This window comes from Corallococcus sp. M7 (genome assembly GCF_054512695.1).
The window spans coordinates 7,940,045-7,996,736 of record NZ_CM137252.1; the positions used below are offsets into that span (position 1 = coordinate 7,940,045).

The window sequence follows — 56,692 nt, forward strand, 5'->3', positions numbered from 1 at the left end:
TGGGCCAGGACTTCTTCCGGGCGAGCATGGATATGCAACCCAATGCCCTCCGCCATTCTTTCGCCGAATTCATCGCCCCCCACGAGATAAAACTGAGAGGAGATCAGATGTCGAATCCGAAACGCAGCCAAATCGCGTGCGAGATACAGGCAATCCTCTGGCACCCGCGCGGCGGCATGATCTACGGTGCGGGACCGCCGAGCAGGGAGCCAAGCCAGTTCGCGAAGCGCCGAGTCAAGCCTGGTTTTTGGTGTGACCTCTGATGAGGCGAGTTCATCCCAATGGCTGTCGATGTACATTGCGAGCTTCGACATCGGATCGAGCACTGCATGCGCACCGTGCTCCTTCGCCTTGTCCACGTTCTCCAGGATGGCTGCGTGGATGTCGGCAGCCAGTGGCTGGCGTGGAAGATTAAGTGTTTCAAAGAAGCGACGCCACAAATCCCGATGAGTGTTGAAACGGCGTGGGTCTGGTTTCCTGGCGAAGCGCCCCAGCAAGGCATCCGGCTCTGAGGCATCTGGCGCATAAACGCGGGCTGGCTCAGCGAATCCTCCCCCCTGGACAGGAATGATAGGTGCGTGCCTGATGGAATCTCGCAGACTCTGGCGCGGTTCACTGTCCAAGGACGCCTCAATGCGAGGTAACTCGTCACGAAGCCAAACGAGGATCTTTTCCTGAACCGCTTGTGTCGCATTGCCGAATGCAGGTAGCAGGACATCCTTGACGAACCGGAAGCCGTCCAGGGTTTTCACTCCAAGATGTTCAGCAAGGCGCCTCCACCGGTCTTCCGGTCCCAAGTCTAGGACAAGAAGAGAGCCCGCGATTCCTGCAGGAGGACTCAATCCGCCCGGTGCGTAGACGCCCTGATCCCGCACAGCGACCCTCCGCCCATCAAGCGTGGCGAAGATGGGGAGGGCAGTAAGCGAGCTTTGAACAAGAGATGTAGCGCCCCCCCAATCGATGGAGGCAAGGAGGTCAAGAAGTGGCCCTCGAACCTCCGGAGCATCGCAGGCAGCCAGATTGATACCAGTTCGACAAGCAGGGGCCACAAGCATGTCCGCAATCACATTCGCGGTTGGCAACTTGATGAACCCTTGATGCCGGGCTACGAATCGTCCAATTGCCGCAAGAAGCTCTTGAGGCCCATCAATGAAACCTACTCCGAGCCGGGCCAGTGCCTGCTCCAATCGAGGCCGTAAGTCACCAGGGAGAAGCAGAGCATCATCGCCTCCCATAGTTTTATAGCATTGACTCCTCCCTGGTATCAGTCGAAGCGCTTTGAGCCGGGCTTCTTGCTTCCTCACAGCCAACGGCGGCGCCTGTTCGAGCAGTTCGAAAAAGACCTGCAGCCATTGAGGCGTGACCCTCCCCTGCTCGACAACTTCCCAGGCGATGTCAACCATGCCTGCTACATCAAGCGGCCGGACACCGATTTTCTGCGCGGGCCCGTTTTTGAAGACCGCATCTTGAAATTCGGGATCTAGTATCCGATGAGGCACTGGAGCTAAGAGCCCGCGCTGGGACTCAGAGGCGATGTAAACGGCCGCATTGCTGGAAAAGCACCGCAGTCGGTTTCCAGAAAGAAGCGCCACCGGCAAACCCTCGAGATGATCGGCGCTGTCAGACGAGCAGAATTCACCCATCGCGATAACCCACTCACGCCTGGTGAGCCAGGGAGCCGGAGCATCCTCAAGCGAATATTCCATACGTCCCTGCACCAGGGACTTTTGCAACCCTCCTCTCATCAACGCTGGCGTCAGGTGGTTGACTGCACAGCCAACAGCTGACAGCTGCCTTCGAAGGGCCTCGGAAAGTGGAGGCACTGTGACCGCGATTGTATGTGCTCGGAATGGTGCTTCCAGCCGCCCGTGCCATGCCGCCGGAAGATCCCAGGGTCCGGACTTCACGTCCTGCCATCCAAACACATCTTTTCGGACCCGAAGTACGGGTAACCGCCCCGCCTCCCGATAGAATCCCTTCGACAGCGCGCTTTCGAGATCAGGGCCCTTTTCCCAGTTCAAGGGCCACAAATCATAAGGCCGGTCGTTGGTGTTCGCGTCGCCGCACAGTCTCATAACGAGCTTTGCCCAAGCAGGCCCGACGCCGTGCTCCAAGAGCGATCGATTCCATTGAACACGAGATTTTGACAAGCCGTTTGCTTCAACGGTGCGTTCAAGGCCACGTCTCCCTGAGTCGGTCGCGAACCAACCATGCAACCAGACTGGTGCGACCTCCGCATCAGGAAGGGGCAGGAAGCATGCGAACCCTCCTTTGCCAAGCGACGAAGTGCCCTCTCGCCGCCATGCAGCACCAGCCCACGGGAGGACTTTATCGTCGAGTTCGCAGAGTTCGAGTGCTTCGCGCAGCAACACATCTTCTTGGCCTCTGACCACTTCGGAGACGACTTCCCATACCTCCAGTTGGGGAGCCTCTCCCTCCGCCTCAATCGAGAACTCCTGCGTGAACTTCGCGCTTGGGAGGTCTTCTTTTGAGTCTAACCATGTTCGAACGAGGGTCGCGGGCTGACCCGCGATGAAGGACCGAAGTGGTTTCCGACTTTCTTGCACCGACGCTGCGTTCACCGTGCAAATACGCACACGCAACCGCGCTTTCCCTGGCTTGGAAATATCATATGCCTCAAGCGCAAGGACAGACCGCAGGAAGACCAAGAGCGCGGGTCCGACCTGCCGTAACTGGGCCAGAATGTCTTCCCAGTCCGACACCGAAAACGCTTCCTTCCGGATTTTGCTTCGAGTGACTGTTTCCGGCGTTCTTAGCGGAAGCCGGAACACTGTGCCGTGGAAAGAAGCGCCTTGTCGATCAACTCCGGCTGGCGCGAAGGTCGCGGCCCAGGCGGGCCAGCATTGAGCCGCATCGCGAAGATCCCAGGCATGAGCATTCTTGCTACGGTCCTGAATCGAACGATGTGGATCAAACCAGACTATCGTGTCCCCTGTTACGAGGCTTGGATGGTCAGAGACGCTGTACGAAGTATTGAACCCCTGACCGAATCTCCCTGTCCTTCCCGCATCACGAATTTTCGAGCTATTGCTAATAGTTTGGATGTGATTCAGGTCGTTGTCTGTGAATTGACTATCATTAACGAACAACAAGGCCGGCCCGAGCGCCACCTGCATCGACGGGTCTGGCATCTCGCCTGGATGCACACGCTGATCGTAATAGACTCGAAGGACTGATGCTCCTGCATCGTCCGCGTTCTGAAGGAACTCTTTTATCAGGCCGAGGCCTTTGGGATATCTGGACGCGAGGTCGCGTAGGCGATCAACAATGCTTTCGTTGAGGTCGAACTCACGGCGTCTAGGGCCTGATGCCATGGGGTAGATGCCACCTTGGAGTCGATAGCTGCGCGGAAGAAAACTGCCCAGCGGAGATCGGCTCCCATCAAAGGGAGAGCGACAATAGTACTGGCCGTGGAACTCAAGATTCCACGCCACCGCTCCCAGAAGGCTACACGGAGTGTGGCGAAGAGCAGCGTGGGTCGGCTTCGCCTCCAGCTTCCCTGCTGTCCCAAGTGCCTCTGCTCCTCACACTTGATCGCTCGGGCCAGCACGAACATTCCGAACGGCACCAGCGACGCCCCGAACGCGCGAGCGAGCGGTGCGCCGACCGACCTTCTGGGCGGGGTACCTGAAATGCCCTCGGATGCGCATGAGGATCTGCCGAGGGCCTGCCGAGTCAAGGCACTGCACGTCCGCCGAGCTCTGGGAACCGCTCATAGGCCCACAGGAGCGCGTCCAGGTGGGCGGGATTGTCCAGGTCGAGCGGTGCCTCGGTGAGCTGCACGACCCACCCACTCGTCGCCGTACGCCGTGCCCGTGAAAGCAGCTCGGCGTCACGGCTCGTGTCCGGGAACCCGATGGCCTGCGCGGCCGGAGCAGACCAGTAGTTCAACCACCCGAGGCGATGCGGAATCTCAGGCGCGTGGATTTTCTCTGGCAGCTTGAGGGCTGGTAGCCCCCGGGGCGGAACCCCTGGTTTGCGGACCGGATCGCGTGTTTGCCGTGCGATCTCGACACCTGCACCCGATGGCGTCGCATGCCCCCAAAACGCGTGGGCCTCCTCTGCCACGGCTCCAAGCACATCCGCGGCTGCCGCGATGACGACCTCGTCCAGTGGCAGCTCTGCATGGACGTCGAGCAACGGCTGCCCGCCTGGTGATTGGCGTGCGGGAATCTGCAATCCAAAAATCGTAACGGGGTAGCTCTCATCCCCGTTGCACACCAGAGGGAATCCCCCGTCTTTTGTCCCTTCTGTGAGCCACGCGTCGCGCTGTGGCAATGCGATGAGGCGCCCGTCATCGGCCACTCTCCACTCCAGGCGCACTCCGGGGAGCGCACGCTCCATCCCGTGGACGACAGCGAGCGTGCGAGCGTCCTTACCGGCGAGAGCGGGCGCGTAGACGATGACGTCGAGGGTGCCTTGGGTGGTCATCGCTTGCACCCCGTGACAACGATATCCAGCTCGGGCGCCGCGCGCTCCAGCGCTGTTTTGTGCGCGGCACTGCTCACGCCAACGACGAAGCCATATCCACAAGACTCCGCGATGTCCTTCTCTTCCCGCATCCTGGCTACCTGTTCGCTGATCACCTGACGTCGGAGAAAAGCACTGTACGTGTCGAATTGATGGGTCTTGATCTCCCACAGCTTGCGAGCGCCGACCTGTAAAGCGTCGAAGCGCACACCGCCAACAAGCACATCCATCCCTGGATAGCGGTTGGGTGGGAACTCGTCGGCACATTCATTATGTGGGTCGTCCTCGCCCGCGTGGGGCACTGGAACAGGTTCGCAACTTGCGCGTCCCGTCTGGTCCACGGGCGCAGGCGGCACCGGGGGCTGCCAGTCTTGCCCTGCGGGTTCGGGCCTCAGCTTGGGCTCGCGTTGGGCTCCCGCCTCCCGGGATGCCACCTTCGTTCCACGTGAGGCTCCTGCCTCCTCGGGGTAGGCATGGCGGAATTCGTATGCATCCAGCGCTTATTTGATGGCGACGCCGACCACGACCACGCCCAGCACGATCACGGCCCCCACGGCAATCTCAGGAGCCGCCAGCACGCAGAACCCGATTCCCACGGCTGCGGCATCCGTTGAAGCGATTGAGCATCTTCCCGTGGTGTCGTGGAACTCGAGCCGGTCATGGTCGAGGGCCCGATAACACTTCTCCACCAGCACGGGCCAAGGCTGGGAAGCCTCACGGACGACGCACCGTCCTCCGTCAGTCCACGGCAGCTTCGCCGCTCGCTGGAGGTTGGCGCGCCTCGGGTTCCGCCCTGTTGGCTCATTTCGGTCCGGCGCCGACGTAGCGCAGGCCGAGAGAAAGAGCAGAAGTGCGAGGCAAGCGCGGAGACGTGTCATGGCCACGTCCTTTCAATCAAGTGCGCTGCTCGGGGGTCAAGGCCCGCCTACCTGCGAATCCGCCGCCGTGGAGCAATCGGCCGTGGCCGCACTCGTTGTACGGACGATAGGGTCTGCTTCCTGTTTCGCGGATGGGAGCCCATTGCATGAAGAGGCTGCGCGCCTGGAGTTTGTGTGTGTTGCTTGCCAGCGGCTGTGCCACGACGTCCGCGGTCCGTGAGTCACCGCCTGTTCCCGACGTGGCCGCGCTGGATGCGGAAGCGGCTCGCGCGATGTCCGCGACCGGTGCGAAGGGCTTGGCCATCGCGGTCATCGACAACGGGCGTGTGGTCGCGACCCGGGCCTATGGCGCTCGCAACGCGCAGGGCGAACCGCTGCGCACCGACACGGTGATGTATGGCGCGTCCATCACCAAGACGGTCTTCGCCTACGTCGTGATGCAGCTGGCGGACGAGAAGCGCATCGACCTGGACACGTCCATCTCCAAGTACCTGGACAAGCCGCTGCCGGAATACCCGGACGAGGACCGCTATTCGACCTGGTCCCATCTGGCCGGCGACGAACGCTGGCGGGACATCACGCCTCGCGTGCTGCTGACGCACAGCGCGGGCTTCGCCAACTTCGGGTTCTTGGAGCCGGATGAACGGCTGCGCATCCACTTCGCACCGGGCAGCCGCTTCGCGTACTCCGGCGACGGCATCATCCTGATGCAGTTCGTGCTCGAACGAGGGCTCGGGCTGGACGTGGGCGCGGAGATGCAACGGCGCGTGTTCGACCGCTTCGGCATGCGCACGACCAGCATGGTGTGGCGGCCGGACTTCGCACAGAACCTGGCGGACGGATGGAAGCTCGACGGCGGCGTGGAACCGCATGACGAACGCAGCCGGGTGCGCGCGGCCGGCTCCATGGACACCACGCTGGATGACCTGTCTCGCTTCGCCGCCGCGCTGGTGAGCGGTGAGGGCCTGTCACCCGAGGCCTTCGCCCGAATGACCTCTCCGCAGTTGCCCATCACCACCCGGAGCCAGTTCCCCACCCTCCAGGACGAACTGCCGCCGGAGTCACGGCGCAAGGATCTGGCGGCGGGACTGGGCGTGGTGGTGTTCGACGGGCCTCAAGGACGCGGGTTCTTCAAGAACGGCCACAACGACAGCACCGGCAACACCCTCGTGTGCCTGCCGCGTGGACGCCGCTGCGTGCTCATCCTGAGCAACGACGTCCGCGCCGAGCCCGCCTACCCGCACCTGGTTCGCTTCGTGTTGGGCGAGGCAGGGGTGCCCTGGGATTGGGAGTACGGCGATATGGCGTTCTGGGACGGCCGCTGAGCCTTCACACTTCTTCACCGCCTGCTCAAATCACCGCAACCAGCGGCTTCCATATTGGCTCCAGTCAAGCAGCGGGAAACGACACCCCCACTCCTGGAGCCACACGCCATGAAGAAGACGCTCGTCATCGCCGGTACCGCCGTCGTCGCCGTCACCCTGCTCACCGGTTTCGGCTGGGGCCGCCATCACCGCGGCACGCCCGACCCGGAGCGCATCAATCAAATGGTCACCTGGAAGCTGGACGACAAGCTGGATGCCCTCAACGCCACCGAGGCCCAGCGCTCCTCCATCCACGCCGTGAAGGACCGCCTCCTCAACGAGGGCCAGTCCCTCATGGAGGGCCAGCAGGCCGTCCGCGCCGAGGCCGTCACTCAACTCACGTCCGATACGCCCGACGCCGCGAAGCTCCACTCGCTGGTGGACGCGCGCATCGACGCCGCTCGCGCCTTCGCCCACAAGGCCGTGGATGCCGTGCTCGAAGTCCACCGCACGCTCACTCCCGCCCAGCGCCAGACGCTCGCCAGCGACTTCCGCGAGCACACCGGAGCGAAGTAGACCCACCCTGGGGCCCGCACTGGGTGCGCTCGGCATGACACATTGCGTGTTTCACCCTGAACCTTCATGGGCAGGGATGACGCGCGCGGTTATTGTCGGTCGGTGGATTACACCGATTACGCACGACGCATCCGCTCCCACGCGGCCCTGGGGGAGCTCTCTGAATACGGACAGGTACACGAAGGGGGGCGCGACTATCCCCTCTTCCGCCTCATCGTCCCGGGCGACCGCTGGCTCGTCATCACGTCCGGCTTCCATGGGGAGGAGCCCGCCGGCCCGCTGACGCTCGCGAAGCACCTGCCGGACATCGTCGCGTACGCGAAGTCCAAGGGCGTGGGCCTGCGCGTCTACCCCTGCATCAACCCCTCCGGCTTCGAGGACGGCACCCGCTACAACCGCAGCGGCGAGAAGCCCAACAACGACTTCATGCGCTACGAGGTCGCCCCCGGTGAGTGGCGCGGCGAGCTCGTGGGCGACCCGGCCATCCTCCGCTGGGCCCTCTACGACGGCGGCCCCAAGGAGACGCGCGCGGTGCGCACGGACCTGGCGCGCTTCCCTGCTCCAGACGCGGCGCTCGACATCCACCAGGACAACTACCTGGGCGGCGTCGCCACGTACGCGTATGCCTTCGGAGACAAGGCCGCGTACCGCCCCATGCTGGAGGCCTCCGCCGCGCATGCCACCGTGGTGAAGAGCCGCAAGGTGGATGACAACGCCTACGCCGACGAGCACGGCCTCATCTTCTTCCACGACGGCAGCGTCACCGACTGGTACACGCGCCAGGGCGTGCCGTACGCCGCCGCGCTGGAGACCACCACGCCCACGTCGCAGGATGCGTGCGACGCCGTGAACCTCATCTGGATCCGCGGCTTCATCGACCTGGCGGCGCGTGGAGAAGGCCCGACCCGATGATTCAACGTCCCCTGGGGAAGAGTGGTCTCACGGTGTCCGCGCTCGGCTTCGGCGCGGGGCCCGTGGGCAGTGAAGCGCTGAGCGACTCGGACGCGGAGGCGCTCCTCCACGGCGTGCTGGACGCGGGCATCACGCTCATCGACACCGCGCCCAGCTATGGCGTGTCCGAGGAGCGCATCGGCCGGTTCCTCGGCTCGCGCCGCCGTGAGTTCGTGCTGTCCACCAAGTGCGGCTACGGCGTGCCCGGCGTGGAGGACTGGACGCCCGAGTGCATCACGCGCGGCGTGGACCTGGCCCTCCAGCGGCTGCGCACCGACGTGCTGGACGTGCTGCACTTCCACTCGTGTCCGCCGGACGTGCTCCACCGCCCGGGGCTCATCGAAGCGCTCACCCGCGCGGTGGAGGCGGGCAAGGTGCGCGCCGCCGCGTACTCGGGCGACAACGCCGGCCTGGACGCCGCGCTGGAGACGGGCGCGTTCGCCGTGGTGCAGACGTCCGTGAACCTCTTCGACCAGCGCTCGCTGGACCATGGCGTGGCCAGGGCTCGCGAGCGCGGCGTGGGCGTCATCGCCAAGCGGCCCCTGGCCAACGCGCCGTGGCGCTTCCCGGGACGCCCCTACGCGCACGACGTGGGCGAGTACTGGGAACGGATGCAGCGCATGGCCCTCCAGACGGACGGCCTGGACTGGCCGGAGCTGGCGCTGCGCTTCACCGCGTTCGCGCCGGGCGTGGCCACCTGCATCGTGGGCACCACGCGGCTGGACAACCTGCGCGCCAACGCACGCACCCTGGAGCAGGGCCCCCTCCCCGAGCCCACCGTTCAGGCCATCCGGGACGCCTTCCGTCGCAACGACAACGGGTGGGATGGCGTCATCTGACGCAGCCCGCCAGTCCGACGTTCCGTTCTCCAGCGAAGATTTCAGCGTCGGCAACTGCTCACTACCGACGTTTGTCTCGTCCATCCGGGTCGGGTGCTCAGCCTGGGGGCCATGGCAACCATCCGGTCCATGAACGTGATGCCAGAGTCTGAGAAGGATGGAGAAATGGTGGAGCTGCACCCCACCTCGCTGGATCTGAACCAGGTGGAGCCCACCCCGCAGGTGGCGAACTGGCTGCGCATGCGCGCAAGCCAGTGGCTCACCACGGCGCAGAAGGACTTCAACGCGGCCCTCTTCGCGCGGGACGGTTCGGAGGCGTCATTCGACCGCTACGCCGAGGCACGGTCCGAGCTGGACTCCGCGGAGGCATGGGCCCTGCGCGTCTCCGAGTTCGTGGCGCACGTGCGGTAGGCGCGGTGTTGATGGGAGGCGGACGTTCTGTGTCCACCTCCGCCGGAGCGCCTGAGCGGGACTGCTAGCCTCCCCTCCCCCCGGAGGAGCCCGCGGATGGCCTTCACGCTGAACGTCAACGGAGCATCCCACGTCATCGACGAGGAGGAGGACATCCCCCTTCTCTACGTGCTGCGCGACACGCTGCGGCTCAACGGCGCGAAGTACGGCTGCGGAGTGGGCCAGTGCGGCGCGTGCACCGTGCTGCGTGACGGGGTGCCGGTGCGCTCGTGTGTCGTGCCGGCCGTGTCGCTTCAAGGACGAGAGGTCACCACGCTGGAGGGCCTGCGCGCTCCGGACGGCACATTGCATGCGCTCCAGCGCGCATTCCTCACGGAGCAGGCCGGACAGTGCGCGTACTGCATCCCGGGGATGATCCTCTCCGCGGCGGGACTCCTGCGCCGGAAGCCCTCTCCCACCGAGGCGGACATCCGCACCGCGCTGGATGCGAACCTGTGCCGGTGTGGCTCGCACAACCGCATCGTGCGCGCCGTCCAGCGCGCGGCGGCGGAGCTGGCGGAATGAGCGCTCCGGTCTCCCGTCGCTCGGTGTTGAAGGGTTCGCTGGTGCTGGCCTTCGCGCTCGCGGGGCCGGACGTCACGTGGGCCGCGCCCGGGCAGAAGAATGGCCTGCCCCAGGACCTGGCGCGCACGCCCGCGCTGGATGCGTGGATCCGCATTGGCGAGGACGGCGTCGTCACGTTGATGACGGGCAAGGTGGAGCTGGGCCAGGGCATCCTCACCGCGCTGGGTCAGTTGTGCGCGGAGGAGCTGGACGTCGAACCGTCGCGGCTGCGCGTCGTGTCCGGCGACACGCGCGTCTGTCCTCCTGAAGGTCCCACGGCCGGGAGCATGTCGATTCCCAATGGCGGCGCGGCGGTGCGGCAGGCCTCCGCGGAGGTGCGCGCGCTGCTGGTGGACATGGCCGCGAAGCGGCTGCGCATCCCGGCGAAGCGGCTCACCGTCCGGGACGGCACGCTCCAGGACACGGGCGGACGCGCACGCATCACCTACTGGGAGCTCGTGGGAGGAAAGCGTCTCCAGCGCGAGGCGACCGGTAGCGTCGCGCCCAAGCCCGCCGCACAGCGCAAGCAGGTGGGCCGGTCCCTTCCCCGGATGGACCTGCCCGCGAAGGTGGTGGGCGAAGCGCGCTTCGTCCAGGACCTGCGGTCCGACTCACTGGTGCATGGCCGCGTGGTGCGCGCGCCCACTCCGGGTGCTTCGCTGGTGTCGGTGGACTCCGCTCCGGTGGCCGCGATGCCCGGCGTGCTCAAGGTGGTGCGAGACGGAAGCTTCCTGGGCGTCATCGCCTCGCGCGAATGGCAGGCGGTGAAGGCCGCCGCCGCGCTGGCCTCCGCCGCGCGCTGGAAGGACGGCGCACCTCTTCCCGAGGATCCGCATGCGTGGTTGCTGGCGCAGCCCACGCAGGACACCGTCATCCACTCCGTGGAGCGCCCCACCGACGTCGCGCCCGCGCGCACTTTGGAGGCCACCTACCGCCGGCCGTACCAGATGCATGGGTCCATCGGTCCGTCCTGCGCGGTGGCGGAGTGGGACGGCGCCACGATGACCGTGCACACCCACAGCCAGAGCGTCTTCGAGACGGGCGAAGCCGTGGCCAGGATGCTGGGATTGACGAAGGACCAGGTGCACTGCCGGCACCAGGAGGGCTCCGGCTGCTACGGGCACAACGGCGCGGACGATGCGGCGGCGGATGCGGCGCTGCTGGCCCGCGCCCTGCCCGGCCGCGCGGTGCGCGTGCAGTGGTCGCGCGAGGACGAACACACGAACGAGCCCTACGGCGCCGCCATGGTGACGCGGGTGCGCGCGGGCGTGGATGCGAACGGGGACGTGCTCGATTGGGACTACGCGCTGTGGTCCACGTCGCACGGGACGCGACCCGGGGGGCAGCCTGGAAACCTGCTCGCGGGCCGGTCCCTGGCGAAGCCCTTCGCCCAGCCGACGCCCAGGAACGGCGGGCCTCCGAACTACTCCGCCGACCGCAACGCCATCCCGCTGTATGCCTTTCCGGGGCAGGCCGTGACGACGCACTTCGTGACGGCGATGCCCGTGCGCGCGTCGTCCATGCGCGGCCTGGGCGCCTACGCGAACGTCTTCTCCATCGAGTCCTTCATGGATGAGCTGGCGCACGCCGCGAAGGTGGACCCCGCGGCCTTCCGGCTCCGGCAGCTTCGCGATGACCGGGCAAAGGCAGTCATCGTCCGCGCGACGGAGCGGTTCGGCTGGGAGCGCTACCAGCGCAGGCCGCATCACGGACGCGGGCTCGCGTTCGCCCGGTACAAGAACCTGGCCGCGTACTGCGCGGTGTGCATGGAGGTCTTCGTGCCTCCGGACACGCTGGTGCCGCGCGTGGTGCGCGCCGTCCTCGCCGCCGACGCGGGCGAGGTGGTCAACCCGGATGGACTCGCCAACCAGTTGGAGGGCGGGCTCATCCAGTCCCTGAGCTGGAGCCTGAAGGAGGCCGTGCGCTTCGACTCGCGGCGCATCCTGTCTCGCGACTGGGAGGGCTATCCCCTCCTCACCTTCTCCGAAACGCCGTCCGTGGATGTGCAGCTCATCGACCGGCAGGAGGAGCCGTTTCTCGGCGCGGGGGAAGCGAGCCAGGGGCCCTCGGCGGCGGCGCTCGCCAACGCCGTGTTCGACGCCACGGGCCTGCGCGCGCGGGACCTGCCCATCACCGCCGAGCGACTGAAGGCCCTGCGCGGTTAGGGCTTCGGGCAGTGGGCGCCGGTGTCCATCCAGGCCTGGATGAGCGCGCCAAACTCCGCCTGCGTCCCGGGCACGGGCTCGCGTCCGGGGCCCGGGTTCCAGCCCCAGCCCACGAGCACGTCCTCCGCCATGTGGTGCTGGATGGCGGCCAGGTCCTTGCCGCCGTTGCGCTTCGGGTCCTTGAGCTGCTCGCAGATTTCGCCCAGCGAGCGGCCGATCCACGCCATCTCCACCGGCGCCAGGGCCCACTTGGGATTGCCCGGGATGCTGGCCACGGTGGCTCCCACCGTGGGCGTGTTCGTTGCCTGATGGCAGGCCGTGCAGGGCAGTCCAGGCGCGCCGTGGCCATCCTCGCCGCCCACCACCGCCGGGACATGCGCCTGCTGGGACATGCCCTGCCGGGGCCGCCCGTCCGGCGGGTGGCAGTTCGTGCAGCGTGGATGGGCAATCACCCGGCCTGCTTCGACGAAGAGCGCCACGGAGCGCGCCTGCGTGTCCTCGATGCGCGCGAAGGACGCCGCGGGCCGCAGCGCATTATGGGCCACGGGCGCTTCGGCCTCGGGCGTCCGCGTCCCGCTCCGGCAGCCCGTGAGCGCGGCGACGGCACACGACAGCAGGAGGACGGCGCGGTGGCTTCGCATGCGCGTGGCAGCGTGACATGGGACGACAGGGGCCAGCCATTCCGGCCCCCACCGACTGTCCACCATCCGGCCCCGGTGCGCGGCCTTCAGCGCCCCACGCCCATGCGCGTCCACAGGTCCAACAGCGTGCGCAACACGGACGCGTCCGGCACGTCCGCCGCGGGCGGCACGTCCACCCGGATGCCGTGCGCCGCCAGCCGCGTGAAGGGGTTGTTCGCGTCCGTCGTCTTCAGCGGTATGGACGGATCCGCCGGCCGGAAGCCGAACGCCAGCGCCCGGGCCTGCACCTCCGGGCTGCGCAGGAAGGCCACCCACTCCAGCGCCGCCTCGCGCTGCTCGGGCGTCACCCAGTCCGCCTGGAGCACCGCCGCCGGATGGTCGCTCCACAGCGTCACCGGCGGATAGTCCACCCGCAGCGGCCCCCACCGGCCCTGCGCGTGATCCAGCTGCGCGATGGCCAGGCTCTCGTACACCAGCGCCAGGTCGTAGCGGGACGGCCCGTAGCGCACCAGGTCCGTCATGAACGTGCCCGTGGACGGCTCGAAGCGCGTCACGCCCCGCTCCAGTCCCTGGAGCCACGCCTGATAGCCCGGATCCAACAGGTCCCCTTCCTTCACGCCCTCGCGCCGGCCCAGGTACTCCAGCGTCGCGGACAGGAGCGCCTGCAGGCCGGAGTTGGACTTCCGGGGGTCCGTGTGGCCCAGCTTCACGAAGCCCCACTCCGGAGGGCCGCCCACCGCGGGCCAGCCCCGGTCGCTCGCCACCGCGCGCTGGAGCGTCTTCCACGACAGGGCCGCGCCTCCGCCCGCCTTGCGCAGCACCTCCATCCGGTCCTGCCAGCCCACGAAGACGAGCGGCGTGATCACCAGCGGATGCGGCGCGGCCTCTCCCTGCGTGGCGAACAGCGGCCCGTGCGAGGCGTCCGTCGCCCAGTCCGCCGCGAGCATGCGCAGCTCCGCGCTGTCCGCCGGGCTCCACACCGTGGGCTTCTCCCGCCCTTCCAGGATGGCCTGCGCCGCCTCCAGCGAGCCCCGCCCCACCAGCGTCACCCGCACGCGAGGATGCGTCCGCTCGAACTCCGCGAGCGCCGCCTCCACCCACGCGCGCTTCTCCGTGCTGTAGAGGAACGTGATGTCCGTCACCCGCCGCCGGGACGGCAGCACGGTGGACTCCGGCTCCGGCGTCGCCTGGACGGGCGCCACCGGGGCCGCCAGCAGGTAGAACACCCCCAGCAACGCGGCCAGCATGCCAATGAGGAGGAGGACCCGGGGCTTCATGCTCCCCCTCGTACCCCGGGTCGCGGTCCCGGAAAGCCCACCGGTGCTTTTGTCACAACCCTGTCACTCACGGCCTCTCCCCCGCCCGCTCCCCGTCCAGGGACTGTCCCGCCAGTTTGTTTGTCCTCATAGGACTGGCAGAATGGGCCGGATGATGACACTGGCACGAAGCATCGCGCTCCTGGGACTGGGAGCGGTGTTCGGGGGCTGCGCGGCGAAGCAGGCCCCGCCCGTCCAGCACTACGCGCTGGGCATGTCCCGGGCGGAGTATCGGGATTACACGGGGGCGAAGGCGAGCCCCTGCGACGCGGAGCCCCGCTGGTTCCAGGACGAGCTGACCGCGGTGAACGGCCTGCTGGCCCGCTTCGTCAAGGAGACGGACCAGGCCCTGGACCCGAAGGCGCTGGAGCACGCGAAGCACCTGGAGCTGCTGGAGGAGGGTCTGCGCACGCTGCCTCCGGTGCTCAAGGTGCACGAGAACAACCTCCAGGCGCTGAAGGCCTGCGGCTTCCGGAGCACGGGCGCGTTTCCGGAGCTGGCCCGGCGCGGCGGGGAGCTGCTGACGGAGACGCGGGAGCGGATGGACCTGGGGCCCAAGATTCAGGCTGCGGCGGCGCTGCGCGAGGCGCAGAAGCAGTGGCGCGAGCAGGGCCCGGAGCGCGAGGCCAAGGCGCGCGACACGTGGTGCCCGAAGCCCGCCAAGGTGGGCCAGCCGGACCTCTTCTTCGCGCGCCTGTCGCCGGACGGGCGCACCGAATACTTCTTCTGCGACGGCCACGTCGTGGAGAGGTCCGGTGGCGCGGAGCCCACGCTGCTGAGCCCGGAGGGGCTGTCGAAGTGGGAGCGCCGCCGGGTGCAGGCGAAGAAGTACCTGGACGCGGCCCAGGCCTACCCCGAGGAGGAAATGGACCGCGAGCCCACGGCCGCCACCCTCCAGAAGTCCGCCGCGTCCGGCGGTGGCAGCGCGGCGGGAAGCGCCCCGTAGGCCAGGGCGTGACGCGCGGGCCTCCGCCGTCACGCTCCCAGCCGGGCGAGCCGCTTGGACAGGTGCGCGTCGCCGCCCGCGTCCACGCCGCCCACGAAGGCGGCCAGGGACTGGCCCACTCCGGACAGGTGGGCCTCCACGTGCGGCTTGAGCGCGGTCCAGCGCTTCGACCAGGCGTCCTCGGAGCCGTCGCGCAGGTCGGGGCGCTCGGAGAGGAGCGCCGTCACGCGCAGCGCCAGCTCCGGGTCGTTGAGCGTCCGCGCGGCGGCCACGCCCGGCGGCACCGAGCCCGCGGGCGCGGCCTTCCACATCTCCGCCGCACGCTGGAAGGCCGCCACGTCCACCTGCGACAGGAGCCCCAGCGCATGGCGCAGCGGCAGCCGCCCTTCCGCCTTGGGCCCCACCACGTGCGCCATCAGCGCGGCGAAGGGCGCGGCCAGGGCCGGGTGCGCAGCGGGGTCCACGCCGCCCAGGGCGCGCAGCGCGTGGCGGGCCTTGCGCGCCAGCCGCGTCACCCTCCAGCTGGGCCCCTTGAGCTTCGACTGGAGCAGCGCCAGCGCGGACGCGGCGGCGGTCACGGCCTCGGGGCCCGGCGTGGCGGGGGCCACGCGGCGCGGCAGCACGAGCGCGGGGGGCGGCGGGGCGGCGGCCTTCGGGGTCGGCGCGGGCGGGGCCTCGCCGCTGCTCACCTCGGCGTAGCCCTCGCGGACCTTCTCCGCGACCTTCTTGTTGTACTCGCGCAGGGCGGCTTCCTCGTCCGGGAAGGCCTTCTCCTTGCGCTGCCCCGCGGTGCCGATGCGGCCGTAGGTGACAATGAAGGTGGCGCCCTGGAGTTCGGGCACCCAGAACTTGGAGCTGTTGCCGTCGACGAATTCGAACCTGCGCATGGACGCGGAGGTTACTCCACCTTCGCGGCCAGTGAGCGCAATCCCTCGTCGCGAGACACGCTGCCGGTATAGCCCAGCTCCAGCCGGGCCTTCTCGTCGCTCACCGTCACCTCCTGGCCCGCGAGCAGGAGCTCCGTGCGGGACAGGGGCGGCGTGCTCTTGAGGCCCAGGAGGTCCCAGACGAAGTCGCTGACCACGGCCACCGTCGCGGCCAGCGCGGTGGGCATGGACTTGTCACCGGGCTCCACACCCTGCGTCTTCAAGAGCGCGGTGATGAAGGTGCGGAACTCCACGGGCGGGCCGTCGGTGAGGAAGTACGCCTGACCGCCCTGCCCCTTCTCCGCGGCCAGCAGCAGGCCCTCCACCACGTTGGCCACGTGGCAGGTGGACGTCAGGTAGTGCCCGCCGCCAATCCAGCGGAAGCGCCCGGACTTCACCGCGGCGACCAGCGTGGGCAGCACGGTGGTGTCCCCCGGCCCCCAGACCATGCGGGGCCGCACGGCGACGGTGGTGAACTCCGGCGAGTTGACCTGGAGCACGAGCCGTTCGGCCTGGCCCTTGGTGGACGGGTACGGGCCCACGGGGCGCTCGGGCAGCGGGTGCGTTTCGTGGAGGTTCGCCATGGGGCCGCCGTCCACCAGCACGGCCTCCGTGCTCACGTGCACGAAGCGCTTCACGCCAGCCGCGCGCGCCGCCTCCAGCACGGCCTCCGTGCCGCGCACGTTGGCTTCGTAGAAGGCCGCGCGGGGGCCGGACATCTTCACGTGCGCGGCGGCGTGGAAGACCGTGTCGCAGCCCTCCATGCCCAGGCGCAGGCGCTCCGGGTCGCTGAGGTCGCCCTCCCACGGCTCGCCGCCCGCGGCCTGGATGGCCTGCGCGGCCTCGGGCGAACGGGCCAGCGCACGCGCCGGTTCCCCGCGCTTCGCGAGCGCCGCGAGCAGGTGCTTCCCGACGAACCCCGAGCCACCGGTGACGAACGCGCGCACGTGTGAAGCCTCCTCCGTCCGAGGACGCCGCTCCTACCACTCCCGGCGGGGGCCGGGTAGCCCACGCCGGTCCATCAGAACATGTCGCGCAGCGAGGGGGCGGGGCCCGAGAACAGGGCGCTGGCGGTGTCGAGCGACGCGTCGTCCCCTGTGAGCATGCCGGAGAGCTGGAGCGCGCGGGGCGTGAGGAAGCCGGTGTAGAGCGGCGCCAGGGCGCGCACGTGCAGCTTGAGGCGGCCCTCGCCGCCGGGCCGGACGCGGGCGGTGCCGCCCTCCACCTCCAGCACGAAGCGCCCGGTGTTCTCCGGGAGGAGGTCGTCCTCCACGTCCAGGTGGAGCGCGCCGGCCAGGCCGGGAGCGAAGCCGCGCGCCTCCAGGGCCCGGCGGACGTCCAGGATGCGCGTCATCCAGTGCATGGAGAGCTTCACCTGGTAGGTCTGTTCGCGCAGCAGCGCGAGGAGCGGCTCGTCCGCGCCGCCGAACCACATCACGTCCCGCGCCAGCGAGCGGTGGTCGCCGAGGAAGCGCAGCAGCCGTCGCGCGGCGGCGGGCGTGGTGGCGACCAGGTCCGTGAGCTTGACGGCCTGCGTGGGCACGGCGCCCTGGGGCGAGAGGCTCCGCACGAGGTACACGTAGCCCTCCACGCCGGACGCGCCCTCCACGACGTAGCCGTAGGCGGTGTCGTTGCGGGGCGTGCGCACGCGCCGCCAGATGTAGTCCCCGCGGTCCAGCCAGCCGTGGTGCTGGGCGGCGAAGCGCCGGTAGCAGGCCTCCACCGCCGCGTCGTCGGACGGGCGCATGGGGCGCAGGGACAGCGAGCGCTCCCCCAGCTCCAGCGAGGCCGCCTCGACGTGGATTTCGTAGCGCGCGCCGGAGACCTCGTAGCCCACGCGCCGGTAGAGCGGCTGGGTCGCGGGGTAGAGGACGGAGAGGGGGGCGCCTTCGTCGCGCATCTCGCGCAGGAAGTGATGGAAGAGGCGCGTGGCGGCGCCGGCGCCCCGGTGCGCGGGAGCGACGCCCACGCCGCCCACGCCGATGAGGGGCACGGAGCGGCCGCCGAGGAACTGGCCCATGCGGATGAGGGTGAGCGTGGCGGCCACGTCACCGTTCACGCGCAGGATGCGCAGTGAGGACTCGGAGAAGTTCTTGCGCACCACGGTCTCGGAGTCCGCGAGCGGCATGGCGAACGCCTGCGTGGTGATGTCCGCGATGGCGGCCAGTTCCTGATCATCCTTCGGCGGTCCGTAGTTGTCCGTCTCCATCCCGCGTCCCCTTGCGTTGCGTCAGGTGGCGCAGCATGGCGCAGCGGATGGAGCGCGGGGAAGGCCGGACGGATCCGCTGTCACTTCGTGGGCTTCGGGGCCGGCGGCAGGCGGCCGTATTTCCGCAGGGCCTTCACCAGGCGGTCGGGTGGCAGGCCATGGACGCGGACGCTCTGGAAGCCGGTCATCGTGTCGGAGGCGAGCATCGAGTTGAGGATGGCCTCCTGGGTGGCCTGCACGGTGGCTTCGAAGAGCGGGGTCATCCGCTCGTTGTCGAGCATGGAGACCGGAGCGACCTCCGTGGAGCTCACGGACTGGGTGGAGAACGCCAGGAAGATGTCGCCGGAGGAGTTCTCCCCCAGGCCGCCCATCTTCCCGATCGCGAGCGGTACGCGCCGGGCCACGCGGTCGAGCTGGTGCGGCAGGAGCGGCGCGTCGGTGGCCACCACGATGATGATGGAGCCCATGCCTTCCGGAGGCGGCGGACCGGCGCTGGCGCGCTTCGAACATTGCGGCAGGTTGGCGCGGTAGGGGCCCTTGGGAGGGGCGTCTCCGAAGTAGCAGGAGCGCAGGTCGGGGAACTCCTCGCCCACGGGAGCGCCCGCGACGGAGAAGAGGCGGCGGCTGCCGTAGTTGCACTGCACGAGCACGCCGAGGGTGTAGCCGCCCTGCTCCGCCGGGAGCTTGCGGGAGGCGGTGCCGATGCCGCCCTTGAAGCCATGGCAGATCATGCCCGTGCCGCCGCCCACGGAGCCTTCGGCGACAGGCCCCGGGCGAGCGGCGTCGAGCGCCTGCATCGCGTGCTGGGGCCGGACGTGGAAGCCATCGATGTCGTGCAGGAAGCCATCCCAGGTCTCCGCGACGACGGGCAGGCCCAGCTCCCAGGTGAGGTCGCGCTTCTGGGCCCAGGCGATGACGCCCTCGTGCACGGCGCCCACGGCGTGGGTGTCGCTGATCATCACGGGGCCGGAGAGCAGACCGGACTCCTTGACCCAATGGGAGCCGGTCATCTCACCGCTGCCATTGAGGTCAAAGGTCGCCGCGAAGACAGGCTGAGCCACGGCCTCGCGGCCCCGGGGCAGCACGGCGGTGACGCCGGTCCGCACCTGTGCGCCGGTGTTCAGCGTGACGTGGCCCACTTCAACGCCCTTCACATCGGTGATGGCATTGAGCGCCCCCGGCTGTCCGCCGAAGGGGATGCCCAGGTCACTGGACCGGGGACGCGCGGTGCTCGTGATGGGCAGGAGGCACAGCAGGCCCAGGAAGACAGCGGGACGAAGTTCCATGGGCAAGGGTTCTACACCTCGACGAACTGTCCTCCCACGATGCCGGTCTGTTCCAGTGCGGCCTTGAGTTCTCCATCGACGATGAGCGCGGAGCGAAGTCCCCACGGGCGGAACACGCGCTCGTCAGCAACCTTTGTCTTGTCGATGCGCAGCCCGGCGACGTACTTGTATCCGCCGACCTTCTCGGGCTGCCCGTCTTCAGGAGTCCAGAGCTTGAACTCTTCACTCGCCACTTCATCAACGCAGCGGACCGTGCGCGCCGCGACCAGGAGGAAATAGGGCTCGGCCTGTCCCTCGACCTGCACCGGAAAGAGCTGCACGTCGTTGGGAGCCAGGGTGCGGAACACATCAGCCGTCCGAGTGCTGAGGATAGGCGTAATTCCTACGCCAGCGGAGGTGTAGTCCAGGGGTTTCCCAGGACGAGAGAGCGGCACCCGCAGCGGTCCTGGGTCGGGGATGGGCGCCCCGCGTGTGAACACCCAGGGGTCATCCAATGGCCGCCCGTCAGCATGGGTCGATGTTTTGAAGTACCAACGCTCCGGTACATACACATCGATATCCAGTTCGAAGAAACGCCGTTCCATTGCATCAGGCATCGGGATTCCTGGTGATGAGCTTGCGCATGCGAGTACCCGCAGTCGTCAGTTCTTTCGCGATGGCCGTCAGTACCTCCACCAATGCGGCCCGGCACTGTGCGACACCCCTGCAGCCCAACATGGCTTCGTCGATTCGGACACGCACCGCTTTATGGTACTCCGCAGGATGCGGCCCCCGGTGCCCGTTGATCCGCACCAGGTTCGCGGCGTCATTAAGGCTCATTCCCGCCTGCTCGAAGAAGGGTTCGAAGATGGGCGTCCAGGGACCACCGGACTGCTCCGACACCTCATTCTTGTCCGTGCAGATGTGATGAACCTCTCCCTCCGGGTCGCCCTGGATTCCGCCGCCTCCAGGCCCCATGGCGACTGCCGCCACGGCAGTGGGCGCCAACGTGACGTTGAGCACTCCCGCTGACGACACGGAGATGGACCGCACCTCCCCGGCCAGTGCGCGCGACAGCTGGAACCCGCCCTCCACCTCCGCCCTCAACACCGCCTGCGGGAAGCCCGGCATCCGAGGCCCCTGCGCCGCCATCGCGTTCCTGCCACCGAGCGCCGTCATCGCGACAATGACCAGCACCCGCGCCCCGTTGGCGCCGAGGACGCGCCCGAAGCGATGCCCCGCATCCCGGAGCGCAGCCTCGTCCCTGGCGTCCCGTGACTCGTCCATGAGCCGCAAGAAGGCCTGCCCCAGGTTCCACACGGGCCCTGTGCCCAGATACGCGATGAGCGACGCGGTCAGCACCACCGCGACCAGCTTGGTGATGGGCTCCGGTGCGACCAGCATTACCATCGCGGTGCCAATCATCGCAGTGACCATGGTCCGCAGCGCGGCGGGGTCCATCAACTCCTCCACCGCGTCCGCCACGCCTTCCCAGACCGTATCGAGCGCGAAGGAGAGCGCCATGCTCCGCCGCTCCATCGAGTCCAGGGGAAGGTCGCCGCTCAAGCGGAGCACCTGCCGGCCTTGAGCTCCCGCGACGATGCCGCCCACCGACGCAAGCAGGGAGCGCCGGTCGGAATCTCGGACCGCGACATCCAGCCTCAGCTCGAGCACCAGCCGCGTGACCGCGTCCCTGAACGCCTCCTCGTCAATCCGGACCGGCTTCGTCTCCACCGGCGTATAGGCGATGGGCCGGCCCCGCCCCGTGTCGAGGTTCACCACCCGCGTCGTCGCGCAGCCCGCCGTCAGCCACAGCAGCACGGCCATTGCCCAGAGCTTCATGCGCCCTCCCCGGCTCATGGATCCGACGAGACCACCCCCTGCGGCTCCAGCACCTCCCGCGTCCGTGCCCCACGCTCGATGTAGCCCGCGCCGCCTCGCAGCTCCCGGCCGTCCTCCAACACGGCGATGAGGCTGTACGACGACTCACCCCGGACGGGATAGGTCAGGGCCACGGTGTCCCCCTTGCCCATGGCGCGGTAGATGACCTGGCCGTGGTCGTGCTCGATGCGCACCTCGCGCACGGCCTGGCCGGTGCGGTTCTCCACGCGCACTTCAATCCCCGCTCGCGCGGGCCCCGTGTCGTGCAACCACAGCGCGACCCCGGCGATGAGCGTCAGGAACGCTCCCAGCACCATTCCTCCCAGCATCCACAGGATCCGCATCGCACTCCCCCTTTGTGATTGCCATGCAGGCAACCGGCGATGCCTTTCTAACAGGTGCATCCGCCCACCCGGTGCTAAGCCCTGGCGTCAGGAGGAAGCACGCCCATGCGGAAACTGACCTATTACGTCGCCACCTCGCTCGACGGCTTCATCGCCTCGCCCACCGGTGCGTACGACTACTTCAGCACGGAGCAGGACTACTTCGACGCCATCGCCGCCGAGTACCCGGAGACGCTCCCCGCCGGCTACCGCGCGTTCAAGGGCATCACCGGCCCGGGCAAGCACTTCGACACCGTGCTGGAGGGCCGCAACACCTATCAGGTCGGGCTGGACGCGGGCGTCACCAACGCGTACCCGCACCTCGAGCACTACGTCTTCTCCCGCACCCTCACGAAGAGCCCCGACCCCGCCGTCAAGCTCTCCAGCACGCCGCTCGCCACCGTGCGTGAGCTGAAGGCGCGCGACGGCCTGGGCATCTGGCTGTGCGGCGGCGGCGCGCTCGCGGCCGAGCTGTTCCCCGAGATCGACGCGTTCATCATCAAGATCAACCCCGTCATCGTGGGCCAGGGCATCCGCCTTCTCGACGCGGGCTACGCACCCCACCGCCTGAAGCTCACCGGCACGCGGACGGTCGACAGCGGCGTCGTCTTCCTGAGCTACGTCCGCGAACCCTAGCCGCCACACGCCACACCCCGGCGGAGGAGGGGCCGCTCCCACCGCCGGGGCATGGCCGCATCAGATGAGGTCGAGCTGCTCGAAGGTGAAGGAATACACCGAGGTCCCCACGAAGCCGGTCAACACGTTGCCAGAGCACGTGGGCGACACCACGGAGACCCGAGTGTTGGACCAGCTGTTGAGGATGACCGTCATCTTGCCGGTGGCGTCCAGCTCCAGCTGGATGTTGTCCATGGCGAAGGCGGAGAAGTTCTGCCAGCGCGAAGGACTGGCGTAGGTAGAGATGTAGCTCCGGTCGTTGAAGCTCTGCCTGCCGCTGTTCGCGGTGCTGGTGAGCCGCGCGGGCGTCTGGGTGAAGACACCCGTCGTGGGGTTGTAGACCCAGCCCGGAGCCACATAGTCGGACAGCATGCCCGTGAAGTACGAGGCCACCGGCCCCACCGCGCCCGAGGGCGGCTTCAGCGACACGCCCGTCACGGTGATGTAGTTGGCGCTGGACGCCTGGATCCAACTGAACTGCGAGTTCACCAGCGTCGTGCAGCTCTGCGCGGAGGCCTCCGGAGCCCGCGAAGAGGGTCAACGACAAGAGCAGGCCTGCGAGAAAGCGGAACGCGTTCATGGGGAGCCCCCAGCCGGAGGACGGCAATCCCGCTTGCCGCCGGCATTCGGTCGAGCGGGCTCTTGGGTGCTGAGCACGCCCCATGCCATCACCTGGCCCACTCGGAAGCACTGGCGGCGCCAGCACGATTTGTAGCCTCCGGATCCACGCCGTCATGGACACGCAGGCAACCTGCCTCGCGCGCCGCGCGGGCACCCGCATTGGACCTGGGGTCAATGCGGGGCCCGAACCCCACACGTTCTCCACGCAGGGTGTGAGCTTCCGCTCTGCTCGGAAGCACGGTCCCCCAGCAGGGTTGGCTGGTGGATGGATTCTCCCTCTCGTTCCCCACCGCTGCCCCCGTACCGTGCGTTACTCTGGAGGGTCTATGAGAAGTCCCTTGGACGACAGCCAGCCTCCCTCGTCCGCCAGCGGTGGCGACATCGCCTACGCGACTCCCAGCGCGGCTCGAGACATGGGCGCACAACTGCGCCTGTTCATCGACAGCGTGAAGGACTACGCCATCCTGACGCTCGATCCAGCCGGCAACATCATGAGCTGGAACACCGGCGCGGAGCGCATCAAGGGCTACCGGTCCGAGGAGATCCTCGGCCAGCACTTCGGCCGCTTCTACACGCCCGAGGACATCGCCCGGGGCAAGCCCCAGCAGGACCTGGACATCGTCAACCGCGACGGCCGCCTCGAGGAGGAAGGCTGGCGCGTCCGCAAGGACCACAGCCTCTTCTGGGCCAACGTCGTCATCACCGCGATGCGCGACACCCAGGGCCAGCTCGTGGGTTACGGCGAGGTGACGCGCGACTTCACCGAGCGCAAGCTCGCCCAGGAGCAGCTGCTGCAGAGCGAGGAGCGCTTCCGCCTGCTCGTCGAGCACATCCAGGACTACGCCATCTACATGCTCGACGCCGATGGCCGCGTCTCCACCTGGAATGCCGGTGCCGAGCGCTTCAAGCAGTACAAGGCCGAGGAGATCATCGGCCAGCACTTCAGCCGCTTCTTCCCCCCGGAGGACGTGGCCCGGGGCAAGCCCTGGTACGCCCTCCAGGTGGCCACCCGGGAAGGCCACTTCGAGGAGGAGGCGTGGCGCATCCGCAAGGATGGCAGCCTCTTCTGGGCCAGCGTCGTCATCACCGCGCTGCACGACCCGTCCGGCAAGCTCCGGGGCTTCGCCAAGGTGACGCGCGACATCACCCAGCGAAAGCAGAACCAGGAGCGGCGCGAGCTGGAGATGCTCCGCGACGCCGTGCGCGCCCGCGATGAGTTCCTCTCGGTCGCCTCGCACGAGCTGAAGACGCCGCTCACCCCGCTCCAGCTCAAGCTCACGGCCCTGCTGCGCACCGTGGAGAACAACCCTGCCGCCACCCTGCCCGTGGAGCGCATCTCCCGCGACCTAGAGGTGGCCCGCCGACAGGTGCGCAAGCTGTCGGACCTCATCGAGGATCTGCTGGACGTGTCGCGCATCAGCATGGGTCAGCTGCGGTTGGACCGGGCGCCCATGGACCTGTCCTCGCTCGCGCGGGAGGTGGTGACCCGCTACGCGCCCCAGTCCGCGCAGGTCGGCTGCGTCGTCACGCTGGAGGCCCCCACGCCCATCGAGGGCTACTGGGACCGGGCCCGGGTGGATCAGGTCATCACCAACCTGCTCACCAACGCGCTCAAGTACGGCGCGGGCAAGCCCGTCCACGTCCGGGTCCGCATGGAAGCCGGACTGGCCGTGCTGAGCGTGAAGGACGAGGGCATCGGCATCCCGCTCGAGGACCAGCCTCGCGTCTTCGAGCGCTTCGTGCGCGCCGTCTCCGAGCGCAACTACGGCGGCCTGGGGCTGGGGCTCTTCATCACCCAGCAGATCATCGAGGCCCACAGCGGCATCGTGCAGGTGCGCAGCACCCCCGGCGAGGGCTCGACCTTCACCGTGATGCTGCCCCCGGGGCCGGAAATCACCCCGGAGCCTGACGCTCCTCCCGAGCCGGGAGCTGACGCTCCTCCCGAGCCGTGAGGATGTAGCGGTAGGGCACCACGCGCGTCAGCTCGTGCAGCGTGGTGACCCCGGCCGCCACCTTCGCCAGCGCGTCCTCCACCAGCGTGCGGAAGCCCCGCGTCCGGGCGTGCCGGCGCAGTTGGACGCCCGGCGCCCCGGTGGCGATGAGCAGTTGCAGCTCCGGGTCCACCACCAGGAGCTCGAAGAGGCCCACGCGCCCCTTGAAGCCGGTGTGACGGCACGCCTCGCAGCCCTGCCCCGCCCGGGGCTGCACGCCCTCCAGCAGCGGCCCCAAGAGCGCCAGCTGATCCGCCGTGGGCGTGGTGGGCACGGAGCACTCCGGACAGATGCGCCGCACCAGCCGCTGCGCCAGCACCGCGAGCAGCGCCTCCGCGATGTCGCCATCCTCCAGCTTCAACCCGCGCAGGCGGCTCACCGCGCCAATGGCATCCGCCGTGTGCAGCGTGCCCAGCACCACGTGCCCCGTGGACGCCGCCATCAGCGCGGTGCTGCCCGTCTCCAGGTCTCGAATCTCCCCCACCAGCATCACGTTGGGGTCCTGCCGCAGCAGCGCGCGCAAGAGCGTCAGGTGCGGCATCTGCGGCGACACCTGCTTCTGGTTCACCTTGGGGACCACGTACTCGATGGGGTCCTCCGCGGTGATGATCTTCTTGCGCCCGTCGTTGAGCCGCGCCAGCGCCGCGTACAGCGTCGTCGTCTTCCCGCTGCCCGTGGGGCCCGTCACCAGCACCAGCCCCTCCGGGTTGCTCAAGAGCCGCAGCACCGTGGCCTGCAGTTCCGGCGTCATCCCCAACTTCTCCACCGGCACCAGGCCCACCGTGGCGTCGAGCAGGCGGATGACCACGTCCTCGCCCGCGGGCGAGGGCACCACGCTCACGCGGAAGTCCACGAACTTCCGCCCCGCCGCCCCTTCGTAGAGCGCCCGCAGGCGGCCGTCCTGGGGCCGCCGCTTCTCCGCGATGTCCAGCCCCGCCAGCACCTTGATGCGGCTCACCACCTCCGGCAGCGAGTCCGGGGAGATGTCCGTGTACGTCTGGTGGAGGATGCCGTCGACGCGGTAGCGCAGGTCCACGTCGTCCGTGTAGCTCTCCAGGTGGATGTCGGACGCGTTCTGCGTCACCGCCACCGCGAGCACGTGGTTCACCAGCTCCACCGCCGTGGGCCGTGGGGACAGCGCCGCGCCGGCCTTCAGCACCACGTCCACCGACGCGTGCTCCCCCGCGCCGAAGCCCACCTCCAGGGCCGAGTCGATCTCGTAGCGGTTGAGCCGCACCGGGCGCACCGGCCGGCGCAGGAAGTCCGCGATGCGGTAGCGCACGGACTCATCCTCCGGGTCCAGCATCGCCACCGTCACGGGCTCCGTGTCCTGGGCCGTGTCCACCTTGCCCATCACCGCGACGCCCAGGCGGCGGCAGAAGGACTCGGGGAGCAGGCGCAGCGATTCGCGGTGGAGCGTGAACTGGGGCAGTTCGGAGAACGGGGGAACATCCGGGGGAGCCATGGCCCGCCGGCTTATCACGGCCCCCCTCACGCCCGGTCAGGGCTGCTATCCTCCCCGGCATGTCGCGGCCTCCCGCGGACCCTCCCGCCATGCCGTCGCTGCTGGTGTTCGCCGTGGCGGTGCTGCTGTTCGGCTCGCCGCTGCGCCGGCTGTGGCTGGCCGAGGGAGCACCCGCCGCGCTCCCCTTCGTCGTGTGGCTGGGCGTCATCGCCCTGGGCGGGTGGGTGGCGCACCGGAGCCTGCGCCCATGACGCTGGGGCTGGGCCCGCTCGTCATCGCCTCCGTGGCCTACCTGGGCGCGCTGTTCCTGGTGGCCTACGCGGCGGAGCGGGGCCGCATCTCCCCGCGCATCACCCAGCACCCGCTGACGTACGCGCTGGCCCTGGGCGTGTACGCCACGTCCTGGTCCTACTTCGGCAGCGTGGGCTACGCGGCCCGCCATGGCTTCCGCTACCTGGGCATCTACCTGGGCCTCACGCTCGCGTGCCTGCTCGCCCCGGTGCTGTGGCGCCCGCTCCTGCGGCTGACGCGCGAGCTGCAGCTCACCTCGCTCGCGGACCTGCTCGCCTTCCGCTACCCCGGCCAGGTGACGGGCACGGCGGTGACGCTGTTCGCGCTGGCGGGCAGCCTGCCCTACCTGGCGCTCCAGATTCGCGCCGTCGTGGAGTCCGCGCGCCTGCTGAGCCCCGCGGCGGCCCCGGCGCTGGTGGGGCCCGGCTTCTGCGGCGTGCTCATCGTCTTCTCGCTCCTCTTCGGCGCCCGCCACCCCGCCCCGCGCGAGCGGCACGAAGGGCTGATGCTGGCCATCGCCTTCGAGTCCGGCGTGAAGCTGCTGGCGCTGCTCATCGTCGCGGGCTGGTGCGTGGTGTCCGTCTTCGGTGGCGTGGGCGGGCTCAATGACTGGCTCACCCTCCACCCCGAGGCGGTGGAGGCGCTCCAGCGCCCCGCGCGCGACGCGTCCTGGGCGCCGCTCCTGGTGCTCTCCACCATCGCCGCGTTCCTCACGCCCCGGCAGTACCACGTGGCCTTCACCGAAGCGCCCGAGCGCGACGGGCTGGCCACCGTCGCGTGGGCCTTCCCGCTGTTGATGCTGCTCATCAACGTGGCGGTGCCCGTGCTGCTCTGGTCCGGCGAGGCGCTGGGCCTGCCCTGGCCCGCGGACTTCCACGTCCTCTCCGTGCCCATCACGAAGGGCGCCCCGCTGCTGGCGCTCATCGCCTTCCTGGGCGGCGTGTCCGCGGCGAGCGCCATGGTCATCGTCACCACGCTCGCGCTCGCGCCCATGTGCCTGACGCACCTGGTGCTGCCCCTGGGCACCGCGCGCGGCCGGGATGACCTCTACGGGTGGCTGCTCTGGGCCCGGCGCGTGCTCATCGCCGCCATCATCCTCGCGGGCTACGGCTTCTACCGGCTGTTGGACACGCGGACGACGGGGCTCGTGGACCTGGGGCTCGTGTCCTTCGTGGCCACCGCGCAGTTCGCGCCGGGCGTGCTGGGGCTCTTGACCTGGCCCAAGGCCACGCGCGCGGGGCTGCTCGCGGGGCTGCTCGCGGGCGGCACGACGTGGGCCCTCACGCTGCTGGCCCCGCTGTGGGAGCCGCCCTCGCTGGTGGCGTGGACCAACCAGCTCTCCGTGAAGCTGGGCTTCGGCGCGGAGGAGCCCTGGGGCTTCGCCACCTTCACCTCGCTGGCCCTCAACGCGCTGTGCTTCGTGGCGGTGTCGCTGCTCACGCGCCAGTCCGTGGAGGAGAAGGAGGCCGCGCGGGTGTGCACGCGACAGGCGCCGGGGCTCGCGAAGGGCAGCGTGGCGGCCAGCTCCCCGGACGAGTTCCGCCGGCAACTGGAGCCCGTGCTGGGCGCGCAGGTGGCCGCCGCGGAGGTGGACCGCGCGCGCGAGGCCCTGGACCTGGCCCCCGACGAGCGCCGGCCCGCGGAGCTGCGCCGCCTGCGCGACGGCGTGGAGCGCAACCTCTCCGGCCTCATCGGTCCGGTGCTGGCGCGGCTCGCGGTGGGCGAAGCGCTGCGGTTGGACCCCAGCGCGCGCACGGCCCTGGCGGATCAACTCCGCTTCGTGGAGGAGCGGCTGCGCGACGCGCGCGACATGCGCGGCCCCCTGCGCGAACTGGAGGTCGTGCGCCGCTACCTCTACCGCATCCTGGAGGACCTGCCCCTGGGTGTCTGCGCCATGGGCCCGGACGGCGAGGTCGTCATCTGGAACGCCGCGCTGGAGGCGCTATCGGGCGTGCCCATGGACTCCGCGCGGGGCGTGCCGCTCGCGCGCCTGCCGGAGCCCTGGGGGCCGCTGTTCGCGGAGCTCGCGCGGGCCCCTGGCGGCGACGACGAGGCGCGCGTGACGGTGAACGGCAAGCAGCGCTCGCTGCGCCTGCACCGCTCGCGGCTGGCGCCCTCGGACGACGCCAGCGGTCAGGAGACGGGCATCACGTTCCTGGTGGAGGACTGGACGGAGCGCAAGGCGGTGGACGCGCGGCTCGCGCACCAGGACCGGCTCGCGTCGCTGGGCCGGGTGGCCGCGGGCGTGGCGCATGAGATTGGCAATCCACTGACCGCCATCGCCAGCATCAGCCAGAACCTCAAGTACGAGCTGGAGGACCCGGAGGCCGTGCGCGAGCGCGTGGGGCTCATCCTCCAGCAGTGCCGCCGCATCGACGCCATCGTCCGGGCGCTCGTGGGCTTCGGCCACTCGGGCACGGTCGGCGGCGAGTCCCGGCCCTTCACGCGCGTGGCGGTGGGCCCGCTGCTCGCGGAGGCCGCGCAGCTCGCCCGGCTGTCGCGCAAGGCGCGCGATGTCGCATGCACGCACCAGAGCCCGGAGGGGCTGGACGTGCGCGGCGACGCGCAGCGGCTGGAGCAGGTGCTGGTGAACCTCTTGACCAACGCCATCGACGCGTCGCCCGCGGGCTCGCGCGTGGACCTGTTGGCGGAAGCCTCGGGAGACCAGGTGCGCATCCAGGTGGAGGACCGGGGGCACGGCATCGCCCCGGAGCTGTCGCAACGCATCTTCGAGCCGTTCTTCACCACCAAGCAGCCCGGCGAAGGCACCGGCCTGGGCCTCCCGCTGGTGGAGGGCATCGTGCGCGAGCACGGCGGCACGCTGCGCATCGAGGCCCGTCAGGACGGCGGCACCCGCGTGACGCTGAGCCTGCCCCGCGCCGACACGCTGAAGCAGGAGGCCTCCGCTTGAGCCGCATCCTGGTCATCGAGGACGAGCCCATCATCCGCACGGAGCTGCGACGGCTGCTCACCCGCGCGGGCCACGACGTGGCGGAAGCGGGCGCCGTGCCGGAGGCCGCGGCCGAGCACGCGCTGGACGCCTTCGACCTGGTCATCTCCGATTTGCGCCTGCCCGGGCCGCCGGGCACGGACATCATCGCGCTGTGTCCCGGCGTGCCGGTGCTCATCATGACCAGCTTCGCCACGGTGAAGTCCGCCGTGGACGCGATGAAGCTGGGCGCGGTGGACTACATCGCGAAGCCCTTCGACCACGACGAGCTGCTGCTCCAGGTGGAGCGCGTGCTGCGCGAGGGCCGCCTCACCCGCCAGAACGCCGCCCTCAAGCGCGAGGTGGAGCAGACCTGGTCCCCCGGCGGCATGGTGGGCAACTCCCCCGCCATGCGCGACGTGTTCGAGCGCGTGCGCAAGGTGGCCCCCTCCGCCGCCACCGTGCTGGTGCTGGGCGAGTCCGGCACCGGCAAGGAGCTGGTGGCCCGCGCCGTCCACGCGCAGAGCCCGCGCGCGGAAGGGCCCCTCATCGCGGTCAACTGCGCCGCCATCCCCGAGGGCCTCCTGGAGAGCGAGCTGTTCGGCCACGAGAAGGGCGCCTTCACCGGCGCGCAGGCCGCGCACGCGGGACTTGTAGAGGCCGCGCACGGCGGCACGCTCTTCTTGGATGAGATTGGAGAGCTGCCCGCGCCCGCGCAGGCGCGCCTGCTGCGCATGCTCCAGGACGGCGAGGTGCGGCGGGTGGGCGCCACGCGCTCGCGCAAGGTGGACGTGCGCATCCTCGCGGCCACGCACCGCGACCTGCCCCGCCGCGTGCAGGAGGGGCTGTTCCGCCAGGACCTCTACTTCCGCCTGCGCGTCGTTGAAATCCGACTGCCGCCCCTGCGCGAGCGTGGCGAGGATGTCCCCGCGCTGGCGAAGCACCTGTTGGAGCGGGCCAGCCGCCGCATCGGGCGCCCGCCCGCGTCACTGTCGCCGGACGCGCTGGCGGCCATCGCCCAGCACCCATGGCCGGGCAACGTGCGTGAGTTGGAGAACGCCATCGAGCGCGCGGTCATCCTCGCGGACGGGCCGCTCATCACCGCCGACCTGCTGGCGCTGGAATCACCGGGCGGGCCGGGAGCGGACGGCAGCCCGCCCGCGTTGGAGGAGACGGACTTCCCGCCCGTCCCGGCCAGCGAGGATCCGCGCTCGCCGGACTCCATGGAGGAGTACTTCCGCCGCTTCGTGCTGGAGCACCAGGAGCGCATGGGCGAGACGGAGCTCGCCCGCCGGTTGGGCATCAGCCGCAAGACCCTCTGGGAGAAGCGCCAGCGGCTGGGCATCCCGCGCACCCGCGCCTGAGCCGCCGACGCGTCGACGCGCCCCCGCTTCGACGCGTCGAGCTCCGTCGAGAGGCCGGGCCCACCCCCTGCTCCAGAGGGAAGGGCCCCAGGCACGGCGGTTGCTCATGGGTCCTGGCGTCCACCGGCGAATCAACGACAACCCCCGGTGGCCCAGGAGAACACTCCCATGTGCAGCCCCACCCGCCTCGGCCTCGATGGTCAGCCGCTGTCCGGCTTCGACACCCGCCTCTCCCCCGACAAGACGCGCACCACCGCGAAGGTCGGCGCGCCGCAGTCCACGCAGCAGACCGCCAACGCCGTGGTCGTCAACCACTGGGGCGCCGCCATCACCAACGTGACGCTGCGCCACCGCTACAGCAACAACCCCGAGTACCAGCAGCAGGGCAACTGGGCCTCGCTGGCGGAGAACGCGACCAGCTCGTCGTTCCAGGTCATCTTCTGGACCGGCGCCATCGGCCACGACTACTGGTGGATCCAGTTCGAGGACGCCAACGGGAAGATCTGGCAGTGCAAGCAGAACTTCTACTGCACGCTCTCCTCCCCTGACGCGGGCAACACGCTCTACTTCTTCGTCAACGGCTCCGCGGAAGAGATGCAGTGCCAGTTCGTCAGCACCCAGTGCAACGTCTCCCTCTACGAGTCGTAAGGCACCGGAAGGGCCGGAGCCCGCCCGGCGGCCCGCCCCTCCCTGTCCCGCCCGGGGTGCGTGCGCAGCTTCCAACGCGACACGCCCCCCGAGGGGCCCAGCAAGAGGAGCGCGCATGGCCGGAATCTCCCTGTTCCGCGAAGTCTCCCTCCCATGGGGCCGGCGCGCCCGCGCGCTGCGCCTGGAGCGCGCCGCGCGAAGCTACCTGCGCCGCCCACGCATGGACCTGTCGCCGAAGGCCACGGACGTGGAGACGGCGACCCGCCGCTTCCTGCTCTACTTCATGCTGCCCGCCTGGCTCATCCCGGGCGTGGTGGACTGGGTGTGGCACAAGAAGACGGACATCGAGCACACCAGTGGCGCGGGCGAGTCCCTCATCCACTGCCTGATGATGTCCGAGGTCGGCGTGCCCGTGGTGATGGGCCTGGTGATGGAGATCAACCCGCTCACGCTCTCCCTCATGCTGGGCCACACGCTGGTGCATGAGGCCACCGCCTTCTGGGACGTGGCCTACGCCACCCGGCACCAGCGACAGGTGCTCCCCCGCGAACAGCACACGCACAGCTTCCTGGAGGTGCTCCCGTTCATGGCCGTGTCGTCGATGATCTGCCTGCACTGGGACCAGTTCCTCGCCATCTGGGGCGTGGGAGGCCGCAGGGGGAGGTGGCGCCTGCGGCTCAAGGAGGAGCGCCTGCCGGGCGGCTACCTGAAGGGCATCCTCGGAGCGATCGCCGCCACGCTCGCGCTGCCGTACGCCAATGAGCTGTGGCGCTGCATCCGCGCGCAGCGCCGGGGCGAGGCACAGACGCCCTGGCGCCTGGCGAAGCAGTCCCCCGTCACCGTCCCGGACTCCGTCCCGCCCCGGCCCACGCCGCCCGGGCCCACGCTCGCCGCACCGCATTGAGCGCCCGCGCGGCGAGACAACGCGGTGTTACTCCGGTGTTACGACGCGCTGCACGAATCGTTACGGGGGGTAACGCCCTGTCACCTTCCGCCACATCCTGACGCGGCGAGCCAACCCCCAAGGTCCTGAAACCCGGAGCGCACGCGGGTGGAACGGGCGTTGCTCAGGGGATGGGGACCCATGCGTCCCCTCCCCCATCTCCTGTCGCGGTTGTTGGTGCTCACGGCCCTGCTGACCGCGCTGCCGGCGGCGGCGGGGAAGATCCAGTTGGGCGAGGACGCGGTCCTCAACGTGGACGTGCTGCTGCATCCGCAGATGCAGCTCATCAAGGACGGCGCGCCCACGGGCGGCGTGGGGACGGACTTCTACCTGCGCCGCGTGCGGTTGCTCATCTTCGGCAACATCACGAAGAAGCTGTCGTTCTTCATCGACACGGACCAGCCAAACTTCGGCAAGAACGGCGACTACAGCGTCGCCTTCTTCATCCAGGACGCCACGGTCGCGTACGAGTTCGCCGACAAGACGTGGGTGGAGGCGGGCTTCATCCTCGCGCCGCTGTCGCACCACGCGCTGCAGGGCGCCATCGCGCTCCAGACGGTGGACTACCACTCCGACCTCATCCGCTACCCGCTCGGCGTGGGCAAGGTGTGGCGCGACATGGGCGTGCAGGTGCGCGGCTTCGCGGGCCCCTGGACGTACCGCGCCGCCATCCTCAACGGCGTGGAGGGCGCGAAGCTGGAGAACGGCCAGACGGTCAACGCGGACGACCTGCCGCGCGTCGTGGGCCACGCCCGCTACAACGTCTGGGGCCACGAGTACGACCAGTTCCTGCGCGGCATCTACTTCACGCAAGAGCCCCTGCTGTCCTTCGGCGTGGGCGGTGACTACCAGTACGGCGCCATCGCCACCGCCTCCGGCGTGCACGACGCGGTGGCCCTGGCGGCGGACGTGTTCCTGGACATCCCCGTGGGGGACAACCAGGAGTTCGTCTTCCAGAGCAACGTCTTCTCCTGGCAGCAGGGCTTCGACAACGTGCGCAGCGGCACCGGCTTCTTCGTGGAGCTGGGCTACCGCATCGGCATCGTCGAGCCCGTCTTCAGCAGCGAGTACTTCAACGGGCGCGTGGACTCGACGGACCTGCTCACGTTCAAGCCCGGCCTCAACCTCTGGTTCCAGAAGCACACCTTCAACCTGAAGACGGAGGTGGCCGTGTCGCGCGCGGGAGACATCGCCCACGCCACCACGGGCATCACCGGCACCGCCCAGCTCCAGCTCTTCTACTGAGGACTCCCCCCATGGCCACCCACACGGATTCGCTCTTCCAGCCCAAGGAAGCCTTCCGCCGCACCGCGCATGTGAAGAGCCTGGAGGAGTACCAGCGCCTCTACCGCCAGAGCCTGGAGGCCCCGGACGCCTTCTGGGGAGAGCAGGCAAGGCAGCTCACCTGGTTCCACCCGCCGGAGTCCATCCGCGAGGTGAACGAACAGGCCGCGGACTTCGCCTGGTTCGTGGGCGGCAAGCTCAACGTCACCGTCAACTGCGTGGACCGCCACGCGAAGGCGCGCCCGGACAAGGCCGCCATCCTCTGGGCGAAGAACACGCCCGGCGAGTACGAGACCATCACCTTCCGCGACCTCGCGCACCACGTGAACCGCCTGGCCAACGTGCTCAAGGCGCACGGCGTGCGGAAGGGTGACCGCGTCATCGTCTACCTGCCGATGATTCCGGAGCTGGTGTACTCGCTGCTCGCGTGCGCGCGCATCGGCGCGGTGCACTCGGTGGTGTTCGCGGGCTTCTCCGCGGACTCGCTGCGCGAGCGCGTGCTGGACTCCGGCGCGAAGGTCGTCATCACCGCCAATGAAGGCCCGCGCGGCCCCAAGAGCGTGGCCACCAAGGCCATCACCGACGAGGCCCTGGAGGGGCTGCCCCAGGTGACGTCCGTGCTCGTCGCGCGCCGCACGCCCAAGGAAGTGCCCATGCGAGAGGGGCGCGACCACTGGCTGGACGTGGAGGTCCAGAAGCACCGGGGCGTCTGCCCCGCGGAGTGGATGGACGCGGAGGACCCGCTCTTCATCCTCTACACCTCCGGCTCCACCGGGAAGCCCAAGGGCGTGCTGCACACGACGGGTGGCTACCTCGTCTACGCGAACACGACGTTCCGCTACATCTTCGACACGCAGCCGGACGACGTGCACTTCTGCACCGCGGACGTGGGATGGGTGACGGGCCACTCGTATCTCGTCTACGGCCCGCTCAGCACCGGCACCACGACGGTCCTCTTCGAGTCCACGCCGACCTGGCCGGACGCGAGCCGCCTCTGGCAGGTGGTGGATGACCTGAAGGCCACCACGCTCTACACCGCGCCCACCGCGCTGCGCTCGCTCATCAAGGAGGGCGACGGGTTCGTCACGAAGTCCTCGCGCAAGTCGCTGCGCCTGTTGGGCAGCGTGGGCGAGCCCATCAACCCGGAGGTCTGGCGCTGGTTCCACGACGTGGTGGGCGAGGGCCGCTGCCCCGTGGTGGACACCTGGTGGCAGACGGAGACGGGTGGCATCCTCATCGCGCCGCTGCCCGGCGCGACGCCCGCCAAGCCCGGCAGCGCCACCCTGCCCTTCTTCGGCGTGGAGCCGGTGCTGGTGGATGAGGAGGGCCGCACGCTGGAGGGCAACGGCGTCAGCGGCAACCTGTGCCTCGCGCGCTCGTGGCCGGGGCAGGCGCGCACGCTGTACGGGCACCACTCCCGCTTCATGGAGACGTACTACGCGCGCTTCCTGCCGCTGTACTTCACCGGCGACGGCTGCCGCCGCGACGAGGACGGCTACTACTGGATCACCGGCCGCGTGGACGACGTGCTCAACGTGTCCGGCCACCGCCTGGGCACCGCGGAGGTGGAGAGCGCGCTCGTCGCCCACGAGGCCGTCGCCGAGGCCGCCGTGGTGGGCTTCCCGCACGACCTGAAGGGCACGGGCGTGTGCGCCTTCGTCACGGTGAAGCCGGACTTCGTGCGCACCCCGGACGAGAAGATGGTGGGCACCCTGCGCGAACAGGTGCGGCACGTGATTGGCCCCATCGCCACGCCGGACCGGGTGGTGCTGGTGTCGGGCCTGCCCAAGACGCGCTCCGGGAAGATCCTCCGCCGCATGCTCCGCAAGATCGCCGGTGGTGAGACGGAGAACCTGGGTGACGCGAGCACGCTCGCGGACCCCGCCGTGCTGGATGAACTGCTCACCAAGGGCCTGCCTCCGGCCCCCCGCCGCTGAAGTCCCCTTTTCACGCTTCGCAAGGAGGAAATCCGATGCACGGCAATTCCAAGGACGAGGCGTTGAAGGCGCTCGCCGCGAGGCGCTGGCGCGTGGCCGGCGCACTGACGGTGGCGATGCTGGTGGCCTACCTGGGCTTCATCCTGCTGGTGGCCTTCAACCGGCCGCTGATGGGGCACCAGTTCGTGCCGGGGCTGTCCGTCGGCATCGTGCTGGGGGCGCTCACCATCCTCTTCGCCTGGGTGCTGACGGGCGTCTACATGAGCTGGGCCAACAAGAAGTACGACAGCGCGCTCGACGAGCTGCGCCGCTGAGAGGCCAACCATGAATCCCACGACCGCGGGCACGCAGATTGGCCAGCCCAACACCACGGCCATCGTCTTCTTCCTCCTCTTCGTCAGCATCACGCTGGCCATCACCTACTGGGCGGCGCGCAAGACGAAGACGACGTCGGAGTTCTTCGCCGCCGGTGGCGGCATCAGCGCCGGACAGAATGGCTTCGCGCTGGCGGGCGACTTCATGAGCGCCGCCAGCTTCCTGGGCATCGCGGGGCTCGTGGCCACGTCCGGCTTCGACGGGCTCATCTACTCCGTGGGCTGGCTGGTGGGCTGGCCCGTGGTGACCTTCCTCATCGCGGAGCCCCTGCGCAACCTGGGCAAGTACACCTTCGCGGACGTGGTGGCCTACCGCCTGAAGCAGACCCCGGTGCGGCTGTCCGCCGCGGTGGGCACGCTCACCGTCGTCGTCTTCTATCTGATTGCCCAGATGGTGGGCGCGGGCAACCTCATCCGCCTGCTCTTCGGCCTCTCCTACGAGACGGCCGTCGTCATCGTGGGCGCGGTGATGATCCTCTACGTGCTGTTCGGCGGGATGATCGCCACCACGTGGGTTCAAATCGTGAAGGCGGTGCTGCTGCTGGGCGGCGCGACGGCGCTGGCGGTGGCGGTGCTGTGGCGGTTCGGGTTCAGCCCCATGGCGCTCTTCAGCGAGGCGGTGAACCGCTACGGGCCGGAGGCGCTGGCGCCGGGCAAGCTGGTGTCCAACCCGCTGGAGACCGTCTCCCTGGGCCTGGCGCTGATGTTCGGCACGGCGGGCCTGCCGCACATCCTGATGCGCTTCTACACGGTGCCCAACGCGAAGGCGGCGCGCACCAGCGTGTTCTACGCCACGGGCCTCATCGGCTTCTTCTACCTGGTGACGTTCATCCTGGGCTTCGGCGCGTCCGTGCTGGTGGGCCGTCAGGCCATCGTGGGCGTGGACAAGGGCGGCAACATGGCGGCGCCCATGCTGGCGGAGGTCGTGGGCGGCACGGGCTTTTTGGGCTTCATCTCCGCGGTGTCCTTCGCCACCATCCTCGCGGTGGTCGCGGGCCTGACGCTGTCGGGCGCGGCGGCGCTGTCCCACGACCTGTGGTCCAGCGTGGTGCGCAAGGGTCACGCCCCGGAGGCGGAGCAGCTCAAGGTGGCGCGCATCGCCAGCCTGGCGCTGGGCATCCTGGCCATCATCCTGGGCGTCGTCTTCAAGAACCAGAACGTGGCCTTCATGGTGGGCCTGGCGTTCGCCATCGCGGCGAGCGCGAACTTCCCCGCGCTGCTCCTGTCCATGCTGTGGAGGGGCTTCACCACCAAGGGCGCGGTGGCCAGCATGCTCACCGGGTCCATCAGCGCGGTGCTGCTCATCTTCCTGTCGCCCACGGTGCAGGTGGAGCTCCTGGGCAACGCGTCCGCCCTCTTCCCGCTGAAGAACCCGGGCATCGTCACCATCCCGCTGTCCTTCATCGTGGGCTGGGTGGTGTCGCTGCTGGCGCCGGAGACGGAGGCGGCGGCGCGGTTCGCGGAGGTGGAGCACCGCATGCACGTGGGCGCGCCGGTGACGCCGCCTCCGGTGACGGTGCCCACGGGCGTGGCGGGCACGGTGCCTCAGAAGGTTTGAAAGCTGCTCGGCGGTCCTTCACGGTTTCTTCCTCGGCGTGAAGGACAAGGCGGAACCCGGGAGTTTCCAAAGGGGCTCGGGTTCCGCCTTTCTTTTTCCCCCGTGACTACTTCCCGCGCGTGAGCGGGAGCACGTCGTTCACCAGGTGCACGAGCACCTTGCCGGGCTCCTCCTCGTGCACCATGTGCGCGGAGTCCTCGAACCAGACGAGCTTCTTCGACGGGACCTGGACGGTGGGGAACCAGGCCTCCAGGAGCTGCGCGGACACGGTGCGGTCGTGCCGGCCGTGGAAGAAGACGACGGGCACGGCGAAGCGGTTCTCCTTGGTGAGGTTCATCTGGTTGATGGGTCCCCAGAACCTCTCGAGGCTCAGGTCCAGGCCCGCGTCGCGCGCGTCCATGTCCTTGTCGGTGACGTCCGGGCTGTAGCGCCAGACCTGGGCGCCGTGCCAGTCCGGCGCGCGCCAGCCGTGGACCTCGTAGTACGAGCGCCAGCGGCGCTCCTTGTGCAGGTTGGCCAGCGTGCGCGCGGGGTCCTTGGGGTCCGGGAACGGAGCGATGGACTCCAGGTCCGCGATGGCCTTCTTGTTGCCATCCGCACGCGCGGCCTTGAGCGTGGCCTCGTAGCCCAGGACCTCGTTCCTCGGCACGTCCAACCCCTGACCGATGCCCACGTACGCGTCGAACCAGTCCGGGTGCTTCTGGACGAGCTTCACGCCCAGCAAGCTGCCCCAGCTGTGGCCCACGAGCACGATGCGCTTCTTGCCGTACGTCTTGCGCAGGTACGAGACCACCTCCTCCGCGTCCGCCACCATGCGGTCCACGGTCATGGTGGGCTTCACCTTGTCCACGGGCGTGAGGGCATACGTCTTCCCCGCGCCGCGCTGGTCCCAGTGCGCGACGGTGAAGTACTCCTCCCATTCGCCCTGGTAGAAGTACGCGGAGGGCAGCGCGGTGAAGCCCGGCCCGCCGTGCAGGAAGAGCAGCAGCGGGTTGTCCTTGTGGCGCCCGCGCACCGAAATCCACTGGTCGATGCCGCCAATGCGCACGGCCTCCGCCTTCTCGATGCCATCCGAGAGCACGCTGCGGCGGGCTTCGCGCATGACCTCCTGCGGCGTGGGCGGCGCTTTCTGCGCGGCGGCGGGGAGGGCCGTGAGCGACAGGCCCAGGCCGGACAGGGAGAGGATGACGCGCTTCGACGTGTCTTTCAGGGCTCGCATGCCCCTTGAACGGACGACCTTCGCGTCCATTGCCTGGACACGGGGTCAGGGATGGGCGCGCAGCCGCTCCTGGAGCGACCGCAGCGGCTCCTGGTCCACGCGGATGCGTCCTCGCATGGGGAGGTCCAGGTCCAGGAGCGTGAACATCACGGCGGTCAGGATGACCACGAACAGGGTCCAGGAGAGCAGCCCGCGCACCTGTGCCTCGGGCCGGTATCCCAACAGCACGCCGGAGCCGAGCATCCCGATGAGCAGCAGGACGAAGATGGTGGTCGGGATGAGGTTGTGGGCCGCCGCCATGCGCTCGTCGCCAACGTCGAACACGTCGTTCATCGCCTGGGTGACCAGGATGACCACGGGAGGCTCGATGTGGGGCGCCAGCGTCTCCAGCCGTGACCAGAGCTGCGTCTGGAGCAGGTCCGACTCCTGGAGCTTCTTCGCGAAGACGGCCGGCTCACTCGCGGCTTCGTGCCCCTCCAGGCGGAGGTCGGTGTAGCGGCGCAGCCAGGCGCGCATCTCGCCGCGCGAGGGCTCGGGAAGAAAGCCGATGCGCAGGTAGAGCGTGCCGATGGCGTTCGACTCCTGCACCACGAGGGCGCGGCGCATCGAGTACCGGTCCGCGGCCATGGAGAAGGAGAAGGCCAGCAGCAGCGCCACCAGGCCGAGCACCGACGCCTGGAGCGCCGACACGTCGCCGAGCCCCGGCTTCCGGTGACTGAGCCGGTAGCCCGTCTCCAGGCACAGGAAGAGCAGGCCCATCACCAGCAGGGCGAGCAGCCGCACGGGGATGCCGTCGAGGATTCGCATCATTCGCCGGAGCCGCTCCGTGCCATGGACAGGGCCGCCCGGAACGTCGGACCGGCACGCGCCCCTGGCAACGCGGCCTCCGGTCCAGGGGACTGGGACGCTGTTGAACGTTCCGCGAAGGATTGCGCCTAAGCTGCGCGGCCCGTGGACCGTCCCTCCGAACAGAGCCCCCCGAGCGGCTTTCGCGCCCGCCTGCACACGATCATCTTCGAAGCGGACACCCCCGCGGGGAAGGCATTCGACGTGGCCCTCCTGTGGGCCATCGTGTTCAGCGTGGCCGCGGTGATGCTGGAGAGCGTCGCGCAGGTGCGCGCGGGCCATGCCCACGTGCTGCACGTGGCCGAATGGGTCTTCACCATCCTCTTCGCGCTGGAGTACGTGCTGCGGCTCATCGCGGTGCGCCAGCCGCTGCACTACGCGCGCAGCTTCTTCGGCATCGTGGACCTGATGGCGCTGCTGCCGTCGTTCCTGAGCGTGCTGTTCCCCGGGGCGCAGACGCTGCTGGTCATCCGCGTGCTGCGCCTGCTGCGCGTCTTCCGCATCCTCAAGCTGGGCCACCTCCTGGGTCAGGCGGAGGTGCTGCTCACGGCGCTGCGCGCGAGCCGCCCGAAGATCATCGTCTTCCTGGGCACGGTCTTGAGCATCGACGTCATCATGGGCGCGGTCATGTACATGGTGGAGGGCGAGCAGCACGGCTTCGACAGCATCCCCCGCTCCATGTACTGGGCCATCGTGACGATGACGACGGTGGGCTTCGGGGACATCACGCCCAAGACGGTGACGGGGCAGTTCCTCGCGTCCATCCTGATGGTGATGGGCTACGGCATCATCGCGGTGCCCACGGGCATCGTGTCGGTGGAGCTCGCTGCCGCCACGCGTCAGCCGCTGAATACCCAGGCGTGTCCCGGTTGTGGCGCACAGGGTCATGACCTGGATGCGCGCTTTTGCAAACGCTGCGGCACGGCATTGGACTGGGCCCCCTCGCGGCCCACCGGGTGAATCTGTCTAGGATGGCCCGGCATGGCCCGCGCCATCGACACGCCCGAGCTGGACGAGGAGCTGCTGGTCCACCAGTTCCCCGGCATCAACCGCAAGGCGGTGGGCGCGTTCTACACGCCCGCGCCCATCGTGGAGCGCACGCTCGCGCTCGCGCTGGCGCACCTGGGTGACGGGCCGCTCACGGTGGTGGACCCGGCCTGTGGCGCGGGGGCCTTCCTCGCCGCCGCCGCGCGACACCGTCCGGACGCGAGGCTGTGCGGCCTGGAGCTGGATGAAGGCGTCGCCCACCTGTGCCAGGCCCGCGTGCCGGGCGCGGACGTGCGCGTGGGGGACGCGCTGAGGGGTGGACTGGAGCCGCTGCTCGCGGGAACGCCGGAGGGGCACGCGGAGTTATGGGTGGGCAACCCGCCCTACAACGGCACGTCCGCGGTGCTGAAGGACGCGGCCTGCTACGCGCGGCTGCGAGCCCTGGTGCCGCTGGCGATGCCGCCGGGCACGAGCCTCCGGGACGACTTCGCGTTCTTCCTCCTCGTGGCCATGAAGCGGCTGACGGCCCGGCCGGGAGTGCTGGCCTTCATCACGCCCGCGAGCCTGCTGGAGTCGTTCATCTACGCGCCGCTGCGCCACGCGCTGCTGCAAGCGCTCCACCTGCGCGAGGTCGTGGACCTGGGCCCGGGCATCTTCACGGGCACCCAGGTGCGCACGTGCATCACGGTGTGGACGTCGCGATCCGGCTTGGACGCCTCCGCGCCCCGCTACGAGCACAAGGGAAAGGGCCAGTGCTTCACGCCCGAGGCTCCCGAGTGGCGGCTCTCCCCCATCGCGCAGGAGGCCGCCGCGCTGGACGCGGACTGGCGGGCGCGCGGCGAGCTGCTCACCACGCTCATCCCGGTGAGCCTGCCCGGGGTGAAGACGCGCTTCGATGAGCTGCTGGTGGACGCGGACCCGGAGCGGCTGCTCGCGCGCCTGCGGGCCTTCTGCGCCGCGACGCAGGACACGCTGGAGGACTTCGCGCGGGAGCACGGGTTGGAGCCCGCGCTGTTGCCCAAGCTGCGCGCGCTGAAGCAGGGGCCGGCGCTGGAGGTGGACACACGCCACGTGCGCCCGTTCTTCCGCTACGGCGGCGCGAGGCACCGGGGCGCGGTGCCGCCCGAGGCGAAGGCGTTCTGCTACCTGGACCGGCGGCTGGTTCCGCGCGGGGACCACCGGCTGCGCGGTCCGTATGATCCGCACGAGGAGGCGGTGAAGCTCCTGTTCAACGTACGCGAGCTGCCCCTGTCGGCGGCGCTGTTGGAGGAGCCCGGCTGCGTGCACGACCACCGCCACGCGCGGTTCGCGCCGCTGTACGTGCCTCAGCGGATCCGCGACGAAGGCCTGGGCATCACCCGGGGCGCCAGGTCCCGCGAGTCCCTGGGCCCGCTGGTGCCGAACCTGTCGCCCCGGGGGAGCGCGTGGGCGGAAGGCCTGGGCGGGCCGGAGGCGGCGTTCCGCGCGGTGATGCGCTTCCTGAACGGGACCCAGGTGCAGCGCGTCTGGGCGCCCGCGTTCGGAGCGTCCCGGGTGGTGCCGGTGCCGCTGGAGGGCCCGCTGCCGGAGTGATGACTCCCCATCACCGGATGCATGCGGGGGTGGACATTCTCCAGCGAGCGGGGTGTGCGGCGGGTAGTGTGGCCCGCGTTGGGTAACCCCATCCCTGGAGTTTTCAAGACATGACGATCCGTTCCCTGCTGGTTGCCACCGCCCTCCTCTCCACGCCCGCCCTGGCCCAGGACGCCGGGACGCCGGCTCCCGCGGACGCGGGCACGAAGCCCGCCATCAAGAAGGGCGAGACGGTGAAGGCGATGCTGAAGGACGCCCAGGGCAAGGACGTGGGCGAGGTGACGCTGGAGCAGGCGCCCAAGGGCGTGCTGGTGAAGGGCTCGCTGATGAACCTGCCCGCGGGCGAGCACGCCTTCCACATCCACGAGACGGGCAAGTGCGAGGCGCCGGAGTTCAAGACGGCGGGCGGCCACTTCAACCCGACGAAGAAGCAGCATGGCGCGCTGTCGCCCAAGGGCCAGCACGCGGGTGACCTGCCGAACCTCTACGTCCCCCAGGACGGCAAGGTGCAGTTCGACGTCTTCATCGCCGACCTGAAGGTGAAGTCGCTGCTCGACAAGGACGGCTCCGCCGTCATGGTCCACGCGAAGCTGGACGACTACCGCACCGACCCGACCGGCGACGCCGGCGGCCGCATCGCCTGCGGCGTGGTGGAGAAGTCGGAGTAGTCACCGCGTCACGGCCGATGCCTGTTCATCAGGCATCGGCCTGTCATCCCACCGGGCTGCTGGCTACACGTACCCGAACCGCCGCCGCGCGAACCACTCCGCGCCGAGCAGCGCGATGAGCGCCACCAGGTAGTACCAGCGGTCCCACAGCGGCTGGTCCTTCGCGCGCCCCACCTCCACCACCGGCGGATCCAACAGCGGCACGTCCGGCATCCCGTCCTGCGGCAGCTTGTACGCCTTGCCCTCCGTGACGCTGGCGATCTGCTCCATCAGCGTGGGCCGCACCGACGCGTCCGACAGCTCCGGGCCCACCGCGCGCACCGCCACCGCGTCCTCGCCCTTGCCCAGGTCCGCCTCGCCCTTCTTCGCGGACGCGAGCAGCTTGTACGGACCCGGCGCCGGCGGCGCGAACTCCAGCCGCACCACGCCGTCCGCTCCCGCCGTGCCCGTCTGCACCGCCACCGGCTTCTGCGTCGCCACGGAGAACAGCTCCACCCGCACCTGCGCGCCCTCCGCCGGCTGGTAGTCCGCCATCCGCGCCTGCACCAGCACGCCCACCGGACGCCCCGGCTCCACCGACGGCGGATCCGCCGTCACCTTCAGCGTCGTCAGGTCCGGGTCCCGCACCAGCCAGCGCAGCGCATTGCCCCAGAAGCGGTCATACGCCCGGCTCGGCGAGCCGTCCCGGTGCGCCGTGAACGCCCATGACCACGTCGCGTCCGTCGCCACCACCATCGCCCGGCCCCGCCCGTAGTCCCACACCGACACGAGCGGCGCGTTCTTCCCGTCCACCGTCATGAACGGGTGGTCCATCAGCACCGTCGCCCCCGGCCGCGCCCGCGTCAGGTTCGCGCCCGGAATGGGCAACAGCTCGCCCCACGCGCCCTCCGTGCTCGCCGCGCCCGTGCCAATGGACGTCACCGGATGCCGCAGGCCCTCCGGCGTGAGGCGCGGCTTGAACGGGTCCGCGTTCGCGGGGCCCGCCGCCTCCACCGGCAGCGCCTCCATCAGCGTGGGCATCGACGCGCGCCCTTCGCCCAGCACGCTGTCGCCGCCAATCATCACGAACGCGCCACCCTCGTGGATGTAGCGCTCCAGGTTGCGCTCGTACTCCGCGATGGACAGCGAAGGGTCCGAGTAACCGAAGTTCTGGAAGATGACGACGTCGAACGTGTGCAGCTTCGTGTCGAAGATCTCCTCCATGGGGAACGGGATGAGCGACAGCTCCCGCTCGTTCGACACGCCCGGGTCATCCGACAGCGTGCGCAGGATGTAGAACGACACCAGGTCCACGTTCGCGTCCTGCTTGAGCAGTCCGCGCAGGAAGCGCTCGTCCCACGACGGCCGCCCCACCACCAGCAGCACGCGCACGCGGTCGCGAATCACCTTCAGCGTGAACGAGCGGCTGTTGTTGTCGCTCACCGCTTCATCCGGGAACGTGGGCACCGTCACCGTGTAGACGAAGCGCCCCGTCTGGTCCGGCGTGAAGGTGAAGGACACCGGCTTCACGTCGTCGCCGGTGGTCATCTTCACCAGCTTGCTCGCCACCGTCTTGCCCTCCTGGCTCAAGACGACGGGGATGTCCTGCCCGGAGAACCCGCGCCCGTGGATCTCCACCTCCACCGTCAGCGAGTTGCGCACGAAGGCGAAGTCATCCACCTTCAGCCCCTCCACCGACAAATCCTTCAGCGCCTCCTGGCCCACCAGGAACGTGGACACCGGCACGCCCAGGTCCGTGAGCGCGGCTCTCGCCCGGCCCACCGCCCCGGCCTTCAATTCCGCGTTGTCCGCGCCGTCGCTGAACAGCAGCACGCCGGACAGCTTGCGCGCCCCCTGCCCTCCGGACGCCGCGGACCGCAGCGCCGCGAGCAGGTCCGTCGTGCCCGCCCGCGCGGGCTCCTGGGCCAGCTGCGCGGCCGTCACCGGAGAGAGCTCCGGGTCGACTCCGTACACCTCCACCGTGAAGCGGTCCTGCCAGGACGCGAACGTGGGCGCCGCCTTCTCCAGGAACGCCGCCACCTGCGCGCTGCGCGTGGGCCCGCCCGGCTCCGACGGGAAGTTCATGGACGCCGAGCGGTCCACCAGCACCGCCACCCGGTTCTTCATCCGCGCCACCTGCAGGTGCCGGATGCCGGGCTCCAACAGGAAGAAGAACGCCGCCACGCCCGCGCCGATGCGCAGGCCCCACAGGAGCAGCTTGCGGCCCCGGGACGGCTCGCGGCGCACGCCCCACGCCGCCAGCCCGATGCCCAGCACCAGCCCCACGCCCAGCAGCACCAGCGCCCAGACGGGCAGCGGCGACAGGCTGACGAGCTTCCACGCGTTGAAGGACGGGGAGTTCATTCGAGGGTTCGCGCGAGGAAACGCACTCTCAGCGCCGCTTGTTGAGGATGAGGGGCAGGTGCACCGCGTCGTCCTTGTAGTCCAGACAGAGCGCGTACATGCACAGGTTGATGCCCAGCCGGATGGCCAGCTCGCGCTGCGGCTCGCCGCCCGGGGACACGTCGAACTCGTAGTCGCCGGACTCGCTGCGGCTCCACGCGCCCGCCACGTCGTTCTGCGAATAGATGACCGCCGCGCGCTTGCCCACGCTCGCCACCAGCGGCAGCGGCTTGTGCAGCAGGCGCCCCGGCGCCGCGTCCAGCAGGAAGAAGGACTTGAAGACGACGTGCGTCCCTGGCGCCTCCTTCAGCGGGCTCTGCGGCAGCACGCGCGCCATCTCCCGGCGGAAGCTGGCGTCGAAGCCGTCCCCGTCGCTGCCGTCGTTGGCGTCCCCGAACACGAAGCCGCCGTACGTCAGGTAGCGGCGCAGGTTGGACACCTCCGCGTCGCTCAGCGCCGGGAAGGGCCCGTCCCCGCCGAAGTAGAGGAACGGGTACTCGAAGAGGTCCGGGCTGTTCAGCGCGAACGGGCGCGCGTCCGGCACCACCTCCACGGACGTGCGCCGCTGCAGCTCCCACGCGAGCCGGCGCAGTCCGGACAGCCGGCCGTCCCAGCGGCCTCCATGCCGGGCCACGGCGGGGATGAAGCGGCTCTTCTCACCGAACGCGGCCGCACGCCGGGACAGCAGCGGGACGAGCGCGGACGTGGCGAGCAGGAGGTTTCGACGGGAGAGGGACCGCACAGGCATGGGGACCTGCTTATACCGTCGGCGGGTGCCTGCATTCCCTGGTATAGACGCGCCCCATGGCGAAAGGCGGACAGACGCCCCCGGAGCCCGGCTCTGAACACGTGCGCGCCGCCTGGGCCCGCAAGGACGCCGGTGACGTGGCCGGCGCCCGGCGGGAAGCGCAGCGCATCCTCGCGAACAACCCTTCCCCGGAAGACCGCGAACGCGCGGAAGACCTGCTGCGCGCCACCGAAACGCCCCGCGCCCTCTACGGTTACGCGCTCCTGGGGGCCGTCATCCTGGCGGTGCTGCTGGGGCTCGCCTTGACCCGCTATTCCTGACGGCCACAGCCGCTAGGATGGCGCGTCATGGAAGGTTTCCTCCAGGCGCTCAAGTCGTACCAGACCTTCAACCCCTCCGGCTGGGTGGGCATCTACCGGCTGCTGCCCATGTGGGTGGGCGTCGTGGTCGCGCTCGTGGGGTTGGTGTTGCTGCTCGCGGGCGGCGGCAAGCTGTTCCGCGTCGTGGCGGGCCCGGTGGGCGCGGTGCTGGGCCTGGTGTGGACGGGCGCCGTCACCCAGCGGCTGGACCTGGGAGACCTGGATCCGCGCCTGCCCACCCTGGTGGCCGCGGCGCTGATGGCGCTGGGCTTCCTCTTCCCGCCCGCCGTCACCTTCGTGGGCGTGGGCGTGCCGCTGGGGCTCCTGGCGGGCCAGATCGCCGGCCCCGCGGACTTCCTGCTCGGCTTCGGGCCGGGCTTCATCATCGGCGGTCTGGTGGGCGCCTTCCTCCACCGGCAGGTGAGCGGCATCGTCGCGTCGGTGGTGGGCGCGTGGCTGCTGGTGATTGGCGCGCTCGCGGCGCTGCACCAGTTCGGCGGCGTGGTGGAGGCGGTGGCCAGCCGCCCCTGGGGCGTCATCATCGCCGCGCTCCTCTTCGCCCTGGCGGGCAGTGTCTACCAGCTGGCCGTGCGCCCCTCGCCGGAGGAGTCGGATCAACAGAAGGCGGAGAAGCAGCGGCTCAAGCAGCGCCTGGCGGAACAGCAGGCGCTCGAGAAGCGCTGGGGGGTCAAGTAACCCCTGTCCCGGCAATCCTTTACGCCGGGGGGGCCGGGGCGTAGATTCCGCCGGCTTTCCCCCTCCCCTTCCTCGAGCATCGATGGGCCAGGCCAGCCGCAAGGACAAGGACACGCAGAAGCAGGAAGGGTCGCCCCCGGCGGCCTCCGTCCCGTCTTCCCCGGACGCCGCCCAGCCCGCCGTGCCCCATGAGGGGTGGCGCAAGCCCGCCGGCATGAGCCGCAAGGGGTGGGCCGTCCTCGCGGGCGCCATCGCCTTCATCCAGCTCCCGCTCATCCACTACGCGCTCTTCCGGGGCCAGGCGGACGTCACCGCGACGGTGCCCTACCAGCAGTCGTTCAACGACCCGGCCGTCGTCTCGCGCGACTTCTTCTCCACCGGCGCCTACTGGCGCGTGACGAACGGGGAGCTCCTGGGTCCCGCGCCCAAGAACAACCCGCTGTGGCTCCAGGCCGCGCTGCCGGACGACGTGGCGGTGGAGTTCGACGTGCGCCCCGAGTACCCCGAGGGCGACATCCGCGTGGAGCTGTTCGGCAACGGCCGCGACCCGGCGTCCGGCTACGTGCTGGTGCAGGGCGGATGGAACAACAGCCTGTCCGTCCTCGCCCGGAAGGACATCAACGCCCCCGCGCTGGACGCGCTCCAGCGCAAGGCCGCGCGCATCGCGGAGAAGGGCGGCGGCCAGGGCGCGGACCTCGTCGCCACCGGCGTCTTCAAGAAGGACACCCGGGTGCGCGTGGAGTCCCGCGTGGGCGCCCCCATCCAGTCCGGCCGCACGTACCACTGGCGCATCGAGCGGCGTGGCAACGTGCTCAAGTGGGCCATCGACGGGCAGCTGGTCGCGGAGCTGGACGACCCGTTCCCCCTGAAGGGCAAGGGCCAGGACCGGATGGGCCTGTCCGGCTGGGAGTCGCAGCTGTTCTTCGACAACCTGCGCGTGGGCACGCCGGACTCCATGCCCGCCACCATGGTGGCGAAGCAGGAGCCCACCCTGCCCCCGGGCCCCTCCGAGGACGACTTCAACCGCGACACCCTGGGTGACGCGTGGAACGTCACGAACCCCGCCGCCGTGAAAATCGAGGACGGGGCGCTGGTGGTGCAGAACCTGGGCAACCGCCCGGTGTGGCTGAAGAAGCCCATCCCGGAGAACGCCGTCATCGAGTTCGACGCCTGGGGTGACAGCCCCGAAGGCGACATGAAGGTGGAGGCGTGGGGCGACGGCCGCTCCTTCTACGCGGGTGACCCGCGCCTGCAGTACACCGCCACCGGCTACGTCTTCATCTTCGGCGGCTGGCGCAACACCCAGTCCATCATCGCGCGCCAGCACGAGCACACCAACGACCGCGCCGTGCGCGACGGCGCCGCGGTGGTGCCCGGCCAGCGCTACCACTTCAGAATCACCCGGCGGGACGGACTCCTGTCGTGGGAAGTGGACGGCAAGCCCTTCCTCACCCTCCAGGACGCGTCCCCGCTCTACGGCCCCCGGAACCAGTACTTCGGGTTCTCCGGCTGGCAGACGCGCGTCCACTTCGACAACCTCAAGATCCAGCCGCTGTAGCCTTCCCCCGGGCGGCGGAGGAAACACCCGTGCGCAGAGTCGGAATCTTCGGCTGGGGCGTGGTTGCCCCGCGTTCCCCCAACATCGAGGCCTTCGCGAAGAACCTCGCGTCGTCCGAGACCTGGCTGACCCCCTTCAACGGCTTCGGTCCGGACAACTTCCTCGTCGGCACGCCCGAGTTCGACCTGGCGGCCTACAAGCCGTGGATCGACGCGCGTTTCCCCGCCAACCGCTTCTCCCAGTTGGAGCGGAAGATGGGGCAGCCCACGCAGTACGCCATCGGCGCGTTCATCCAGTCGCTGGCGCAGAACCCGGGCATCGAGAAGGAGCTCCAGGAGCTGGGCACCCGGGCCCACGTCTACGTGGGCACCGGCCTGGGCGACCTGCCCACCATCCAGCACATCTCCCTGGACCTCTACCGCGCCCAGCGCCGGTGGGACCGCTTCTGGGCCTCCCCCGAGCGCAACGGCGCCCTGCGCCAGTGGCGTGAGACGCGCGAGCCGCTGCCCGGCCTGCCCCCGGAGCCCTCCACCATCGAGGAGGTGGAGCGCGACAAGGCGGAGGACGACTGGTGGCACTTCTGGGCCGGCCGCTCCCCGGAGCTGCGCGAGTACCTGGAGGAGCTGCGCGAGATTGAAGCCATTGGCGTGCCCGACGAGGGCGACGTGGAGTCCGCCAAGCTGGCCGTCATCAAGGAGAAGCGCACGCGCAACGGGCGCCTGCAGAAGAAGTGGAACGCGCCCGAGCCGCCGTGGAACGCCGTGTCCTCCAACGTGCTGTGGAACATCCACAACACACCCGCGTCCCAGGTGTCCATGCTCGGCCAGATTACGGGCATGACGTTCGCGCCGGTGGCCGCGTGCTCGTCCTTCGGCTACGGCCTGAAGCTGGCCATGAACGCCATCCGCCTGGGCGAGGCGAAGGCCGTCGTCCTGGGCATGACGGACGCGGCGCCCAACCCGCTGGTGGTGGGCGGCTTCTACAACGCGCGCGTCATCTCCGCGGACGCCGCCGTGTCCAAGCCCCTCACCGCGCTGCGCGGCACGCACATCGCCGGAGGCGCGGTGGTGTGGGTGGTGGGCGACTACGAGCACTTCACGCAGAAGGGCTTCAAGGCGCTGGGCCTGGAGCCCGTGGCCGTGGGCGTCACCGCGGACGCGGACCACATCATCACCCCGTCCAAGGAAGGCCCCACCCTGGCCATCCGCGAGGCGCTGGGCGCCGCGGGTTGCCAGCCCCAGGACGTGGGCAGTTGGGACCTGCACGCCACCGCCACCCCGGGCGACTTCCTGGAGGTGCAGAACCTGCGCGACGTGCTGCCGGAGTCCGTCTTGATTACGGCGCGCAAGGGCACCTTCGGCCACGGCATGTCCGCGGGCGGCGGCTGGGAGCTCACCGCGCAGTACCTGGGCGCGGAAGCCGGCAAGGTGTACCCCACGCCGCTCTCCGCCCCGGAGCTCAACAAGCAGATCGCCAAGGTGCACGGCCGCTTCGTCTTCAATGAAGAGGTGGCGGCGCCCGAGGGGTGCTCGGGCAAGCTGTCCATGGGCGTGGGCGGCATCAACGCCTGCGTCATCTCCCGGCCCTGGAAGTAGCGCCGGGAGGCGCGGCGGTTTCCGCGAAGGGCCCTACGGGTACTTCGCGGACGCCTCGGCCTCCAGGGCCGTGGCTCCCTTCGGGTTGAGCTTGCGGAAGAACTCCAGCTCCAGGTCCAGGTCGCGGTAGCTGGCCTTCTGCGCCGGCGCCACGCCGCTGGTGCTTCGGCCCACGCCGTTCTCGTCCGCCAGGCCGCCGGTGGCCGCGCTGCCGGTGCCCTTGTCGGTGGCGTAGCTGACGCCCACGGACTGCTGCACGCGGTCGGTGCGCAGCGCGCGCAGCACGGCCCGGCCGTCCGCCAGCGTCACGCCTTCGATGAGGTAGCGCGTGGAGGACGTGGGCCCCAGCGTGCCGCCGCCGGAGTCCAGCCACTCCGTCTCCAGCACGAACTGGTTGGGCAGCTCGCGCCACGAATAGCCGCGCTCATCCATGATGGCCTTCACCTCCGGCCACAGCTGCGCGAGCGGCTGCTCGTAGGCGGCGGTGGCCGCGCGGTCGCGGATGTAGTTGTCGCGCTGGTGGCCGGCACAACCGGAGAAGAGGACGGCGGACAGGGTCAGGGCCCACAACGGGGCCGCGCGAAGCAGGTGGCGCATGGGGGACAACCTCCCGGACGGGAAGCAGTGGGGTGTGGAGGCCGCCCATTCTAGCGCGGCCCCTTCGCACCCCGCGCCCCCACCCTTCCCCACCGCGTCAGCCCTTGGGCACCGCCACCATGTCGAAGTCCGGAATGCGTTCACGCATGAACTCACGCATCCGGTTGATGAGGGCCGCCTCAATCTGCCGGGCGCGCTCGCGGCTGACGCCGTACTTGTCACCGATGTCCTGGAGCGTGAGCGGCTCGTCCGCGGTGAGGCGGTGCTCGAAGATGTAGCGCTCCTTGCCCTCCAGCGTCTGGGCGAAGGCGTTGAGGTTCTCCCGGAAGAGGGCCTTGAGCTGCTCACTGCCCAGGCGCTCGTCGGCGGGCACCGCGCTGGACGGCAGGTAGCGGTCCGCCCGCGTGGCGCCCGAGTCCCCATCGTTGCCCAGCGGCGCGTCGAGGGACATCTCGTCGTGCCCCAGCCGCTGGTCCATCTCCACCACGTCCTGCTCGGTGACGTTGAGCCGCTCCGCCAACAGGCGCGGGCTGGCCTCGAAGCCCTGGGCGACGAGCTTCTCCTGCTCCTGGCGCAGCTTGAAGAAGAGCTTCCGCTGGGCCTCGGTGGTCCCCAGCTTCACCATCTTCCAGTTGTCCATGATGTAGCGAAGGATGTACGCGCGGATCCACCAGGCGGCGTAGGAGCTGAGCTTCACGCCCCGGTCCGGGTCGTACTTCTTCACCGCCTGCATCAGCCCGATGTTCCCCTCCTGCACCAGGTCCAGCAGGGACAGGGGGTTGCGGTGATACTCGTGGGCCAGTTTCACCACGAGTCTCAGGTTGGAGGCCACCAGGCGGTAGGCCGCCCGCACGTCCCCCGTGGACTGGTACTCCTTGGCCAGCCGGTGCTCCTCCTCCCGGGTGAGCAGGGGGTGCTTCGTCACCTCGGCCATGTAGGCCTGGAGCGGGTCCCGATTGGTGAGGGCGCTGGTGCCCTCCGCGCGCACCAGGGCCGCGGGCCGGGCGGCGCGGGCCGGAGACGGCGTCTCCTCGATTTCCGCCTCCGCTTCGTTCAGTTCCGCCAGGTCCGGCTCCAGGGCGTCCGGGTCCTGGGCGGTCTCCTCCACCTCTTCCTCGGGGGTTTCCGGGGCGGTCTCCCGGGCGGTCCCCGGTCGGGCGGAGGCCGCGGGGCGCTTCGCGCGGGGCCGGGGGGCGGCCGGACCATTGGTTCTCTTCCTCCCATTCGCCATGCGCGCTCCATACCCCAAAGTGCCGCGATTGTTGCCAGAGGGTAATGCAGGGGCTATGCCCATGCCCGATGAGCGACATCCAAGAGCCCACGCCGGGAGCCCCGGCGCCTGACGAAGCCTCGACGCGTCCCGCCGAATACATCGCGGACGTCAGCTTCGACGAAATGAACCTCTCCGAGCCCCTCCGCCGTGCACTGGCGGAGCGCGGCTACACCAGTCCCACCCCCGTCCAGGCCAAGGCCTTCGGCCCCGCGATGGCGGGCAAGGACCTCATCGTCCGCAGCAAGACGGGCACGGGCAAGACGGCCGCCTTCGGCCTGCCCCTGCTGGAGAAGATCCCCGCGGACGAGAAGCGCGTACGCGCCCTCATCCTCTGCCCCACGCGCGAACTGGCGCTCCAGGTGGCGGAGGAGCTCACCACCCTGGCCAAGTACAAGGGCGTGAAGGTGGCGGCCATCTACGGCGGCGCCTCCATGAAGCAGCAGGAGGACGCGCTGGAAGAGGGCACGCCCATCATCGTGGGCACCCCGGGCCGCGTCTTCGACCACATCAACCGCGGCAACCTCAAGCTGGACGGCTGCGACCACGCCGTGCTGGACGAAGCCGACGAGATGCTGAACCAGGGCTTCTACGAGGAAGTGACACGCATCCTCGACCGCCTCCCGAAGACGCGCCAGGTGCTGCTCTTCAGCGCCACCGTCCCCACGGACATCCAGAACCTCATCGCGCGCTACACGACGAACGCGGAGACGCTGCTGTTGTCCGGCGACGTCTTCACGGTGGAGCACATCCACCACATCCGCTACGACGTGTCGGATCAGTTCCCCAAGCCGCGCAACCTCATCTACGTGCTGGAGAAGGAGGAGCCCTCCAACGCCATCATCTTCTGCAACACGCGGGATGACACGGCGCTGGTGACCGCGGTGCTCAACCGCAACGGCTTCGACGCGGAATTGCTCAACGGAGACCTGCCGCAGAAGGAGCGCGAGCGGGTGATGGGCAAGGTGAAGCGCGGCGAGGTGGCCTTCATGGTCGCCACGGACATCGCGGCGCGCGGCATCGACATCTCCGGGCTGGAGTACGTCATCAACTACTCCCTGCCGGAGGACCCCGCCGTCTACCTGCACCGCGTGGGCCGCACGGGCCGCATCGGCAACAAGGGCACGGCCATCAACCTCTTCTCCGGGCGCGAGCTGGCGACGTTCACCGTGCTGGAGAAGAAGTTCGGCATCAAGTTCGAGATGCGCGAGATGCCCGCGCCCGAAGAGGCCATGCACCTGTGGACCGAGCGCCACGTGCGTGAGCTGCGCGAGGGCATGGGCTCCAGCATCTTCGAGGGCTTCCTGCCCCTGGCCTCTCAGCTCAAGCAGCGCCCGGACGCGGACGACCTCATCGCCTTCCTCATCAAGTACTACTTCAGCCGCCTGCGCATGGAGAAGGCCCAGGCCGCCGGTGAGGTGGAGAAGCGCGAGCCGGCTCCGGAGCGCAAGCCCACGGAGCGCCGGGGCAAGGACCGCGAGCGCGACCGGGAGCGTCCCCGCCGCGAGGACCGGGGCGAGCGCACCGAGCGTCCGCGTCGTGACGAGCACCCGGACCGCGAGCGCCGTCCGCGCCGTGACGAGCGCCGCGAGGACCGCGGTGAGCGCCGGGGTGCGGGTTCCGCCGCGCTGGAGGCAGGCCCGGGCGAGACGAAGCTCTGGGTGAACCTGGGCACCGCGGATGGCCTGGGGCCGGGCAGCATCGCCACGGCCATGGAGGAGGCGGGCGCGCCGGTGGGCAAGCTGGTGCGCGCGGAATTGCGCCCCACGTTCGCGTACGTCTTCGTGGCCGAGGACGACTCCGCGGGCTTCGAGGCGCTCAACGGCAAGCAGCACGGCGGCAAGACGCTGCGCGTGGAGAAGAGCAAGCCACGCAGCGAGCGCGACACCACCAGCACCCGCCCGCCCCCGTCCCCGGACGCGGGCCCCGGCGAGGTGAAGCTCTGGGTGAACCTGGGCTCGGATGACGGCATGGACGAGGCGAAGCTGCCCGCCACGCTGGAGTCCCTGGGTGCCCCGGCCGGCAAGGTCATCAAGGCCCTCACCCGCCCCACCTACGGCTACGTCTACGTGCCGGAAGCGGACGCCGCGGGCTTCGAGTCGCTCAACGGCAAGGCGCACAACGAGAAGCCGCTGAAGCTGGAGCGGCACCGTCCGCGCGGCCAGCGTGAAGAGCGCCGCCCCCGTCACGAGGCGCTGCCGGACCTCCCCGGACAGGCGCGCCTGTGGGTGGGCCTGGGCCGCCAGGAGGGCCTGGACGAGGCGGGCGTCACCGCCGCGCTGGAGGCCGCGGGCGCTCCGGCGGGCAAGGTGCTGCGCACCGACCTGCGCCCCACGTACGCGTACGTCTTCGTCGCGGAGGAGGACGTGGCGGGCTTCGAGGCCACCCACGGCAAGCCCCACGGCGAGGGCAAGACGCTCAAGGTGGAGCGCGCCAAGCGCAAGTAGTTGTTCCGTGCCTTGGGGGGCTCACGGCTCCCTCAAGGCTCCGGAGCCGCCTTCTTCCTGCGGGCCCGGTGGTAGTGCGCCACGCACAGCCCCCGGGCCAGCACGGGCCGGCCGCACTCCGGTGAAGCGCAGGCCGCGCTGGCCTCCTTCGCCGGAGGCGCCGGAGCGCCCGGCCCGCCGCTGAACATCGCCTCCGCCACGGCCAGCAGGCGGTCCACGTCGTCCCGCCCCAGCTTCTTCAGCCGCACCCACTCCACCAGCCGATGAGCCCCCGCGTCCTCCGCGTCCTCCAGCCGGAACAGCTCCCCCAGCGGCAGCTCCAGCGCGGCCGCGACCTGGAGGAGCGTGTCGTAGCTGGGGTTGCGCTCGCCGCGCTCCAGCAGGGACACGAAGCTCACGGAGATGTCGCACCGGGCGGCGAAGTCCTCCTGGGTGAGGCCCCGGCGCTCGCGCAACGTGCGGATCCGCCGCGCCAGTCCCTGCAGGGACGAACCGGCGTCGCTGTCGTCCGGGGAGTGGGGGCGCATGGACGCACCCATCGTAGCGCACCGCTTCTGTTAAGGTTTTCCGTCTGTCCCCAGGAGTGAAGCCCACCATGAACGCCGTCGACGGCACCAACTACTACTTCCGCAAGGCCGCGCGGGTGATGGACGTGGGCACGCCCATCGAGACGCTCCTGGCCACGCCCCTGCGCGAGGTGAAGGTGCAGGTGTCCATCGAGATGGACTCCGGCGAGATCCGCACGTTCCTGGGCTACCGCATCCAGCACGACAACAGCCGCGGCCCCATGAAGGGCGGCCTGCGCTACCACCCCGCCCTGGACCAGGACGAGTGCGTGTCGCTCGCGTCGCTGATGACGTGGAAGACCGCCGTGGTGAACGTGCCCTACGGCGGCGCCAAGGGCGGCGTGGCGTGCGACCCCTCGCAGATGAGCCTCAAGGAAGTGGAGCGGCTCACGCGCAAGTTCGTGGATCAGATTCAGGACGTCATCGGGCCCACGCGGGACATCCCCGCGCCGGACGTCAACACCAACCCCCAGGTGATGGCCTGGGTGATGGACCAGTACTCGCGCTACCACGGGCACTCCCCGGCGGTGGTGACGGGCAAGCCCCTGGAGCTGTACGGCTCCAAGGGCCGCGAGGCCGCCACCGGGCGCGGCCTGCTCTACGTGTGCCGTGAAATCCTGCGCGACCTGGGCATGCCGGTGAAGGGCACGCGCTTCGCCATCCAGGGCTTCGGCAACGTGGGCAGCCACATCGCGCAGCTCATCTGGGGCGACGGCGGCGTGGTGGTGGCCGCGTCCGACGTGCTGGGCGGCATGTACAACCCCATGGGCCTGGACGTGCCTTCCCTCTTCGAGCACGTGAAGCGCACCGGCACCGTGACGGGCTTCAGCGGCGGCACGCCGTGCCGCAACGAGGACGTGCTCGCGGCGGACTGCGAAGTCCTCATCCCCGCGGCCCTGGGCCACGTGCTCACCCGCGACAACGCCAACAGCGTGCGCGCGCGCCTGGTGGTGGAGGGCGCCAACGGCCCCACCCAGCCGGAGGCGGACGACATCCTGGAGAAGCGCGGCATCTTCGTGGTGCCGGACATCCTGGCCAGCGCGGGCGGCGTGACGGTGAGCTACCTGGAGTGGGTGCAGAACCTCCAGCACGTCTCCTGGGAGGAGGACCGCGTCAACGCGGAGCTGGAGAAGACGATGAAGGAGGCCTACGACCGGGTGGCGCAGATTGCACGGTCTCGTAAGGTTTCCATGCGGACGGCCGCTTACATCCTGGCCATTGGCCGGGTGGGCAAGGCCACGGTGCTGCGCGGCATCTGACGCACCCCGCCGCGCACGCGGGCAGGCAGGCGTGGGGCTCCGGGCCGCTTCCGTGCGG

Annotated in this window: 48 protein-coding genes and 1 pseudogene (1 of these 49 only partly in view); 28 read left to right on the forward strand and 21 right to left on the reverse strand. The window is 69.6% G+C overall.

Annotated features, from left to right (window positions below; genetic code table 11):
* From ACX114_RS31720 to ACX114_RS31730, 3 genes and pseudogenes are all read right to left on the reverse strand, one after another.
* Positions 1-3,335, reverse strand: the 5' portion of a protein-coding gene (locus ACX114_RS31720; RefSeq protein WP_459290758.1) for a sacsin N-terminal ATP-binding-like domain-containing protein. The gene continues 2,098 nt to the left of window position 1, outside the view; 3,335 of the gene's 5,433 nt are visible here — the first part of the coding sequence; it begins with the start codon at positions 3,333-3,335; the stop codon falls past the left edge of the window.
* Between the two features lie 361 nt (positions 3,336-3,696).
* Positions 3,697-4,452 carry a DUF5953 family protein gene (locus ACX114_RS31725; protein ID WP_459290760.1) on the reverse strand — a complete coding sequence of 252 codons (756 nt, stop codon included), beginning with the start codon at positions 4,450-4,452 and terminating at the stop codon, positions 3,697-3,699.
* Positions 4,449-5,369 (reverse strand): annotated as a pseudogene (locus tag ACX114_RS31730) (DUF6310 domain-containing protein). The gene ACX114_RS31725 and the pseudogene ACX114_RS31730 overlap by 4 nt, the downstream one beginning before the upstream one ends.
* Positions 5,370-5,515: 146 nt before the next feature.
* On the opposite strand from ACX114_RS31730, the gene ACX114_RS31735 reads away from it, so the two are divergent.
* The 7 genes from ACX114_RS31735 (at position 5,516) to ACX114_RS31765 (ending at position 12,218) form a co-directional block, all read left to right on the forward strand.
* A complete protein-coding gene (locus ACX114_RS31735) occupies positions 5,516-6,694 on the forward strand; it encodes a serine hydrolase domain-containing protein (protein ID WP_459290762.1) in 1,179 nt (392 codons plus the stop codon).
* Between the two features lie 108 nt (positions 6,695-6,802).
* Positions 6,803-7,249 carry a Spy/CpxP family protein refolding chaperone gene (locus ACX114_RS31740; RefSeq protein WP_459290764.1) on the forward strand — a complete coding sequence of 149 codons (447 nt, stop codon included), beginning with the start codon at positions 6,803-6,805 and terminating at the stop codon, positions 7,247-7,249.
* A 102-nt stretch (positions 7,250-7,351) separates the two neighbouring features.
* Complete coding sequence (locus tag ACX114_RS31745) at positions 7,352-8,161, forward strand: M14 family metallopeptidase (protein WP_459290766.1); 810 nt, start codon at positions 7,352-7,354, stop codon at positions 8,159-8,161.
* Complete coding sequence (locus ACX114_RS31750) at positions 8,158-9,039, forward strand: aldo/keto reductase (protein ID WP_459290768.1); 882 nt, start codon at positions 8,158-8,160, stop codon at positions 9,037-9,039. Before ACX114_RS31745 ends, ACX114_RS31750 begins: the two co-directional genes overlap by 4 nt.
* A 165-nt stretch (positions 9,040-9,204) precedes the next feature.
* Positions 9,205-9,450: a FruA-associating protein, FapA gene (locus ACX114_RS31755; RefSeq protein WP_459290770.1), complete on the forward strand. Its 246-nt coding sequence runs from the start codon at positions 9,205-9,207 to the stop codon at positions 9,448-9,450.
* Between the two features lie 96 nt (positions 9,451-9,546).
* Entirely contained in the window at positions 9,547-10,014 is a 468-nt protein-coding gene (locus ACX114_RS31760; RefSeq protein WP_459290772.1) for a (2Fe-2S)-binding protein, read from the forward strand.
* On the forward strand, positions 10,011-12,218 hold the full coding sequence (locus ACX114_RS31765; protein WP_459290774.1) for a xanthine dehydrogenase family protein molybdopterin-binding subunit: 2,208 nt from the start codon (positions 10,011-10,013) through the stop codon (positions 12,216-12,218). Before ACX114_RS31760 ends, ACX114_RS31765 begins: the two co-directional genes overlap by 4 nt.
* Here the strand turns inward: ACX114_RS31765 and ACX114_RS31770 are convergent.
* Positions 12,215-12,859, reverse strand: coding sequence for an Isoquinoline 1-oxidoreductase subunit (locus ACX114_RS31770; protein ID WP_459290776.1), 645 nt, complete (start codon positions 12,857-12,859; stop codon positions 12,215-12,217). The two genes, ACX114_RS31765 and ACX114_RS31770, sit on opposite strands and share 4 nt — an antisense overlap.
* An 86-nt stretch (positions 12,860-12,945) precedes the next feature.
* Positions 12,946-14,136, reverse strand: coding sequence for a substrate-binding domain-containing protein (locus ACX114_RS31775; RefSeq protein ID WP_459290778.1), 1,191 nt, complete (start codon positions 14,134-14,136; stop codon positions 12,946-12,948).
* A gap of 151 nt (positions 14,137-14,287) precedes the next feature.
* Between ACX114_RS31775 and ACX114_RS31780 the strand changes: the two genes are divergently transcribed.
* Complete coding sequence (locus tag ACX114_RS31780) at positions 14,288-15,121, forward strand: hypothetical protein (RefSeq protein WP_459290780.1); 834 nt, start codon at positions 14,288-14,290, stop codon at positions 15,119-15,121.
* 29 nt (positions 15,122-15,150) lie between these two features.
* Here the strand turns inward: ACX114_RS31780 and ACX114_RS31785 are convergent, their stop codons facing one another.
* The 7 genes from ACX114_RS31785 to ACX114_RS31815 all read right to left on the reverse strand — a co-directional run bounded on the left by ACX114_RS31785 (position 15,151) and on the right by ACX114_RS31815 (position 21,746).
* Entirely contained in the window at positions 15,151-16,008 is an 858-nt protein-coding gene (locus ACX114_RS31785) for a WGR domain-containing protein (RefSeq protein WP_459290782.1), read from the reverse strand.
* A gap of 11 nt (positions 16,009-16,019) precedes the next feature.
* Complete coding sequence (locus tag ACX114_RS31790; RefSeq protein WP_459290785.1) at positions 16,020-16,994, reverse strand: NAD-dependent epimerase/dehydratase family protein; 975 nt, start codon at positions 16,992-16,994, stop codon at positions 16,020-16,022.
* Positions 16,995-17,068: 74 nt separating this feature from the next.
* A complete protein-coding gene (locus tag ACX114_RS31795; RefSeq protein WP_459290787.1) occupies positions 17,069-18,256 on the reverse strand; it encodes a GNAT family N-acetyltransferase in 1,188 nt (395 codons plus the stop codon).
* A gap of 80 nt (positions 18,257-18,336) precedes the next feature.
* Positions 18,337-19,542, reverse strand: a complete 1,206-nt coding sequence (locus tag ACX114_RS31800) for a DmpA family aminopeptidase (protein ID WP_459290789.1) — start codon at positions 19,540-19,542, stop codon at positions 18,337-18,339.
* A gap of 11 nt (positions 19,543-19,553) precedes the next feature.
* Positions 19,554-20,138, reverse strand: coding sequence for an imm11 family protein (locus ACX114_RS31805; protein ID WP_459290791.1), 585 nt, complete (start codon positions 20,136-20,138; stop codon positions 19,554-19,556).
* Positions 20,131-21,363: an AHH domain-containing protein gene (locus tag ACX114_RS31810; RefSeq protein WP_459290793.1), complete on the reverse strand. Its 1,233-nt coding sequence runs from the start codon at positions 21,361-21,363 to the stop codon at positions 20,131-20,133. Before ACX114_RS31810 ends, ACX114_RS31805 begins: the two co-directional genes overlap by 8 nt.
* A 14-nt stretch (positions 21,364-21,377) precedes the next feature.
* A complete protein-coding gene (locus ACX114_RS31815; RefSeq protein WP_459290795.1) occupies positions 21,378-21,746 on the reverse strand; it encodes a hypothetical protein in 369 nt (122 codons plus the stop codon).
* A 105-nt stretch (positions 21,747-21,851) separates the two neighbouring features.
* On the opposite strand from ACX114_RS31815, the gene ACX114_RS31820 reads away from it, so the two are divergent.
* Positions 21,852-22,421: a dihydrofolate reductase family protein gene (locus tag ACX114_RS31820; protein ID WP_459290797.1), complete on the forward strand. Its 570-nt coding sequence runs from the start codon at positions 21,852-21,854 to the stop codon at positions 22,419-22,421.
* A gap of 60 nt (positions 22,422-22,481) precedes the next feature.
* On the opposite strand, the gene ACX114_RS31825 is transcribed toward ACX114_RS31820, so the two are convergent.
* On the reverse strand, positions 22,482-22,949 hold the full coding sequence (locus tag ACX114_RS31825; protein ID WP_459290799.1) for a hypothetical protein: 468 nt from the start codon (positions 22,947-22,949) through the stop codon (positions 22,482-22,484).
* Between the two features lie 458 nt (positions 22,950-23,407).
* On the opposite strand from ACX114_RS31825, the gene ACX114_RS31830 reads away from it, so the two are divergent.
* The gene (locus ACX114_RS31830; RefSeq protein WP_459290801.1) at positions 23,408-25,033 is read left to right on the forward strand and encodes a sensor histidine kinase; all 1,626 of its coding nucleotides are present in this window, start codon (positions 23,408-23,410) and stop codon (positions 25,031-25,033) included.
* Here the strand turns inward: ACX114_RS31830 and ACX114_RS31835 are convergent.
* Positions 24,975-26,537, reverse strand: coding sequence for a GspE/PulE family protein (locus ACX114_RS31835; RefSeq protein WP_459290803.1), 1,563 nt, complete (start codon positions 26,535-26,537; stop codon positions 24,975-24,977). The two genes, ACX114_RS31830 and ACX114_RS31835, sit on opposite strands and share 59 nt — an antisense overlap.
* Before the next feature lie 59 nt (positions 26,538-26,596).
* Between ACX114_RS31835 and ACX114_RS31840 the strand changes: the two genes are divergently transcribed.
* From ACX114_RS31840 to ACX114_RS31880, 9 genes are all read left to right on the forward strand, one after another.
* Positions 26,597-26,788, forward strand: coding sequence for a hypothetical protein (locus ACX114_RS31840; RefSeq protein WP_459290805.1), 192 nt, complete (start codon positions 26,597-26,599; stop codon positions 26,786-26,788).
* Entirely contained in the window at positions 26,785-29,739 is a 2,955-nt protein-coding gene (locus tag ACX114_RS31845) for an ATP-binding protein (protein WP_459290807.1), read from the forward strand. Before ACX114_RS31840 ends, ACX114_RS31845 begins: the two co-directional genes overlap by 4 nt.
* On the forward strand, positions 29,736-31,121 hold the full coding sequence (locus ACX114_RS31850) for a sigma-54-dependent transcriptional regulator (RefSeq protein ID WP_459290809.1): 1,386 nt from the start codon (positions 29,736-29,738) through the stop codon (positions 31,119-31,121). Before ACX114_RS31845 ends, ACX114_RS31850 begins: the two co-directional genes overlap by 4 nt.
* Before the next feature lie 168 nt (positions 31,122-31,289).
* Positions 31,290-31,769 carry a hypothetical protein gene (locus tag ACX114_RS31855; protein WP_459290811.1) on the forward strand — a complete coding sequence of 160 codons (480 nt, stop codon included), beginning with the start codon at positions 31,290-31,292 and terminating at the stop codon, positions 31,767-31,769.
* A gap of 115 nt (positions 31,770-31,884) precedes the next feature.
* Positions 31,885-32,673 carry a hypothetical protein gene (locus ACX114_RS31860; RefSeq protein WP_459290813.1) on the forward strand — a complete coding sequence of 263 codons (789 nt, stop codon included), beginning with the start codon at positions 31,885-31,887 and terminating at the stop codon, positions 32,671-32,673.
* Positions 32,674-32,853: 180 nt separating this feature from the next.
* Entirely contained in the window at positions 32,854-33,957 is a 1,104-nt protein-coding gene (locus ACX114_RS31865; RefSeq protein WP_459290815.1) for a porin, read from the forward strand.
* A gap of 11 nt (positions 33,958-33,968) precedes the next feature.
* Complete coding sequence (gene acs / locus ACX114_RS31870; RefSeq protein ID WP_459290817.1) at positions 33,969-35,933, forward strand: acetate--CoA ligase; 1,965 nt, start codon at positions 33,969-33,971, stop codon at positions 35,931-35,933.
* Positions 35,934-35,968: 35 nt separating this feature from the next.
* Complete coding sequence (locus ACX114_RS31875; RefSeq protein ID WP_120549906.1) at positions 35,969-36,247, forward strand: DUF485 domain-containing protein; 279 nt, start codon at positions 35,969-35,971, stop codon at positions 36,245-36,247.
* A gap of 10 nt (positions 36,248-36,257) precedes the next feature.
* Positions 36,258-37,865: a sodium:solute symporter family transporter gene (locus tag ACX114_RS31880; protein WP_459290819.1), complete on the forward strand. Its 1,608-nt coding sequence runs from the start codon at positions 36,258-36,260 to the stop codon at positions 37,863-37,865.
* Between the two features lie 106 nt (positions 37,866-37,971).
* Here the strand turns inward: ACX114_RS31880 and ACX114_RS31885 are convergent, their stop codons facing one another.
* Together ACX114_RS31885 and ACX114_RS31890 are read right to left on the reverse strand one after the other, a co-directional pair.
* Positions 37,972-39,084, reverse strand: coding sequence for an alpha/beta fold hydrolase (locus ACX114_RS31885; protein ID WP_459290821.1), 1,113 nt, complete (start codon positions 39,082-39,084; stop codon positions 37,972-37,974).
* Between the two features lie 45 nt (positions 39,085-39,129).
* Entirely contained in the window at positions 39,130-39,894 is a 765-nt protein-coding gene (locus ACX114_RS31890; RefSeq protein ID WP_459290823.1) for a bestrophin-like domain, read from the reverse strand.
* A 141-nt stretch (positions 39,895-40,035) separates the two neighbouring features.
* Between ACX114_RS31890 and ACX114_RS31895 the strand changes: the two genes are divergently transcribed.
* The 3 genes from ACX114_RS31895 to ACX114_RS31905 all read left to right on the forward strand — a co-directional run bounded on the left by ACX114_RS31895 (position 40,036) and on the right by ACX114_RS31905 (position 43,157).
* Entirely contained in the window at positions 40,036-40,890 is an 855-nt protein-coding gene (locus ACX114_RS31895; protein WP_459290825.1) for an ion transporter, read from the forward strand.
* A gap of 21 nt (positions 40,891-40,911) precedes the next feature.
* Positions 40,912-42,489 carry an N-6 DNA methylase gene (locus tag ACX114_RS31900; RefSeq protein ID WP_459290827.1) on the forward strand — a complete coding sequence of 526 codons (1,578 nt, stop codon included), beginning with the start codon at positions 40,912-40,914 and terminating at the stop codon, positions 42,487-42,489.
* A 110-nt stretch (positions 42,490-42,599) separates the two neighbouring features.
* Complete coding sequence (locus ACX114_RS31905) at positions 42,600-43,157, forward strand: superoxide dismutase family protein (RefSeq protein WP_459290830.1); 558 nt, start codon at positions 42,600-42,602, stop codon at positions 43,155-43,157.
* Between the two features lie 63 nt (positions 43,158-43,220).
* Here the strand turns inward: ACX114_RS31905 and ACX114_RS31910 are convergent, their stop codons facing one another.
* Both ACX114_RS31910 and ACX114_RS31915 read right to left on the reverse strand, forming a co-directional pair.
* Entirely contained in the window at positions 43,221-45,500 is a 2,280-nt protein-coding gene (locus ACX114_RS31910) for a glutamine amidotransferase (RefSeq protein ID WP_459290832.1), read from the reverse strand.
* 28 nt (positions 45,501-45,528) lie between these two features.
* Positions 45,529-46,287, reverse strand: coding sequence for a DUF4159 domain-containing protein (locus tag ACX114_RS31915; protein WP_459290834.1), 759 nt, complete (start codon positions 46,285-46,287; stop codon positions 45,529-45,531).
* 56 nt (positions 46,288-46,343) lie between these two features.
* Between ACX114_RS31915 and ACX114_RS31920 the strand changes: the two genes are divergently transcribed.
* The 4 genes from ACX114_RS31920 to ACX114_RS31935 all read left to right on the forward strand — a co-directional run bounded on the left by ACX114_RS31920 (position 46,344) and on the right by ACX114_RS31935 (position 50,495).
* A complete protein-coding gene (locus tag ACX114_RS31920; RefSeq protein WP_459290836.1) occupies positions 46,344-46,607 on the forward strand; it encodes a molecular chaperone DnaJ in 264 nt (87 codons plus the stop codon).
* A gap of 27 nt (positions 46,608-46,634) precedes the next feature.
* Positions 46,635-47,342, forward strand: coding sequence for a hypothetical protein (locus tag ACX114_RS31925; RefSeq protein WP_459290838.1), 708 nt, complete (start codon positions 46,635-46,637; stop codon positions 47,340-47,342).
* A gap of 82 nt (positions 47,343-47,424) precedes the next feature.
* A complete protein-coding gene (locus tag ACX114_RS31930; RefSeq protein WP_459290840.1) occupies positions 47,425-48,900 on the forward strand; it encodes a DUF6250 domain-containing protein in 1,476 nt (491 codons plus the stop codon).
* Between the two features lie 29 nt (positions 48,901-48,929).
* Positions 48,930-50,495, forward strand: coding sequence for a beta-ketoacyl synthase N-terminal-like domain-containing protein (locus ACX114_RS31935; RefSeq protein WP_459290842.1), 1,566 nt, complete (start codon positions 48,930-48,932; stop codon positions 50,493-50,495).
* A gap of 33 nt (positions 50,496-50,528) precedes the next feature.
* Here ACX114_RS31935 and ACX114_RS31940 read toward each other — a convergent pair whose 3' ends face one another.
* Together ACX114_RS31940 and ACX114_RS31945 are read right to left on the reverse strand one after the other, a co-directional pair.
* Positions 50,529-51,092: a hypothetical protein gene (locus ACX114_RS31940; RefSeq protein WP_459290844.1), complete on the reverse strand. Its 564-nt coding sequence runs from the start codon at positions 51,090-51,092 to the stop codon at positions 50,529-50,531.
* 97 nt (positions 51,093-51,189) lie between these two features.
* Positions 51,190-52,323 carry a sigma-70 family RNA polymerase sigma factor gene (locus ACX114_RS31945; protein WP_459290846.1) on the reverse strand — a complete coding sequence of 378 codons (1,134 nt, stop codon included), beginning with the start codon at positions 52,321-52,323 and terminating at the stop codon, positions 51,190-51,192.
* Positions 52,324-52,391: 68 nt separating this feature from the next.
* On the opposite strand from ACX114_RS31945, the gene ACX114_RS31950 reads away from it, so the two are divergent.
* Complete coding sequence (locus ACX114_RS31950; RefSeq protein ID WP_459290848.1) at positions 52,392-54,809, forward strand: DEAD/DEAH box helicase; 2,418 nt, start codon at positions 52,392-52,394, stop codon at positions 54,807-54,809.
* Positions 54,810-54,841: 32 nt separating this feature from the next.
* Here the strand turns inward: ACX114_RS31950 and ACX114_RS31955 are convergent, their stop codons facing one another.
* The gene (locus tag ACX114_RS31955; RefSeq protein ID WP_459290850.1) at positions 54,842-55,336 is read right to left on the reverse strand and encodes a helix-turn-helix domain-containing protein; all 495 of its coding nucleotides are present in this window, start codon (positions 55,334-55,336) and stop codon (positions 54,842-54,844) included.
* 68 nt (positions 55,337-55,404) lie between these two features.
* On the opposite strand from ACX114_RS31955, the gene ACX114_RS31960 reads away from it, so the two are divergent.
* Entirely contained in the window at positions 55,405-56,634 is a 1,230-nt protein-coding gene (locus ACX114_RS31960) for a Glu/Leu/Phe/Val family dehydrogenase (protein WP_459290852.1), read from the forward strand.
* Positions 56,635-56,692: the final 58 nt, after the last annotated feature.

Coding starts and splice junctions, on each gene's coding strand:
- ACX114_RS31725 (WP_459290760.1), bottom strand. CDS start 4,452: ATGACCACCCAAGGCACCCTCGACGTCATCGTCTACGCGCCCGCTCTC.
- ACX114_RS31735 (WP_459290762.1), top strand. CDS start 5,516: ATGAAGAGGCTGCGCGCCTGGAGTTTGTGTGTGTTGCTTGCCAGCGGC.
- ACX114_RS31740 (WP_459290764.1), top strand. CDS start 6,803: ATGAAGAAGACGCTCGTCATCGCCGGTACCGCCGTCGTCGCCGTCACC.
- ACX114_RS31750 (WP_459290768.1), top strand. CDS start 8,158: ATGATTCAACGTCCCCTGGGGAAGAGTGGTCTCACGGTGTCCGCGCTC.
- ACX114_RS31755 (WP_459290770.1), top strand. CDS start 9,205: ATGGTGGAGCTGCACCCCACCTCGCTGGATCTGAACCAGGTGGAGCCC.
- ACX114_RS31760 (WP_459290772.1), top strand. CDS start 9,547: ATGGCCTTCACGCTGAACGTCAACGGAGCATCCCACGTCATCGACGAG.
- ACX114_RS31765 (WP_459290774.1), top strand. CDS start 10,011: ATGAGCGCTCCGGTCTCCCGTCGCTCGGTGTTGAAGGGTTCGCTGGTG.
- ACX114_RS31770 (WP_459290776.1), bottom strand. CDS start 12,859: ATGCGAAGCCACCGCGCCGTCCTCCTGCTGTCGTGTGCCGTCGCCGCG.
- ACX114_RS31775 (WP_459290778.1), bottom strand. CDS start 14,136: ATGAAGCCCCGGGTCCTCCTCCTCATTGGCATGCTGGCCGCGTTGCTG.
- ACX114_RS31780 (WP_459290780.1), top strand. CDS start 14,288: ATGATGACACTGGCACGAAGCATCGCGCTCCTGGGACTGGGAGCGGTG.
- ACX114_RS31785 (WP_459290782.1), bottom strand. CDS start 16,008: ATGCGCAGGTTCGAATTCGTCGACGGCAACAGCTCCAAGTTCTGGGTG.
- ACX114_RS31795 (WP_459290787.1), bottom strand. CDS start 18,256: ATGGAGACGGACAACTACGGACCGCCGAAGGATGATCAGGAACTGGCC.
- ACX114_RS31800 (WP_459290789.1), bottom strand. CDS start 19,542: ATGGAACTTCGTCCCGCTGTCTTCCTGGGCCTGCTGTGCCTCCTGCCC.
- ACX114_RS31805 (WP_459290791.1), bottom strand. CDS start 20,138: ATGCCTGATGCAATGGAACGGCGTTTCTTCGAACTGGATATCGATGTG.
- ACX114_RS31810 (WP_459290793.1), bottom strand. CDS start 21,363: ATGAAGCTCTGGGCAATGGCCGTGCTGCTGTGGCTGACGGCGGGCTGC.
- ACX114_RS31815 (WP_459290795.1), bottom strand. CDS start 21,746: ATGCGGATCCTGTGGATGCTGGGAGGAATGGTGCTGGGAGCGTTCCTG.
- ACX114_RS31820 (WP_459290797.1), top strand. CDS start 21,852: ATGCGGAAACTGACCTATTACGTCGCCACCTCGCTCGACGGCTTCATC.
- ACX114_RS31830 (WP_459290801.1), top strand. CDS start 23,408: ATGAGAAGTCCCTTGGACGACAGCCAGCCTCCCTCGTCCGCCAGCGGT.
- ACX114_RS31835 (WP_459290803.1), bottom strand. CDS start 26,537: ATGGCTCCCCCGGATGTTCCCCCGTTCTCCGAACTGCCCCAGTTCACG.
- ACX114_RS31840 (WP_459290805.1), top strand. CDS start 26,597: ATGTCGCGGCCTCCCGCGGACCCTCCCGCCATGCCGTCGCTGCTGGTG.
- ACX114_RS31845 (WP_459290807.1), top strand. CDS start 26,785: ATGACGCTGGGGCTGGGCCCGCTCGTCATCGCCTCCGTGGCCTACCTG.
- ACX114_RS31855 (WP_459290811.1), top strand. CDS start 31,290: ATGTGCAGCCCCACCCGCCTCGGCCTCGATGGTCAGCCGCTGTCCGGC.
- ACX114_RS31860 (WP_459290813.1), top strand. CDS start 31,885: ATGGCCGGAATCTCCCTGTTCCGCGAAGTCTCCCTCCCATGGGGCCGG.
- ACX114_RS31865 (WP_459290815.1), top strand. CDS start 32,854: ATGCGTCCCCTCCCCCATCTCCTGTCGCGGTTGTTGGTGCTCACGGCC.
- acs (WP_459290817.1), top strand. CDS start 33,969: ATGGCCACCCACACGGATTCGCTCTTCCAGCCCAAGGAAGCCTTCCGC.
- ACX114_RS31875 (WP_120549906.1), top strand. CDS start 35,969: ATGCACGGCAATTCCAAGGACGAGGCGTTGAAGGCGCTCGCCGCGAGG.
- ACX114_RS31880 (WP_459290819.1), top strand. CDS start 36,258: ATGAATCCCACGACCGCGGGCACGCAGATTGGCCAGCCCAACACCACG.
- ACX114_RS31885 (WP_459290821.1), bottom strand. CDS start 39,084: ATGCGAGCCCTGAAAGACACGTCGAAGCGCGTCATCCTCTCCCTGTCC.
- ACX114_RS31890 (WP_459290823.1), bottom strand. CDS start 39,894: ATGATGCGAATCCTCGACGGCATCCCCGTGCGGCTGCTCGCCCTGCTG.
- ACX114_RS31900 (WP_459290827.1), top strand. CDS start 40,912: ATGGCCCGCGCCATCGACACGCCCGAGCTGGACGAGGAGCTGCTGGTC.
- ACX114_RS31905 (WP_459290830.1), top strand. CDS start 42,600: ATGACGATCCGTTCCCTGCTGGTTGCCACCGCCCTCCTCTCCACGCCC.
- ACX114_RS31910 (WP_459290832.1), bottom strand. CDS start 45,500: ATGAACTCCCCGTCCTTCAACGCGTGGAAGCTCGTCAGCCTGTCGCCG.
- ACX114_RS31915 (WP_459290834.1), bottom strand. CDS start 46,287: ATGCCTGTGCGGTCCCTCTCCCGTCGAAACCTCCTGCTCGCCACGTCC.
- ACX114_RS31920 (WP_459290836.1), top strand. CDS start 46,344: ATGGCGAAAGGCGGACAGACGCCCCCGGAGCCCGGCTCTGAACACGTG.
- ACX114_RS31925 (WP_459290838.1), top strand. CDS start 46,635: ATGGAAGGTTTCCTCCAGGCGCTCAAGTCGTACCAGACCTTCAACCCC.
- ACX114_RS31930 (WP_459290840.1), top strand. CDS start 47,425: ATGGGCCAGGCCAGCCGCAAGGACAAGGACACGCAGAAGCAGGAAGGG.
- ACX114_RS31940 (WP_459290844.1), bottom strand. CDS start 51,092: ATGCGCCACCTGCTTCGCGCGGCCCCGTTGTGGGCCCTGACCCTGTCC.
- ACX114_RS31945 (WP_459290846.1), bottom strand. CDS start 52,323: ATGGCGAATGGGAGGAAGAGAACCAATGGTCCGGCCGCCCCCCGGCCC.
- ACX114_RS31950 (WP_459290848.1), top strand. CDS start 52,392: ATGAGCGACATCCAAGAGCCCACGCCGGGAGCCCCGGCGCCTGACGAA.
- ACX114_RS31955 (WP_459290850.1), bottom strand. CDS start 55,336: ATGCGCCCCCACTCCCCGGACGACAGCGACGCCGGTTCGTCCCTGCAG.
- ACX114_RS31960 (WP_459290852.1), top strand. CDS start 55,405: ATGAACGCCGTCGACGGCACCAACTACTACTTCCGCAAGGCCGCGCGG.